The 55,966-nt window shown below is 71.3% G+C and carries 52 protein-coding genes (1 of these 52 cut by a window edge); 30 read left to right on the forward strand and 22 right to left on the reverse strand.

Translation table 11 applies throughout. From position 1 onward, the window contains the following. Positions 1-101: 101 nt before the first annotated feature. The 6 genes from ABD652_RS07065 to ABD652_RS07090 form a co-directional block, all read right to left on the reverse strand. On the reverse strand, positions 102-1,508 hold the full coding sequence (locus ABD652_RS07065) for an MFS transporter (protein ID WP_344719671.1): 1,407 nt from the start codon (positions 1,506-1,508) through the stop codon (positions 102-104). Positions 1,509-1,701: 193 nt separating this feature from the next. Then, entirely contained in the window at positions 1,702-2,310 is a 609-nt protein-coding gene (locus tag ABD652_RS07070; RefSeq protein WP_344719673.1) for a dihydrofolate reductase family protein, read from the reverse strand. Positions 2,311-2,480: 170 nt separating this feature from the next. Further along, positions 2,481-4,271 (reverse strand): acetyl/propionyl/methylcrotonyl-CoA carboxylase subunit alpha, encoded by a 1,791-nt coding sequence (locus tag ABD652_RS07075; protein WP_344719676.1) that lies wholly within the window; start codon positions 4,269-4,271, stop codon positions 2,481-2,483. Positions 4,272-4,290: 19 nt separating this feature from the next. Further along, entirely contained in the window at positions 4,291-4,938 is a 648-nt protein-coding gene (locus ABD652_RS07080; protein ID WP_344719678.1) for a Maf family protein, read from the reverse strand. Continuing rightward, positions 4,935-5,234, reverse strand: a complete 300-nt coding sequence (locus ABD652_RS07085; protein WP_344719681.1) for a hypothetical protein — start codon at positions 5,232-5,234, stop codon at positions 4,935-4,937. The genes ABD652_RS07080 and ABD652_RS07085 overlap by 4 nt, the downstream gene beginning before the upstream one ends. Positions 5,235-5,262: 28 nt before the next feature. Beyond that, positions 5,263-6,912, reverse strand: coding sequence for an acyl-CoA carboxylase subunit beta (locus tag ABD652_RS07090; protein WP_344719683.1), 1,650 nt, complete (start codon positions 6,910-6,912; stop codon positions 5,263-5,265). A gap of 171 nt (positions 6,913-7,083) precedes the next feature. Between ABD652_RS07090 and ABD652_RS07095 the strand changes: the two genes are divergently transcribed. The 6 genes from ABD652_RS07095 to menE all read left to right on the forward strand — a co-directional run bounded on the left by ABD652_RS07095 (position 7,084) and on the right by menE (position 13,870). Then, a complete protein-coding gene (locus ABD652_RS07095) occupies positions 7,084-8,028 on the forward strand; it encodes an SDR family oxidoreductase (protein WP_344719685.1) in 945 nt (314 codons plus the stop codon). 66 nt (positions 8,029-8,094) lie between these two features. Beyond that, complete coding sequence (locus ABD652_RS07100) at positions 8,095-9,099, forward strand: biotin--[acetyl-CoA-carboxylase] ligase (RefSeq protein WP_344719687.1); 1,005 nt, start codon at positions 8,095-8,097, stop codon at positions 9,097-9,099. Between the two features lie 50 nt (positions 9,100-9,149). Further along, positions 9,150-9,731, forward strand: coding sequence for a hypothetical protein (locus ABD652_RS07105; RefSeq protein WP_344719689.1), 582 nt, complete (start codon positions 9,150-9,152; stop codon positions 9,729-9,731). Then, positions 9,724-11,313 carry an adenylate/guanylate cyclase domain-containing protein gene (locus tag ABD652_RS07110; RefSeq protein WP_425574556.1) on the forward strand — a complete coding sequence of 530 codons (1,590 nt, stop codon included), beginning with the start codon at positions 9,724-9,726 and terminating at the stop codon, positions 11,311-11,313. The genes ABD652_RS07105 and ABD652_RS07110 overlap by 8 nt, the downstream gene beginning before the upstream one ends. Before the next feature lie 149 nt (positions 11,314-11,462). Further along, on the forward strand, positions 11,463-12,212 hold the full coding sequence (locus ABD652_RS07115) for a PP2C family protein-serine/threonine phosphatase (protein ID WP_344719692.1): 750 nt from the start codon (positions 11,463-11,465) through the stop codon (positions 12,210-12,212). Positions 12,213-12,340: 128 nt separating this feature from the next. Then, positions 12,341-13,870 carry an o-succinylbenzoate--CoA ligase gene (gene menE, locus ABD652_RS07120; RefSeq protein WP_344719695.1) on the forward strand — a complete coding sequence of 510 codons (1,530 nt, stop codon included), beginning with the start codon at positions 12,341-12,343 and terminating at the stop codon, positions 13,868-13,870. A 28-nt stretch (positions 13,871-13,898) separates the two neighbouring features. On the opposite strand, the gene ABD652_RS07125 is transcribed toward menE, so the two are convergent. After that, positions 13,899-14,354, reverse strand: a complete 456-nt coding sequence (locus ABD652_RS07125) for a MarR family winged helix-turn-helix transcriptional regulator (RefSeq protein WP_344719697.1) — start codon at positions 14,352-14,354, stop codon at positions 13,899-13,901. A 162-nt stretch (positions 14,355-14,516) separates the two neighbouring features. Between ABD652_RS07125 and ABD652_RS07130 the strand changes: the two genes are divergently transcribed. The 4 genes from ABD652_RS07130 (at position 14,517) to ABD652_RS07145 (ending at position 18,136) form a co-directional block, all read left to right on the forward strand. Next, positions 14,517-15,464: an SDR family NAD(P)-dependent oxidoreductase gene (locus tag ABD652_RS07130; protein ID WP_344719699.1), complete on the forward strand. Its 948-nt coding sequence runs from the start codon at positions 14,517-14,519 to the stop codon at positions 15,462-15,464. Between the two features lie 110 nt (positions 15,465-15,574). Continuing rightward, a complete protein-coding gene (locus ABD652_RS07135) occupies positions 15,575-16,420 on the forward strand; it encodes an amidohydrolase family protein (RefSeq protein WP_344720452.1) in 846 nt (281 codons plus the stop codon). A 4-nt stretch (positions 16,421-16,424) separates the two neighbouring features. Then, entirely contained in the window at positions 16,425-17,612 is a 1,188-nt protein-coding gene (locus ABD652_RS07140) for an acyl-CoA dehydrogenase family protein (RefSeq protein ID WP_344719701.1), read from the forward strand. Between the two features lie 29 nt (positions 17,613-17,641). After that, positions 17,642-18,136, forward strand: coding sequence for a MaoC family dehydratase (locus ABD652_RS07145; protein ID WP_344719703.1), 495 nt, complete (start codon positions 17,642-17,644; stop codon positions 18,134-18,136). Here ABD652_RS07145 and ABD652_RS07150 read toward each other — a convergent pair. From ABD652_RS07150 to ABD652_RS07185, 8 genes are all read right to left on the reverse strand, one after another. Next, positions 18,127-19,350, reverse strand: a complete 1,224-nt coding sequence (locus tag ABD652_RS07150; RefSeq protein ID WP_344719705.1) for an MFS transporter — start codon at positions 19,348-19,350, stop codon at positions 18,127-18,129. The genes ABD652_RS07145 and ABD652_RS07150 overlap by 10 nt on opposite strands. Positions 19,351-19,510: 160 nt before the next feature. Further along, a complete protein-coding gene (ligM, locus tag ABD652_RS07155) occupies positions 19,511-20,914 on the reverse strand; it encodes a vanillate/3-O-methylgallate O-demethylase (RefSeq protein ID WP_344719708.1) in 1,404 nt (467 codons plus the stop codon). A gap of 19 nt (positions 20,915-20,933) precedes the next feature. Continuing rightward, on the reverse strand, positions 20,934-21,797 hold the full coding sequence (locus ABD652_RS07160; protein ID WP_153142940.1) for an ABC transporter ATP-binding protein: 864 nt from the start codon (positions 21,795-21,797) through the stop codon (positions 20,934-20,936). After that, entirely contained in the window at positions 21,787-22,575 is a 789-nt protein-coding gene (locus ABD652_RS07165) for an ABC transporter permease (RefSeq protein ID WP_344719711.1), read from the reverse strand. Before ABD652_RS07165 ends, ABD652_RS07160 begins: the two co-directional genes overlap by 11 nt. Further along, a complete protein-coding gene (locus ABD652_RS07170) occupies positions 22,572-23,384 on the reverse strand; it encodes an ABC transporter permease (RefSeq protein ID WP_344719713.1) in 813 nt (270 codons plus the stop codon). The genes ABD652_RS07165 and ABD652_RS07170 overlap by 4 nt, the downstream gene beginning before the upstream one ends. Positions 23,385-23,616: 232 nt before the next feature. Next, positions 23,617-24,594 carry an ABC transporter substrate-binding protein gene (locus ABD652_RS07175; RefSeq protein ID WP_344719715.1) on the reverse strand — a complete coding sequence of 326 codons (978 nt, stop codon included), beginning with the start codon at positions 24,592-24,594 and terminating at the stop codon, positions 23,617-23,619. A gap of 54 nt (positions 24,595-24,648) precedes the next feature. After that, positions 24,649-25,599, reverse strand: coding sequence for an ABC transporter substrate-binding protein (locus ABD652_RS07180; RefSeq protein ID WP_344719717.1), 951 nt, complete (start codon positions 25,597-25,599; stop codon positions 24,649-24,651). A gap of 420 nt (positions 25,600-26,019) precedes the next feature. Beyond that, entirely contained in the window at positions 26,020-26,808 is a 789-nt protein-coding gene (locus ABD652_RS07185) for an IclR family transcriptional regulator (protein ID WP_344719719.1), read from the reverse strand. 167 nt (positions 26,809-26,975) lie between these two features. Between ABD652_RS07185 and ABD652_RS07190 the strand changes: the two genes are divergently transcribed. The 6 genes from ABD652_RS07190 to ABD652_RS07215 all read left to right on the forward strand — a co-directional run bounded on the left by ABD652_RS07190 (position 26,976) and on the right by ABD652_RS07215 (position 34,428). Beyond that, the gene (locus ABD652_RS07190) at positions 26,976-27,770 is read left to right on the forward strand and encodes an IclR family transcriptional regulator domain-containing protein (RefSeq protein ID WP_344719721.1); all 795 of its coding nucleotides are present in this window, start codon (positions 26,976-26,978) and stop codon (positions 27,768-27,770) included. Positions 27,771-27,918: 148 nt separating this feature from the next. Continuing rightward, positions 27,919-28,785: a methylenetetrahydrofolate reductase gene (locus ABD652_RS07195; RefSeq protein WP_344719723.1), complete on the forward strand. Its 867-nt coding sequence runs from the start codon at positions 27,919-27,921 to the stop codon at positions 28,783-28,785. A 93-nt stretch (positions 28,786-28,878) separates the two neighbouring features. Continuing rightward, complete coding sequence (gene ligA, locus ABD652_RS07200; RefSeq protein ID WP_344719725.1) at positions 28,879-31,179, forward strand: NAD-dependent DNA ligase LigA; 2,301 nt, start codon at positions 28,879-28,881, stop codon at positions 31,177-31,179. A gap of 2 nt (positions 31,180-31,181) precedes the next feature. Further along, complete coding sequence (locus ABD652_RS07205; protein ID WP_344719727.1) at positions 31,182-32,078, forward strand: inositol monophosphatase family protein; 897 nt, start codon at positions 31,182-31,184, stop codon at positions 32,076-32,078. After that, positions 32,075-32,632, forward strand: a complete 558-nt coding sequence (locus ABD652_RS07210; RefSeq protein WP_344719729.1) for a GNAT family N-acetyltransferase — start codon at positions 32,075-32,077, stop codon at positions 32,630-32,632. Before ABD652_RS07205 ends, ABD652_RS07210 begins: the two co-directional genes overlap by 4 nt. Positions 32,633-32,826: 194 nt before the next feature. Further along, a complete protein-coding gene (locus ABD652_RS07215; RefSeq protein ID WP_344719731.1) occupies positions 32,827-34,428 on the forward strand; it encodes a PQQ-binding-like beta-propeller repeat protein in 1,602 nt (533 codons plus the stop codon). Positions 34,429-34,544: 116 nt separating this feature from the next. On the opposite strand, the gene ABD652_RS07220 is transcribed toward ABD652_RS07215, so the two are convergent. Beyond that, positions 34,545-35,402, reverse strand: a complete 858-nt coding sequence (locus ABD652_RS07220) for an EamA family transporter (protein WP_344719733.1) — start codon at positions 35,400-35,402, stop codon at positions 34,545-34,547. Positions 35,403-35,587: 185 nt separating this feature from the next. Here ABD652_RS07220 and ABD652_RS07225 point away from each other — a divergent pair, with 185 nt between their 5' ends. Genes ABD652_RS07225 through ABD652_RS07250 form a run of 6 tightly spaced genes read left to right on the forward strand, consistent with a single transcriptional unit; the run spans position 35,588 to position 39,536 of the window. Beyond that, a complete protein-coding gene (locus ABD652_RS07225; RefSeq protein ID WP_344719735.1) occupies positions 35,588-35,926 on the forward strand; it encodes a DUF6507 family protein in 339 nt (112 codons plus the stop codon). 1 nt (position 35,927) lies between these two features. Then, complete coding sequence (locus tag ABD652_RS07230; RefSeq protein WP_344719737.1) at positions 35,928-37,331, forward strand: hypothetical protein; 1,404 nt, start codon at positions 35,928-35,930, stop codon at positions 37,329-37,331. A gap of 51 nt (positions 37,332-37,382) precedes the next feature. Next, positions 37,383-37,775: a hypothetical protein gene (locus ABD652_RS07235; protein ID WP_344719738.1), complete on the forward strand. Its 393-nt coding sequence runs from the start codon at positions 37,383-37,385 to the stop codon at positions 37,773-37,775. A gap of 33 nt (positions 37,776-37,808) precedes the next feature. Further along, positions 37,809-38,213, forward strand: coding sequence for a hypothetical protein (locus ABD652_RS07240; protein WP_344719740.1), 405 nt, complete (start codon positions 37,809-37,811; stop codon positions 38,211-38,213). 46 nt (positions 38,214-38,259) lie between these two features. Next, positions 38,260-38,760 (forward strand): hypothetical protein, encoded by a 501-nt coding sequence (locus ABD652_RS07245; RefSeq protein WP_344719742.1) that lies wholly within the window; start codon positions 38,260-38,262, stop codon positions 38,758-38,760. Then, positions 38,760-39,536, forward strand: coding sequence for a hypothetical protein (locus ABD652_RS07250; RefSeq protein WP_344719744.1), 777 nt, complete (start codon positions 38,760-38,762; stop codon positions 39,534-39,536). Before ABD652_RS07245 ends, ABD652_RS07250 begins: the two co-directional genes overlap by 1 nt. A gap of 74 nt (positions 39,537-39,610) precedes the next feature. Here ABD652_RS07250 and ABD652_RS07255 read toward each other — a convergent pair whose 3' ends face one another. Beyond that, a complete protein-coding gene (locus ABD652_RS07255) occupies positions 39,611-41,077 on the reverse strand; it encodes a CitMHS family transporter (protein WP_344719746.1) in 1,467 nt (488 codons plus the stop codon). Between the two features lie 206 nt (positions 41,078-41,283). Here ABD652_RS07255 and ABD652_RS07260 point away from each other — a divergent pair, with 206 nt between their 5' ends. The 7 genes from ABD652_RS07260 (at position 41,284) to ABD652_RS07290 (ending at position 48,727) form a co-directional block, all read left to right on the forward strand. Then, entirely contained in the window at positions 41,284-43,026 is a 1,743-nt protein-coding gene (locus ABD652_RS07260; RefSeq protein ID WP_344719748.1) for a sensor histidine kinase, read from the forward strand. Beyond that, positions 43,023-43,709: a response regulator gene (locus ABD652_RS07265; protein WP_344719750.1), complete on the forward strand. Its 687-nt coding sequence runs from the start codon at positions 43,023-43,025 to the stop codon at positions 43,707-43,709. The genes ABD652_RS07260 and ABD652_RS07265 overlap by 4 nt, the downstream gene beginning before the upstream one ends. Before the next feature lie 138 nt (positions 43,710-43,847). Further along, positions 43,848-44,144 carry an Asp-tRNA(Asn)/Glu-tRNA(Gln) amidotransferase subunit GatC gene (gene gatC, locus ABD652_RS07270; protein ID WP_153142961.1) on the forward strand — a complete coding sequence of 99 codons (297 nt, stop codon included), beginning with the start codon at positions 43,848-43,850 and terminating at the stop codon, positions 44,142-44,144. Positions 44,145-44,152: 8 nt separating this feature from the next. Next, complete coding sequence (gene gatA, locus ABD652_RS07275) at positions 44,153-45,709, forward strand: Asp-tRNA(Asn)/Glu-tRNA(Gln) amidotransferase subunit GatA (protein ID WP_344719754.1); 1,557 nt, start codon at positions 44,153-44,155, stop codon at positions 45,707-45,709. A gap of 8 nt (positions 45,710-45,717) precedes the next feature. After that, entirely contained in the window at positions 45,718-47,232 is a 1,515-nt protein-coding gene (gene gatB, locus ABD652_RS07280) for an Asp-tRNA(Asn)/Glu-tRNA(Gln) amidotransferase subunit GatB (RefSeq protein WP_344719756.1), read from the forward strand. Between the two features lie 7 nt (positions 47,233-47,239). Further along, positions 47,240-48,073 carry a fructosamine kinase family protein gene (locus tag ABD652_RS07285; protein ID WP_344719758.1) on the forward strand — a complete coding sequence of 278 codons (834 nt, stop codon included), beginning with the start codon at positions 47,240-47,242 and terminating at the stop codon, positions 48,071-48,073. A gap of 81 nt (positions 48,074-48,154) precedes the next feature. Then, on the forward strand, positions 48,155-48,727 hold the full coding sequence (locus tag ABD652_RS07290; RefSeq protein ID WP_344719760.1) for an arsenate reductase/protein-tyrosine-phosphatase family protein: 573 nt from the start codon (positions 48,155-48,157) through the stop codon (positions 48,725-48,727). 15 nt (positions 48,728-48,742) lie between these two features. Here ABD652_RS07290 and ABD652_RS07295 read toward each other — a convergent pair whose 3' ends face one another. Next, positions 48,743-49,579, reverse strand: coding sequence for a CPBP family intramembrane glutamic endopeptidase (locus ABD652_RS07295; RefSeq protein ID WP_344719762.1), 837 nt, complete (start codon positions 49,577-49,579; stop codon positions 48,743-48,745). A gap of 263 nt (positions 49,580-49,842) precedes the next feature. Between ABD652_RS07295 and ABD652_RS07300 the strand changes: the two genes are divergently transcribed. Then, positions 49,843-51,393: an alanine/glycine:cation symporter family protein gene (locus tag ABD652_RS07300; protein WP_344719764.1), complete on the forward strand. Its 1,551-nt coding sequence runs from the start codon at positions 49,843-49,845 to the stop codon at positions 51,391-51,393. 208 nt (positions 51,394-51,601) lie between these two features. On the opposite strand, the gene ABD652_RS07305 is transcribed toward ABD652_RS07300, so the two are convergent. The 4 genes from ABD652_RS07305 to groES all read right to left on the reverse strand — a co-directional run. Then, a complete protein-coding gene (locus tag ABD652_RS07305; protein ID WP_344719766.1) occupies positions 51,602-51,862 on the reverse strand; it encodes a hypothetical protein in 261 nt (86 codons plus the stop codon). Positions 51,863-51,970: 108 nt separating this feature from the next. Beyond that, positions 51,971-53,941 carry a glycoside hydrolase family 127 protein gene (locus ABD652_RS07310; RefSeq protein ID WP_344719768.1) on the reverse strand — a complete coding sequence of 657 codons (1,971 nt, stop codon included), beginning with the start codon at positions 53,939-53,941 and terminating at the stop codon, positions 51,971-51,973. Between the two features lie 351 nt (positions 53,942-54,292). Continuing rightward, entirely contained in the window at positions 54,293-55,891 is a 1,599-nt protein-coding gene (gene groL / locus ABD652_RS07315) for a chaperonin GroEL (protein ID WP_344719770.1), read from the reverse strand. 74 nt (positions 55,892-55,965) lie between these two features. Next, on the reverse strand, position 55,966 holds a 1-nt sliver of the coding sequence (gene groES / locus ABD652_RS07320; RefSeq protein WP_010524466.1) for a co-chaperone GroES. The gene runs 296 nt beyond the window's last position; only 1 of the gene's 297 nt is visible here; its start codon lies beyond the right edge, outside the window — the gene reads right to left on this strand; its stop codon straddles the right edge of the window (only 1 of its three bases is visible, at position 55,966).

Raw genomic sequence — 55,966 nt, forward strand, 5'->3', positions numbered from 1 at the left:
CCCACGGAGCCATCGCGGGGCGGAACGACGACGGCGACGGTCCCGGCAGATGCGCCGGGGCCGTCGCCGTCGTCGTCTCCGTTCACATCACTCGGTTCACGTCACTCCGCGGCGGAGGTGTACAGCGAGCGGGTCTTCGTCTCCGGGGCCAGCCAGAGGGCGACGAAGGTCAGCGCGCCGAGCAGGGCCAGATAGTAGCCGACGGCGTCCACACCCTGGACCTGCACCAGCCAGGAGGCGGCGAAGGGCGTCAGCGCCGCGCCCAGGATGGAGGCGGCGTTGTAGGCCACGCCGGATCCGGTGTAGCGGGTGTTGGTCGGGAAGAGCTCCGGCAGCACCGCCGACATCGGCCCGAAGGTCAGGCCCATCAGCGCCATGCCCACGCAGAGGAAGACCAGCATGAGCCCGACGTTCATGCCCTCGCCGGTGCCCATCGACGCCGGCGCCAGCCAGAAGCCGAAGGTGAAGCCGAAGGCGATGATCGCCGCGGTGACCACCAGCAGCATCGGCCGGCGGCCGAACTTGTCGGCCAGCGCGCCGGAGACCGGGATGAAGGCGGCGAAGAACAGGATCGAGATCAGCTGCAGGATCAGGAACGAGTGGTACCCGTACTGCAGCCCGCCGGCCTCCTCCGAGCCGATGGCGTAGGACAGGATCCAGGTGGTCATCAGGTAGAAGAGCCCGTAGGTGGCCAGCATGATGAAGGTGCCCAGGATGATCCGGCGCCAGTCCTTGGCGAAGACCTCGCCGATGGGCGCCTTGACGCGCTCGTCGTTCTGCATCGCGCGGGCGAAGACCGGAGTCTCCTCGATGCGCAGCCGCACGTAGAGCCCGACGCCGATCATGATGATCGACAGCAGGAACGGCAGTCGCCAGCCCCAGACGACGAACGGGTCGTCGAGCGACGGCGAGGTCGAGTCGTAGGCGAAGAAGCTGGTGAGCACCAGGAAGAGGCCGTTGGCCAGGATGAAGCCGAAGGGTGCGCCCAGCTGCGGCCACATCGCCGCCGAGGCGCGCTTGCCGGGCTTGGCGGTCTCGCTGGCCAGCAGCGCCGCGCCGGACCACTCGCCGCCCAGGCCCAGCCCCTGGCAGAAGCGCAGGATCGTCAGCATCGTCGGCGCCCAGAGCCCGATCTGGTGATAGGTGGGCAGCGTGCCGATGAGGAAGGTGGCCAGCCCCATGATCAGCAGCGCGCCGACCAGAGTGGCCTTGCGGCCGACGATGTCGCCGAAGTGGCCGAAGACCACCGAGCCCAGCGGCCGGGCGAGGAAGGCGACGCCGAAGGTCGCCATGGACAGCAGCAGGTTCATCCCCGGGTCGTCGCCGTGGAAGAACAGCAGCGGGAAGATCGACACCGCCGCGGTGGCGTAGATGTAGAAGTCGTAGAACTCGATCGTGGTGCCGATGAGCGACGCCAGGATGATGCGGTGCCGGGGGATCTCGGCGTGGGCGGCCTCGGCGGCGCCCGTCGAGACGCTCGTCGACCCCTGCGACGGACTGCTGGACATGGACAGGACTCCTCGATCAGGTCAGCGATGACAGGATGACCTCGTCACTCTAGGGCCGGGTCGGCCTGCTCGGGGCGGATCAGCAAGCCGGTTCCGCATGCTGAGATCGAGCGTCCGCAGGTCCGCCCACCGGGCGATGACTCGGCGGGACGAGTGGGAATACGACCGCATTCCCACATCTTCCGCGGAGTCATCACTGGGGGAGCGGCGTCGGGGCGTACTCCACCATCTGCAGCCGGCCGTCGAAGAGGCGGCTGGAGAGCATCGTCAGCGCGACGTCGCCGAAGCCCTCGAAGATCCGTTCGCGGCCGGAGGCGCCGGTGATCACCGGGAAGATCACCAGCCGCAGCCGGTCGACGACGCCGGCGGCCATCAGCGAGCGGCAGAGACTCAGGCTGCCCAGGGTGCGCAGCGACTGCCCCTCGGCCTTCATCCGTGCCACCGCCGCGGCGGCGTCGTCGCGGACCAGCTCGGTGTGCGGCCAGCTCAGCGGCTCGGCGAGCGAGGACGAGCAGACGACCTTGTCGGCGTCGTCGAGGGCGACCAGCGTCTCGGCCTCCTCCTCGGACATGCCGGCGTCGCCGTCGCGGGCCGCCTGGGACATCCCCGACATCACCTCATAGGTGGTCGTCCCCATCAGCAGGCGGTGGGAGTTCTCCGGCTGGTGGTCCAGCCAGCGCAGGTACTCCGGGCCCTCGCGGCCCCACCAGCCGGGCCATCCCTCCGCGGAGGCGTAGCCGTCCAGCGAGGTGATGACGTCCATCAGCAGCTCCGGCTCCCGCCGGCGGGCGCTCCCAGTCATGATCGTGCCTCCTGAGGCCACCCTAATGCGCGGACTCCGTCGGCGGAATGGTCGATCCCTCCACCTCACCGGGGCCCGGTGCACGATGACCCCGTGGGACGGGTGGGAACGATCGAGCTTTCCCACACTTTCCACGGGGTCATCGCACCGGCAGCGCCGGGCGGGACGCCTCAGCCCTCGATGGTGGCCACGACCTCGCCGGCCGAGAGGGTCGCGCCCGGTTCCGCCGACAGACCCTTCAGCGTGCCGGACTTATGGGCGGTCAGCGGCTGCTCCATCTTCATCGCCTCGAGCACCAGGATCTGGTCGCCTTCGGCGACTGTCGCGCCGTCCTTGGTCTGGACCTTGACCACTGTGCCCTGCATCGGCGAGGTCAGCGAGTCGCCCGAGGGGGCGGCCGCCGAGGAGCGGCGGGACCGGCGCCGGCGCTTCTTCGCCGGGGCAGCGGCGAGCTTGCCGGCGGCCAGCGAGGCCGGCAGCGAGACGTCGACGCGCTTGCCGTTGACCTCCATGACCACCGACTGCCGCTCCGGCTCCGGGGCGGCCTGGGCCGCCGGGGCGTGGTGCGGGGCGATGGTGTTGTCGAACTCGGTCTCGATCCAGCGGGTGTGCACCGAGAAGGCCTCGGGCTTCTTCTTCGCCCCGGCGGCGGCGCGCAGTTCGGGGGCGAAGGCCGGGTCCTCGACGACGACCCGGTGGAAGGGCAGCACGGAGGGCATGCCCTCGACCTGCATCTCCGCCAGCGCGCGCTTCGAGCGCTGCAGCGCCTGCTCGCGGGTCGCGCCGGTGACGATCAGCTTGGCGATCATCGAGTCGAAGGCTCCGGAGATCGACTCGCCGGAGCGGACGCCGGAGTCCACGCGCACGCCGGGGCCGGTGGGCAGCCCGAAGTGCTCGAGCTTGCCGGGAGCGGGCATGAAGCCGCGGCCGGCGTCCTCGCCGTTGATGCGGAACTCGAAGGAGTGGCCGCGGACCTCGGGGTCGTCGTAGCCCAGCCGCTCGCCGCGGGCGATGCGGAACTGCTCGCGGACCAGGTCCAGGCCGGTGACCTCCTCGGAGACCGGGTGCTCGACCTGCAGTCGGGTGTTGACCTCCAGGAAGCTGATGGTCCCGTCCTGGCCGACGAGGAACTCGCAGGTGCCGGCGCCGACGTAGCCGGCCTCCTTCAGCAGCGCCTTCGAGGCCCGGTAGAGCTGCCGGGTCTGCTGCCGGCTCAGGAACGGCGCCGGGGCCTCCTCGACGAGCTTCTGGTTCCGCCGCTGCAGCGAGCAGTCGCGGGTGGAGACGACGACGACGTCGCCGTGGGCGTCGGCCAGGCACTGGGTCTCCACGTGCCGGGGCGCGTCGAGGAACCGCTCGATGAAGCACTCGCCGCGGCCGAAGGCGGTGACCGCCTCACGCACGGCGGACTCGTAGAGCTCGACGATCTCGTCGCGGGAGCGGGCGACCTTGATGCCGCGCCCGCCGCCGCCGTAGGCGGCCTTGATGGCGATCGGCAGTCCCTGCTTGTCCGCGAACTTCACGACCTCCTTGGCCGAGGAGACCGGCTCCTTGGTGCCCGGCGCCAGCGGGGCGCCGACCTTCTCGGCCAGCTGTCGCGCCGAGACCTTGTCGCCGAGCGTCTCGATGGCCGCCGGCGACGGTCCGATCCAGGTCAGACCCGCCTCGGCGACCGCCCGGGCGAAGTCGGCGTTCTCGGAGAGGAAGCCGTAGCCGGGGTGGACCGCATCGGCGCCGGTGGCGCGGGCGGCCTCGAGGATCTTGTCGATGACCAGGTAGCTGTCGGCCGCCGTCGCCCCGCCGAGCGCGTAGGCCTCGTCGGCCATGGTCACGTGCATCGCCTCGCGGTCCGGGTCCGCGTAGACGGCCACAGTGGCCAGCCCCTCGTCGCGGGCCGCGCGGATCACCCGCACGGCGATCTCGCCGCGGTTGGCGATCAGCACCTTGGAGAAGTCAGTCATGGTCGTGGGATGCTCCTGATCAGCGGTCGTGGGTCCACAGAGTCGTGATGTCGATGTCCAGCTCGGCGAGCAGCCCGCCCAGCGCCCGCGGCGAGACGCCGATCACCGACTGGGGGTCGCCGTCGACCCCGTCGATGAAGGCCGCGCCGCGACCGTCGATGGTGAAGGCCCCCGCGCAGCCCAGCGGCTCGCCGGAGTGCGCGTAGGCGCGGATCAGCTCCTCGCTCGGCGCGCCGAAGCGCACCTGCGTGGAGACCGTCCGCTCCGCCGTCGCGCCGTCGCGCAGCCGCACCAGGCGGTGGCCGGAGTGCAGCGTGCCGGTGCGGCCGCGCATCTCCCGCCAGCGGCTGATCGCGACCTCGGGCTCGTGCGGTTTGCCGTAGGCGATGCCGTCGAGCTCGAAGACCGAGTCGCAGCCCAGCACCAGCAGGTCCTCGTCCGAGCCCCGGTCCTCCTCGGCGACGGCACGGGCCACCGCCTCGGCCTTGGCCTGCGCCAGCAGCGCGGCCATGCGCGCCGGGGTGACCTCCTCGCCGGCGGCTCGGGCGGCCTCGACGGCGGCGTCCTCGTCCACGGAGGACACGCGCACCGCGAAGTCGAGGCCGGCGCGGGTCAGCACTTCGGCGCGGCCGGGGGAGGCCGAGCCCAGGATCAGTCGCGGGTTCATCGCAGCCCTCCCGCCTGCAGCCAGGAGTCGGTGCCGGGCCGCGGCCACAGGCCCAGCCGGCGGCGGCGCTCCAGCGTGCGGTCGCGGGGGCCGGCGCGGCCGTGGTCGGTCCCGACCGCCGGCTCGGCGCCGGCCAGCCGGCCGACGACGGCGGCGACGGCGGCCTGCTCCTCCTCGGTCAGCGGCGTGCCGTCGATCCGCAGCAGCGGAGCCTCCTCAGTCTCAGTCTCAGTCTCGGCCGCTGCGGCGCCGGCGTCCGTCGAGTCCCCGGAGCCGGGGGCGCTCGTCGAAGTCATGAACGTCGTCCTTCCTGCCGGGGCCGGCTCACAGCGGGATGTTGCCGTGCTTCTTCGCCGGCAGCGCCTCGCGCTTGTGGAACGTCGCCCGCAGGGCCTGGGTGATCTGCCAGCGGGTCTCGGCGGGTTCGATCACCGCGTCGATGTAGCCCAGCTCGGCGGCCTGGTACGGGGTGAGCAGCTCCTTCTCGTACTCGTCGACCAGCTCCGCCCGGCGCGCCTCGACGTCGCCGCCCTCCTTGCCGACGGAGGCCAGCTCGCGGCGGTGCAGGATGTTCACCGCGCCGTCGGCGCCCATCACGCCGATCTGCGCAGTGGGCCAGGCCAGGTTCACGTCCGCGCCGAGGGTTTTCGAGCCCATCACGATGTAGGCGCCGCCGAAGGCCTTGCGGGTGATCACGGTGATCTTCGGGACGGTGGCCTCGGCGTAGGCGTAGAGCAGCTTGGCCCCGCGCCGGATGATGCCGCCGAACTCCTGCTCGGTGCCCGGCAGGAAGCCCGGCACGTCGACGAAGGTCAGGATCGGGATGTTGAAGGCGTCGCAGAACCGGACGAAGCGCGCGGCCTTCTCGGACGCGGCGATGTCGAGCGTGCCGGCCAGCTGCGAGGGCTGGTTGGCGACGACGCCGACGGTGCGGCCCTCGACCCGGCCCAGGCCGATGAGCACGTTGGGCGCGTAGAGCGCCTGCAGCTCGAGGAAGTGGCCGTCGTCGAGCGTCTGCTCGATCACTGCGCGCATGTCGTAGGGCTGGTTCGCCGAGTCGGGGATCAGCGTGTTCAGCGCCTCGTCCTCGGTCTCGATCTTCACCCGCTCCTCGTGGGGCTCCACCGGCGGCTCGGCGAGGTTGTTCAGCGGCAGGAACTCCAGCAGCTCCTTGGTGAACTCGAGGGCGTCCTCCTCGTCGGCGGCGAGGTAGGAGGCGGTGCCGGTGGTCTCGTTGTGCGAGCGGGCGCCGCCGAGGGTCTCCATGTCCACGTCCTCGCCGGTGACCGACTTGATGACGTCGGGGCCGGTGATGAACATGTGGCTGGTCTGGTCGACCATGATCACGAAGTCGTTCAGCGCCGGGGAGTAGGCCGCGCCGCCGGCGGCCGGACCCATGATCAGCGAGATCTGCGGGACCACCCCGGAGGAGTGGACGTTGTTCCGGAAGATGTCGGCGAACATCGCCAGCGAGGCCACGCCCTCCTGGATGCGGGCGCCGCCGCCGTCGTTGATGCCGATCACCGGGCAGCCGTTGCGCGCGGCGAACTCCTGGACCTTGACGATCTTCTCGCCGTTGACCTGGGAGAGCGAGCCGCCGAAGACGGTGAAGTCCTGGGCGTAGACCGCGACGAGCCGGCCGTCGACGGTGCCGTAGCCGGAGACCAGCCCGTCGCCGAGGGGCTTGCGCTTCTCCATGCCGAAGGAGGTGGAGCGGTGCACCGCCAGCGCGTCGAGCTCGACGAAGGAGTCGGGATCGAGCAGCATCTCGAGGCGCTCGCGGGCGGTGTGCTTGCCGCGCTCATGCTGCTTCTCGATCGCGGCCTCGCCGGTCGGGGCCAGCGTCTGGTCGCGGCGGCGGCGGAAGGCGGCGAGCTTGCCGGCGGTGGTGTCCAGGTCGAGCTCCTCCGCGCCGCCGGTCGCGGAGCGCGCGCCGGGGCCGGCGCCGGAGTCGGAGCGGGGCGAAGAAGTCATCGGTGGGGAGCTGACCTTTTCTCGTCTCGGAGGAACTCTACAATCCGCACGTCAGTCTAGCCCGCTGTCAGCGGCGTCCGGCTGTAGGAAATCTACAACGCCGCCCGGTGTGTCGACGTGCCGGTGTGATGCGGGTTATATTCTGCGGTTACCGGTGAGTAGACTGCAGGCATGAGTGAACAGCCGAGCACCCGCCCCCGCCACGCCCCGCCGGTGGGCCCGCGCGAGCTCTCCGGACGCACGGTGCTGATGTCCGGCGGCAGTCGCGGCATCGGCCATGCCATCGCCGTCGCGCTCGCCGCACAGGGCGCGAATCTGGTGCTGCTGGCCAAGACCGACGCGCCGCATGCCACGCTGCCGGGCACTGTGCACAGCGCCGTCGACGACGTCGAGGCCGCCGGCGGCCGGGGGCTGGCCGTCGTCGGCGACCTGCGCTCCGACGAGGACGTCGACCGCGCCGTCGCCGCCGCCGTGGAGGCCTTCGGCGGCGTCGACGTCGTGGTCAACAACGCCTCGGCCATCGACCTCTCGCCGACGGAGTCGCTGAGCATGAAGCGCTGGGACCTGATGCACGACATCAACGTCCGGGGCACCTTCCGGCTCTCGCAGGCGGCGATGCCGCATCTGCGCGCCTCCGCGCGAGCGGCCGCCGCGGACGGGGCGGAGACGGACTCCTCGTGGCGGCCGCAGATCCTCACCCTCTCGCCGCCGCTGACCGATGCGGAGGGGCGCCTGGAGCCGGAGTGGTTCGGCCGCCATCTGGGCTACACGATGGCCAAGTACGGGATGTCGATGACGACGCTCGGCCTGTCCCGCGAGCTGGCCGACGACGGCGTGCTGGTCAACTCGCTCTGGCCGGCGACGCTGATCGACACCGCCGCCGTGCGGGCCATGCCCGGCGGCGAGGAGCTGATCCGCTCGGCGCGGCGGCCGCAGATCGTCGCCGACGCCGCCCGGGCGGTGCTCACCGGCGCCGTCGGCGAGCCCCGCGGGGAGTTCCTGGTCGACGAGCAGGTCCTGGAGTCTTCCGGCGTCGCCGACCTGCGGGGATACGCTGTGGAGGAGGGGCGCGAGCTCATCGGCGACGCCTTCCTCCCCGCGGCGCTCGACGCCTGAGGCGGGAGGGCCGGCGGCCGCGGGTCGCGCGCCCCGCCGCTGTCCCGGAGTCACCAGGAGGACCTCATGGCCGACAGACCGAACGATCCGCTCCGGCGCCCGCTCGACGTGGAGCTGCTCCGCCGCTCGCTGGTCGCCCCCGGCATCCTGGCCGACCTCGACCATGTCGAGAGCATCGACTCCACCAACGCCGCGCTGCAGCGCGAGGCCGGCGAGCCGGACTTCGCCCGCCGCCGCCCGCATCTGAGCCTGCTCGTCGCCGAGGAGCAGACCGGCGGCCGCGGCCGGATGGCGCGCGGCTGGTCCTCGCCGCCGCACACCTCGCTGTCGGCCTCGCTGGTGCTGCGCCCCCGGCTGGACGCCGACGCCATGCCGTGGATCTCGCTGGTCGCCGGTCTGGCCCTGGTCGAGGCGCTCGTCGAGGAGCACGGCGTGCCGGCCCGGCTGAAGTGGCCGAACGACGTCCTCGTCGGCGGCCGCAAGATCTGCGGCATCCTCGCCGCGCTCGCCCCGGGGAGCGCCGCCGCGGGCGCCGCCTCCGGCTCCTCGGGCTCCTCCGGGCCGACGGTGCCGACGGTGATCCTCGGCACGGGGATCAACGTGCTCCAGGAGGAGGACCAGCTGCCGGTCGAGGGGTCGACCTCGCTGGTGCTCGAGCGCCGGCGGGCCGGCGCCGCCGCCGACGTCGGCCTGCTGCCCGGCGACGACCCCGCCCGCGCCGACCTGCGCGCCGATCTGCTGATCCAGTTCCTGGCCCGGTTCGTCGGGCACCTGACCACGCTGGAGTCCTGCCGCCGCGGCGAAGTGCGCGACTCGCCGGTCGGCCGCGCCGTCGTCGAGGCGATGGAGACCGTCGGCCGCCGCGTGCGCATCGAGCTGCCCGACGGCTCCGCCCGCCGCGGCGAGGCGGTCGGAGTGGCCGACGACGGCGCGCTGGAGGTCGTCGTCGACGCCGAGCGCTCCTCCGCCGAGGAGCCCTGGCGCGAGCACGCGGCGCGGCCGACGAGCTTCAACGCCGGCGACGTGGTCCATCTGCGGCCGGCCGAGGAGCCTCCGGGGGCCGCCGGGTAGACTGGACCGGTACTCAGGGGAGGACGGCGATCGGGAGGTCGGAGACCGCGATGAGGCTCAGACTGGTCGACGGCGAGCAGGTCGTCGTGCGCACGCGCGCCCACCGGCGCACGCTGCTGCCTGCTCTGCTGACCCTGCTGGTCACGGTGGCGCTGATGAGCTTCCTGCTGGGGTACGTCTCCCGCGGCTCGCAGCCGGAGGTGATCCGCCACTACAGCCATGTGCTCTCGACGCTGGTCGTCGGCGCCGGGGCGCTGACGCTGGTCTTCGGCACGCTGCGCCCGGTGCTGGCCTGGGCCAACCGCGTCACCTGGCTGACCGATCTGCGGGTGGTGCGGAAGAACCTGCTCGGCGCCCCGCAGCCGGTGATCGTGCCGCTGGGGCTGCTCGCCGAGGCGCAGCTGAAGCAGACCCGCCTGCAGGCGATGAGCGGCGCCGGCGACCTGGTGCTCCACCACGGGGCCTACGGGCAGCAGCAGCGCACTGTGCTGGCCGACATGCCCGACGCCGAGCATCTCCACACTGTGCTGGCCGAGGAGCTGGGCGCCTATCGCCGGGCGGCCGCCGCGCAGCACGCCCGCCGCGCCCGAGAGGCCGCGGTGACCACCGATCGAGGGAGCCTGAATGTCTGACTCCAGCCCGGGAACCAGCTCCGATTCCGTCGACGCCTCGGCGGACGACCCGGCGCGCATGCCCTCGGGCGCCGGCGACCGGGCGCCCGAGTACCTGGCCGGCGAGACCGGCGAGGTCCCGGGCCCCTGGGAGGGGTCCGGAGGCTATGCCCCCGAGCAGCTGGCCGCCGCCCGCGAGGACTGGTCGGACTTCCCCTCGCCGCGCAGCCGGCCCGCCGGGTCGCCCGGCGGACCGAGCCTGGGCACCGGCGAGATCGCGCTGCCGCGGCCGCCGCGCCGTCGCGACGCCGCCCCGGCCGCGGCCACTCCGGAGGACCCGGGCGCGCACAGCCTGCTCGACCCGGTCGACGCCGACACGCCTGAGGAGGCGGCGGAGGAGCCCGTCGAGGAGCCCGCCGAGGAAGGCGCGGAGGAGAGTGCCGCGCAGCCCGCCGGCGAGGAATCGGCGGCCGGCGGCTCCGACGGGGACGCCTCTGACGACGACGCCGACCGGGCCCCGGAGACCGCCGCGATCCCGATCCCGACGCTGGAGCAGCGCTCCTGGCATGCGCGGATCCGCGACCTCGAACGCCGGCTGCTCGGCGCCGAACGGACGCTGACCTATCGGCAGATGGCCCGTGAGATGGGCGTGTCCACCCATTCGGCGCGGAAGCTCTGGCGCGCGCTGGGCTTCCCGAACCTCGACGACGACGTCAAAGCCTTCACGCATACGGACGTCGAGGCGCTGGCGACGATGATCGACCTGGTCCGCGAGGGACACCTCAACGAGGAGACGGCGATCTCGCTGACCCGCTCGATCGGCCAGATGACCGACCGGATGGTGGTCTGGCAGATCGAGGCGCTGGTCGAGGACAAGATCGCCAACGAGCAGCTCTCCGACGCCACGGCGCGCAGTCAGGTGGTCGAGACGCTGCCGGAGCTGATCGAGCCGATCCAGCGGCTGATGGGCTATGCCTGGCGACGCCAGCTCTCGGCGGCGCTGCAGCGGCTGACAGTGCGCGTGGAGTCCGGGCTCGCGGCGACCGCCCGCGGCCGCGACGGCTCTGAGGACGACTCGCCGCTGCCGCTGGCCCGGGCGGTCGGCTTCGCCGACCTGGTCTCCTACACCTCGTTGTCGCGGACGATGAGCGAGCGGACGCTGGCGCAGACCGTGCAGCGTTTCGAGTCCAAATGCGCCGAGATCATCTCCATCGGCGGCGGCCGACTGGTCAAGACCGTCGGCGACGAGGTGCTCTACAACGCCGAGACCCCGGAGGCCGGCGCGGAGATCGCCCTGGCGCTGGCCGAGACGATCGCCGCCGACGACGTGCTGCCCCAGGCGCGGGTCTCGGTGGTCTGGGGGCGGGTGCTCTCCCGGATGGGCGACATCTACGGGCCGACGGTGAACCTGGCGGCCCGGCTGACCGCGCTGGCGGATCCTGGCACGGTGCTGGTCGACTCGGTGACGGCCCGGGCGCTGGAGCCCGACGACGACTACCTGATGGTCCCGCAGCCGCCGCGGATGGTCCGCGGCTTCGGGGAGGTCACCCCGCATATGCTGCTGCGCTCCGGCGGCACCGGCATCGTGCTCGACGGCGGCTGATCGGCCTCCGGTCGGGCGATGACGAGCGAGGACGAGCAAGGACGAACAGTCGACCTCTGCCGGGCGTGACTCGACCGTGACATGATGGGGGAGTGCTTCAGCGCACACCGCGCGAACTCCCACCTCCACGCCAGCAAGAAGGGGCGAGCATGAGCGATGAGCAGCAGTCCCGTCCCCGAGCCGAGCTGACGCTCGACTATGGGTACGGCTCGCACGTCGGGCTGCGACGGGAGCTGAACGAGGATTCCTCCGTGGTCACCGACGAGCTCTTCGCCGTCGCCGACGGCATGGGCGGCCACGAGGCCGGCGAGGTCGCCTCCTCGCTCGCCGTCCAGGTGCTGGCCGAGGGTTGGGAGCGTGCTCGCGGGCGGATCGACGACGCCGCGATGCGCGAGGCGCTGCACGAAGCCGACGCCCGCATCCGGCGGGAGACGGACTCGAAGGCCGGCACGACGCTGACCGGAGCGGTGGTCGCCGAATTCGAGGGGCGGCGGGAGTGGCTGGTCTTCAACATCGGTGACTCGCGGACCTACCTGCTGGCCGACGGGCGGCTGCGTCAGCTCACCCGGGACCACTCGCAGGTCCAGGAGATGTACGAGTCGGGCATGATCACCGCCGCGGAGATGCCCAACCACCCCAATCGCAACGTGATCACCCGGGCGCTGGGCGCCGGCGAGGCCTTCAGCGGGGAGTTCACCGCCATGCCGGTGGAGGCCGGCCAGCGGCTGCTGGTCTGTTCCGACGGACTCACCGGCGAGGTCTCCGACGCGGAGATCGCCCGGATCCTCGCCGCCGGGCGCTCGGCCCAGGACACGGTGGACTGGCTGATCCACCAGGCGCTGCGCGGCGGCGGGCGGGACAACGTCACCGTCGTCGTCGTCGACGTGCAGGCCGCCTGAGCCCCTCGCCCTTTCGCGCATCCCGAGACGACCCCTGGACTGTGTGAGGCGCGTCACGTACTGTCTGTGTCGCAAGCAATCATGGAGAAACGCAATGATTGACGATGGATGACACATAGGGGCGTCGCATGCGCAACCAGGGACTGGGCCCCTGGATGCTCCGCCGGGCGGAGCGATCGGGGCAGCACCTCGCGGTGATCGACGGGGAGCGCCGTCTGACCTGGCGCGAACTGGCCGAGCAGACGGCTCGTGAGGCGACCGCGCTGCACGAGGAAGGGGTCGGCCCCGGAGATCGCGTCGCCTTCCTGGGGGAGAACAGCGTCGAGTTCCTCCGCACCATCTTCGCCGTCTGGCTGGTCGGCGGCGTCCTCGTGCCGCTCAACACTCGGCTCGCCGCGCCGGAGGTCGCCTTCCAGCTCGACGATTCCGGGGCGCGGCTGCTCATCCATGATCAGACCCTGGAGGCACTGGCCGCGGAGTCCTGCCCGACCGGGGCGGTGTCCCGCCGGGCCGTCGGGCAGCCCGGGAAGTCTAGGGCGACGGATGCGGCGCCGGGGCTCGCCGAGCGCCTCGAGGGCCTCGAGCCCTGGCACGAGGACGTCGCCGTCGCCGAGGACGAGACGGCCATGATCCTCTACACCTCGGGGACCACCGGCCGGCCCAAAGGGGCCCGGCTGACGCATCGGAACCTGACGTGGAACTGCATCAACGCGCTCGTCGACTCCGATGTGCGCGGCGACGACGTCTGTCTCATGATCTCGCCGATGTTCCACGTCGCCTCGCTGGGCATGGGCGTGCTCCCGGCGGTGCTGAAGGGGGCGGCGCTGGTGGTGGAGGCCCGGTTCGACCCTGGTCGTGCGCTGGAGCTCATCGAGCGGGAGCGCGTCACCAGCCTCGCGGGAGTCCCCACGACGTTCCAGATGCTCATGGAGCATGATGACTGGGAGCGCCGGGACCTGAGCTCGCTGCGTCGGATGAGCTGCGGCGGCTCGGCCATCCCGCACACTGTGCTCGACGCCTATGAGTCCCGCGGCCTGGCCTTCACGATGAACTATGGGATGACCGAAGCCTCTCCGGGCGTGACGATGAGTCCGCCGGAGCGGACCCGGGAGAAGGCCGGCTCCTCCGGGCTGCCGCATTTCTTCACCGAGGTGCGCATCGTCGACCCGCTCGGTGAGGATCTGGGGCCGGGGGAGACGGGGGAGATCCTGGTCTCCGGCCCGCAGGTGATCAGCGACTACTGGAATCGCCCCGACGGCGGATCGGCCTTCCGCGACGGATGGTTCCACACCGGCGATGTGGGACATCGTGACGAGGACGGGTTCCTCTACGTCACGGACCGGCTGAAGGACATGTTCGTCTCGGGCGGGGAGAACGTCTACCCGGCCGAGGTGGAGTCGACGCTCATCGAGCATCCGGCGGTGTCCTCGGTCGCCGTGGTCGGCGTGCCGGACGACCGGTGGGGCGACGTGCCGCATGCCTACATCGTCGCCGCCGAGGGGCGGTCCATCTCGGAGCAGGAGGTGATGAGCTTCCTCGACGGGCGGCTGGCCCGATACAAGATCCCGCGGCACGTGACGCTCGTCGAGGATCTCCCCCGCACAGCCTCCGGCAAGCTGCGCAAGAGCCAGCTCGTCGGTCGGCGCCCCTCGGAGTGACCGGTGCCCGGCGCCTCGCGGGGCGTGGTCAGAGCGTGATGCGACGCAGCAGCTCGTTGAGCTGGTCCTGCTCCTCCGCCGTCAGTGCGGCGAGAGAATCTGCCGTCGACTCGCTCAGCAGATTCCGGGCCTCGGCGAAGAGGCGCCGTCCGTCGTCGGTCGCGCGGATGGTCTTCGAGCGCCGGTCGTGCGCACCGGGGCGGCGCTCGACGGCGCCGCGCTGTTCGAGGCCGTCGACGATGCCCACCACCTGGCTGGGGTCCAGGACGAGGAAGCTGCTCACCTCGGTCTGGGTCGGTGCCGGGTCGCTGCAGGCCAGAGCCAGCACCGAGTACTGGCGCACTTTCAGCTCCAGGCGGGCGAGCTTCTTGTTCGCGGCCGCCGAGCCCAGCGAGGACGCGCGAGCCATGAGGAACAGCGGCTCGTCGGTCAGCGGGCTCCCTGCTGTCGACGGCTCGCCGTCCGGGGTGCTCGGAGAGGTCATGCGGGTCCTTCCTCGGGCGATCGTCCGGTCATCCTGCGCCGCCCCATATTATGACAGAACTTAACGATTGACGTATTCAACGGATGTCGTTCTAATGGAATGAGATAGCTCGCTGAGGGGCGCCGTCGTGCCTCAGCTGTCGTCGACGAGAGGTGGAGCACCATGACTTCCGCAGCCCGGACGCCCCTGGAGGGCAGAGTCGCCGTCGTCACCGGATCCGGTCAGGGGCTCGGCCTCTCCTATGCCCGCGAGCTGGCTCGGCAGGGAGCGGCGGTGGTCATCAACGACGTCGACCAGCAGGCCGCCGACGCCGCCGTCGACTCGATCGTCGAGGACGGCGGCCGGGCCAGCGCCGTCGTCGCGCCGGTGGGCTCCACGGAGACGGCGACCGCCCTGGTCGAGGGGGCCGTCGAGGCCTTCGGCCGTCTGGACATCCTGGTGACCAACGCCGGCATCCTGCGCGACCGGTCGCTGCTGAAGATGACCGACGAGGATTTCGACGCCGTGATCGGCGTGCACCTGCGCGGCACCTTCGTCTGCGTGCGCGAGGCCTTCCGCCACTTCAAGGAGAACGGCGTCGCCGGACGGATCATCACCATCGGATCCCCGACCGGCCAGTACGGCACCTTCGGACAGACCAACTACGCCGCGGCCAAGGCCGGCATCGTCGGCATGGTCCGCACCTGGGCCCAGGAGATGGCGCGGGCCGGAGTCACCGTCAACACCGTGGTGCCGGTGGCCGCGACGGCGATGACCGAGACCGTCCCCTACTTCCGCGCCGCCGTCGAGGCCGAGCGTGCCGGCGAGCCGGTCCCGGCCTTCTTCCGCCGGGATCTGGGCTTCGGCAGCGCCGCCGACGTCTCCGGCGTCGTCGCCCACCTGGCCTCCGACGAGGCCTCCGACATCAGCGGCCAGGTGATCGGCGTCGGCGGCGACCGGCTGCAGATCTTCAGCCATCCCCAGCCGGTGGCGACCGAATACGAGGACGGCGGCTGGACGCGCGAGGCCGTCGCGCGGCGGCTCCCCGCGCTGATCGCCGAGCATCGGCAGCCGGTGGGCGAGACGCTGCCGCCGCTTCCCGAGGAGCTCCAGTCGCAGGATGCGTCCTGACGGACGTCGGCCGGACGCGGCAGACGAGGCAGACGACGCTGGACGAGGCAGAGGAGGCCGCCGTGCGCTATGAACCCGCTGTCGACGTCGACGCCCTCGAGGCGATCGACATGCACGTGCACATCGAGTGCTCCGACGACGGGCATCCGTCCCTGCCCGCGGCGCTGACCGAAGCCTCCGGGGCCTACTTCGCCGCCGAGGAGCGCTCGCCGACGCTGGACACGATCGCCGAACGGTACCGTGAACGGCGCATGGCCGCCGTCGTGTTCACCGTCGACGCGACGACGGCGCTGGGGCACCCGCCCAACTCCATCGAGGAGATCGCCGCAGGCGCGGCGCGGCACCGGGACGTGCTCATCCCGTTCGGCTCGGTGGACCCCCACCAGGGCGCGGAGGCGGTGGCCCGAGCCCGACGGCTCGTCGAGGAGCACGGTGTCCGCGGCTTCAAATTCCACCCCTCGGTCCAGGCCTTCGACCCGTCGGACCCCGCGCATCGGCCGCTCTACGCCGCCCTGCAGGAGATGGGGGTGCCGGCGCTGTTCCACACCGGGCAGAACGGCATCGGGGCCGGGCTCCCCGGCGGGTTCGGCATCAAGCTCGGATGGTCCAACCCCATGCTGCTGGACTCTGTGGCCGCGGAGTTCCCGGAGCTGCAGATCATCATGGCGCACCCCTCCGTGCCGTGGCAGGACGAGGCGCTGTCGATCGCCGCGCATAAGACGAACGTGTGGATCGACCTCTCCGGATGGTCGCCGAAGTACTTTCCGCCGCAGCTGGTGCGCGCCGCCGGCCGGAGGCTGCAGGATCGGGTGCTCTTCGGCACCGACTATCCGCTGATCAGTCCGGAGAAGTGGTTCGGGGCCTTCGACCAGCTGGAGATCGACGCGGAGGCCCGGTCCAAGATCGTCAAGCACAACGCCGCGCGGCTGCTCGGGCTCGCCGAGGGGACGGGTTGAGCTGATGGAGGAGAGCACCGAGGACCGGCTGTATCCGTTCTGCGATCCGCTCGCCCTGGAGAACCGACTCACCGACCAGGAGCGCGGCCCGCTGCATCGACTGCGCGGCGTGCTCGACGAGCATGCTCAGCCGCTGCTCGCCCGGCACTGGGAGGCCGGGACCTTCCCGCATGAGCTGGTGCCGCGGCTGATCGACGCCGACCTCATCGCCCCGCCGGAATTCGACGGTGCGCCGGCGCGGCGCCTCTATGAGGGGTTCCGCACCTTCGAGCTCGCCCGCACCGACGCCTCGCTGGCGACGTTCTTCAATGCGCAGGCCGGGCTGTTCCGCACGGCCTGTCGGCTGGGCGGCACGACGGAGCAGGCCGCCGCCTGGGATCCGGAGATCACCAGCTGGCGGACGCGGGGCGTCTTCTGCCTGACCGAGCCGGACCACGGCTCGGACATCGCGAAAGGGCTGGCGACGACGGCGCGCCGCGAGGGCGACACCTGGGTGCTCGAGGGGGCCAAACGGTGGATCGGCGGCGCGGACACTGCCGAGGTGCTGGCGGTCTTCGCCCGCGACGTCTCCGACGGCGAGGTCAAGGGGTTCCTCGTCGACCGCGGCGCGGCGGGGCTGCAGGTCACGACGATCGGCGGCAAGACGTCGCTGCGCATGATGCAGAACGCCGACGTCGTCCTCGACGGGGTCCGCGTGCCCGAGTCCCGACGGCTGGGGGCCGTCGAGTCCTTCGGCGACGTGGCCGTCATGCTGGGCCGCCTGCGTGCCGACGTCGCCTGGATCGCCGCCGGAGTCCAGGCCGGCGCCTACGAGGCGGCTCGCCGCTACGTGCGCTCGCGCGAGCAGTTCGGACGGACGCTGGGCGGATTCCAGCTCGTCCAGGAGAAGCTCGCGCGCATGCTCGGGAATCTGACCTCCTCGCTGACGATGACCACGGCGCTGGCCGACCGGCAGGAGGACGGGCAGTACCGGGACGAGGACTCCGCGCTGGCGAAGATGACCGTATGTCGCACCATGCGCGAGACCGTGGCGCTGGCCCGGGAGGTCGTCGGCGGCAACGGCATCGTGCTGGATCACGATGTCGCGCGGTTCCACGCCGACGCCGAAGCGGTCTACACCTACGAGGGCACCCACGAGATCAACGCCCTGGTCGTGGGGCGGGCGGCGACGGGGGTCGGCGCGTTCGCCTGACACCGAGGCACGAGACGAGGAGAGAAACCATGGACGAATCCCAGAACCACAGTTCCGAGGCCGGCGCCGCTCCGACCGTCGTCAGCTTCGAGGAGGTGCCGTCGCTGGTGGGCTCCACGCTGGGGCCGACCCCCTGGCGGGAGATCACCCAGGAGCAGGTGAACACCTTCGCCGCGGCGACCGACGATCATCAGTGGATCCATGTCGATTCCGAGCGCGCCCAGGACGGACCGTTCGGCGCCCCGATCGCCCACGGCTTCCTGACGCTGTCGCTGCTGATCCCGATGTGGACGGAGCTGCTCGACGTCACCGGGGTGAGCACCAAGGTCAACTACGGGTTGGACAAGGTGCGCTTCACCAATCCGGTGGTCGTCGGCTCGCGGGTCCGGATGACGGTCGCCGTCAGCGAGGCGAAGGAGGTCGCCGGCGACGGGCTGCATCTCGTCGCCGAGGCGTCCATCGAGATCGAGGGGCAGGAGCGGCCCGCCGTGGTGGCGACGTTCCTCACCCGCTTCTACCGGTGAGCTGAGGTCGGCCGCGCCGGCGGGATCCGGACGTCGCGCCCGCAGACATACCCCAGGCCGGTGTAGATCCCGATGACGACCAGGGCCGCGTACAGCGGCGGCTCCCAGGATCCGGTGCTCTCGAACAGCTGGCCGGCGAGCACCGGGAGCACGCCGCCGATGAGGTAGCCCACCCCTTGGGCCATGCCGGAGAGCCGGGTGGCCTGGGCCGCGCTGCCGGCGCGCAGCGAGACCATGGTCAGCGAGAGCATCAGCGTGGCGGTGGAGGCCAGTCCGCAGACCACGGCCCAGACCGGCATCAGCGGAGGCAGGACGATCATCCCCGCCACGCCGGTCGCCATGGCGAGGCCCAGGCCCACGGCCACCAGCCGATGGTCGTCCCGGCGCTGCATGATCCTGCCGACGACGAGCGTCGCGACGATGCCGACGGCCTGGAAGGCCGCCACCCCGTATCCGCCGGCCCGCTCGCTGAAGCCCTGGGCGGTGTGGATGGACGCCATCCAGGTCAGGAAGAAGTAGAAGATCGACGACTGCAGGCCGAAGAAGAGCGTGACCTGCCAGGCCAGCGCGGAGGTCCACACGCTGCGCTCCTCGCCCGCGGCCGCAGGGACACGTTCGGAGGCGCGGGGCGCGCTCGACCCACGACGGCGCGACAGCCGGATGCTCCACAGTCCGGCGCCGAGCAGCGCCAGCAGCCCGGTGCCGGCCAGGGCCGCCTGCCAGCCGAGAGCATCGGCCAGCGGCACCGCCGTGCCGGAGGCGGCTGCGGCCGCGGCGGTCAGCGCCGCAGTGTACGCCGCCGTCATCATCGGGACCCGGTCGGGGAAGTCCTGCTTCACGAGGATCGGCACCAGCACATTGATGACTCCGATGGAGCCGGCCAGCAGCACAGTGCCCAGGAACAGCGCGGAGGGGATCACCTCCACGGCGCGCAGCAGCGTGCCGACGGTGAGCGTCAGCAGGGCCAGGAATATCGCCCGGTCCCTCCCCACGCGGCGGCCGAGATGGTGGACGAAGGGGGAGACGGCGGCGAACGTGAAGACCGGAGCGGCACCGAGCACGCCGAGCATCGCCGGGTCCATCCCGGTGTCGTCCCCGATGCGCTCGATCAGCGGGCCCACCACAGTGATGGCCGGGCGCAGGTTGGCGGCGACCACCAGGATCGTGGCGAGCAGCATCAGCTGCGACGGTCCACGGGGCCCCGGCTGCTCCATGGGGCCAGAGTAGTCGGCGCGGCGGCGCCGCCGACCGGCCGTCCCAGCGATCGGGACCGGTCGGCGGCTGCACGGCCGGGCGCCGCAGGACCGGGTCCCGCACGACCGTGCCCCGGACGTCAGCAGACCGGGGCACGGCAGGCGGTGCGGCGGGAGCGTCTCAGGTCCGGGCCGTGCGCCATCCGCCCGCGTACTCCGTGCGAGCCACCTCGGAGTAGGGCACCGGACTGACCACGGCCCGGACGGTGGTCTGTTCATGCGGCTCGACCGTCGGCTTGGAGGTGCCGCCGTCGGGCTCGCCCCAGACCACGGTGACCTCGGCGCCCTCGGGCACATCGGCGTCCACTGTGGCCAGCGAGATCACCGTGCGGTCGTTGGAGGTGTAGCCGGTGAACATGGAGAAGCCGATCGTGGTGCCGTCGGCGTCCAGCACGGCGTCGTAGTTCGACGAGCCGTACTGCGCCATCGGCAGGTCGAAGTATTTGTACTGCGGGCCCTCGCGGTCCACCAGCGAGCCCCAGATCTTCTTCACGTCCTCGGCGTTCCAGGCCAGGGTCACCTTCCGCCGCTGGGCGCCGGGGTCCATCTTCTCCAGCGCCGCGCGACCGATGAAGTCATGGTCGAATTTGATGAAGCCGCCGTAGCCCAGGTCCCAGGGGGTCAGGTAGTAGTCCTCGATGGACTCGCCGACGAAGCTGCCGGCCAGCGCGTTGACCGCCTCGTAGCTGTCGGCGCCCAGCCACTCCCGGTACCCGCGCAGCTCCTCGCCGGTGTAGATGGCCGGCAGCGGCGAGGGGATCCAGCCGGACTCGATGGTGTTGGACGAATAGGTCCGCGAGCCCACCGGCACCATGCCGAACTCCTCGCCGGCCTCCAGGATGGTGTCGCGGATCTCGAAGTAGTCCTCATAGGGGCCCCAGATCTCCAGGCCCGGGGCTCCGGCCATGCCATGGCGCAGCGTGCGGACCTGCTTGCCGCCGATGGTCATCGTGGACATGGTGAAGAACTTCAGCTTCTCCAGTGGCGCGCCGTGCAGCTTCTCGATGACCTGCCAGGCGTTCGGCCCCTGGATCTGGAACCTCCAGTACGTGCGCGAGACCGGCCGGCCCATGGGGTGCGACGGCGACCGTCGGTCCACCTCGACCTCGACGTCATAGCCGCCGGTCTCGGCGTGGTACTGCAGCCAGTTCGCGGCCGGCGACCGACCGACGTAGACGATCCGCTGCTCGGCTTCGCGGAAGACGATGCCGTCGCCGATCACATGGCCGGCAGGGGTGGTCGGCACGTACTGCTTGGCCTTGTCGACCTCGAAATTGGCGACGGAGTTCACCGCGGTGTCCGAGATCAGCTGCAGCGCGTCCGGGCCGGTGATGAACAGGTTGTCCATGTGATGAGTCTGGTCGAACAGCACGGCGGTGGTGCGCCAGGCCTGCTGCTCGTGGCGCCAGTTGGAGAACTCCGCAGGCACCACCGGGTAGATGTAGGCGCCGATCTGCGAGTTCCGCAGGAGGGTGACCGTGTCGTCGGCCTGGTCGAGGACGTCCTGAAGGTGCTGAGCTGACATGGATGCTCCTTCCATAGGGTCAGGCTCCGCGGGGACGGAATCCCTGCTTCGCCTGCTGGATCTGTTCGTAGACGTGGTGTCGCAGCTCGGTGAAGCGCGGATCGGAGCGCGTCTCCAGCTGGGTGCGCTCCGCCGGCAGGTCGATCGCGATGTCGTCCTGGATGACCGTCGGGGAGGAGGACAGCATGATCACCCGCTGCCCCAGGTAGACCGACTCGTCGATGTCATGGGTGACGAACAGGATCGTCACGCCGAGCTTCTTCCACACTGAGCGGATGAGGTCCTCGAGGTCGGCGCGCGTCTGCGCATCGACGGCGGCGAAGGGCTCGTCCATCAGCAGCACTTCGGGCTGGTAGGCGATCGCCCGGGCGATGGCCACACGCTGCTGCATGCCGCCCGAGAGCTGCCAGGGGTAGGACTTGTGCACGTGCTCCAGCCCCACGGCCTCGAGCGCCTCGTCGACGAGCTCCTTGCGCCGTGCCCTGGGGGTCCCGGCGTTCTTCAGCGGCAGCTCCACATTGGCGCCCACGCGCAGCCAGGGGAACAGCGACCGGCCGTACTCCTGGAACACCACGGCCATGTTCTTCGGCGGTCCGGTGATGGTCTTCCCGCCGAGGGCCACGTCGCCGTCGCTGGTGCTCATCAGTCCGGCGATGCATTTCAACAGCGTCGTCTTCCCGGATCCTGAGGGGCCGACCAGGCAGGTCAGCTCGCCGCGCCCGAGGTCGAAGGTCAGGTCGCGGATGGCCTCGACGGGTCCCGCATCGGCGGGATAGATCTTCTGCAGGCCGCGGACGCGCAGCAGCGCCTCCTCGTCGGGCAGGGTGGCGCCGGCCGGGCCGCTCGTGGCGGCGGGGGAGGCGTCTTCCGGATCAGGCTGCATTCTCCACCTCTTTCAAACCGTGGTACCAGCGGAGGACTCGGCGTTCGACGAACTGGAAGATGAAGGACAGGGCGACGCCGATGATGCCGAGGACGACGATGCCGGACCACATCTCGGGGATCGCGAAGGACCGCTGGAATTGGACGATCGTGAAGCCCAGCCCGGACGAGGTGGCGAACATCTCCGAGATGACCATCAGGATCAGGCCGATGGAGAGGGTCTGTCGGACCCCGGCCATGATCGGCGGGGCGGCTCCGGGGAGGAGCTGGTGGCGGATCCGGCTGAAGCCGGTGATGCCGTAGGCCCGCGACGTCTCGCTCTGCACCGGGTCGACGCCGCGCACGCCTTCGATGGTGTTCAGCAGCACCGGCCAGAGGCAGCCGGAGACGATGACGGCGACCTGCATCTCGGTGCCCACGCCGATGGTCAGCATCAGTACGGGGATGAGGACCGGCGGCGGCAGCGCGCGGAAGAACTCGAAGACCGGTTCGGTCAGCGAGCGGGCGGTCTTGTTCAGTCCGACGAGCAGTCCCAGCAGCACGCCGAGCACGATGGCCAGGAAGAGCCCCAGCACCAGACGCTGCAGGCTGGGCAGCACGTCCTCGGTCAGCCGCTCGCCGGTGATCCAGGTGTCGACGAAGGTGTCGGCCAGCTGCACCGGTTCCGGGACGAAGAAGCTGCTGCCGCCCAGGGTGTAGCCCCACCAGACGGCCAGCAGCAGGACGGGCAGCGCGAAGAGCGCCAGGGCGGTGGAGAGGAGGCGTCGGGCGATGCTCATGCGGCCAGCTCCGCCCGGACCGAGGTGTGCCAGGACAGCGCCCGGCGCTCCACCCATCTGGCGGCCAGGTTGATGAGCACGCCCAGGATGCCGGTGGCCAGGATCAGCGCGTACATCCCGGTAATGGCCCCGCCCTGCTGAGCTCGGCTGATGGCGCTGCCGAGCCCCGGCGAGCCGATGACGAGTCCGGCGGTGATCGCCAGGATCAGCGCCACCGCCGCCGCGAGCCGGATCCCGGTCATGAAGTACGGCAGCACTGTCGGAAGGACCACGTCCCGCACGCGCTGCAGGGGGCTGAACCCGTAGGAGCGGGCGGTGTTCATCGCCACCGTGTCCACATCGGCGACCCCGTAGAGCACCTGGATGAGGACCTGCCAGAAGCAGGCGTAGATGATCAGCATGAGGGCGGACTCGATGCCGATGCCGAACAGCAGCACGGCCAGCGGGATCAGCGCCACCGAGGGGATGGGGCGCAGGAACTCGATGGTCGAGTGCGTATAGCGGCGCAGGAACGGGCTCATCCCGACCAGCAGGCCGGTCGCCGTCGCCGCCAGCGCGGCCAGGCTCAGCCCGACGGCCCAGGCGAGCATCGTGTCGTACACGTCGGACCAGAAGGTGCTCGAGCCGAGATTGCCGATCGCCGCGGCGATCACCTCGCTGGCCGGGGGCAGGTACCTGCCGTCGATCACGCCCGCGCGGGGCAGCAGCTCCCAGATGAGCAGAGAGCCGGCGATGCCGGCGAGCCCCAGCAGCGGCGCTCGCCACGCAGGGTCCCCGCTGCGCGGCCTTCCCCGGGCTCCACGCGTCACGTCTCCTCCTCGGTCCGCACATGGTGGCCATGGGGACTCGTCGCTCCTCGGTCTGGTGCCATGATGGAACAGTCCGAGGAGTGATGCGCATCATGGCCCATTGGATAGGAAAATGCGAACAGTCGTGCGGATGGTGAATCGCCTCGCCGTCCGCGGCGCGAGATCCGTCGAGAGCCGGCCGGACGAGGGTTCGCCGCCGCACTGCGGGTCCGGGCGCCGATAAGCCTCCTCGTCACTCCACGACCACCTCGTCCAGGTCGACGGGCTCGTCGATGAAGTCGTACTCGACCATGAGGTCCACCATCGTGGACAGCTGCTCGACGCGCGGGTCGCTGTCGTACTCCTCCATGCGGATCTCGGCGGCGGCCTCCTCGGGCATGTCCAGGAAGCTCGCCAGCGCGGAGGCGGTGCCCTGCGGGTCCTCCTCTGCGGCGGAGAGCGTCTCGTCCATCGCGGCCTGGAACTGGTCCACCGCCTCCGGGTTCTCCGTGGCGTAGCGTCCCGAGGTGAACGAGATCATCGTCGGCAGGCCGGGGATGACCTCCTGGTTGGGCTCGCCCAGCAGCTCGAACTCGTCCTGCGCCAGCGACTGGCTCAGGAACGGCTCGGGGAGCCAGGCGGCGTCGATGTTGCCCCGCTCCAGCTGGGCCTCCATGTCCGGGAAGTTCACCTCGGTGAGGTCGATCGCCCGGGGGTCGCCGCCGTCCTGGGAGACTGCTTCCATGATGGTCAGGTCGCCCTGGCCGTTGAGCACGTTGACGGCCACGCTCTGCTCCTCCAGGTCGCTCCAGGAGTCCAGATCGTCCTCCGCCCGGACGACGACGCCGTTGATGTCGTCGCCCTCCGCGTACGAATGCGAATAGCCGGACAGAATGCGCATGTCCAGCCCCTGGTCGACGGCGACCAGCACGGAGAGCGCATTGCCCACGGCGAAGTCCATGTCTCCGGCCTGGACCGTCGGCAGCATGGCCGCGGCGCCCTGTCCGGGCGTCAGCGTCACGTCCAGGCCGTGCTCGGCGAAGATCCCCTCGTCGAGGCCGTACTGCACGGCCGCCGACGGCGCGATGGACAGCACGCCCAGCGTGACCTCGACCAGGTCGTCGTCCTCGCCGGATCCGGCGTCGCCGTCGTCCTCCGCCGAGCCGGAGCAGCCGCTGAGCAGCAGCGCCGCGGCGCATGTCAGTGCGATTCCATGTGGTGCTCGTGCCATGGTGAAGGCCCCTCTCCTGTGTCAGGTGCGATGCATCGACAGTCGAGCGCAGTGCTACTCGGTGATGGTGTGCTCGCTGAACAGCTCGTCCAGGTCGATCTCCTCGTCGATGACTCCGGTCTTCGCGGAGATCTCGTTGATCTCCTGCAGGGAGTCCCGGTTCACCGCCGCCGGGTAGCGCGAGAGGGTCAGCTGGTCGATGACGCCCTCGTCCAGGTCGGTGTAGGTCGGCAGGATCTCTCGCACGGCGTCCGGGTTCTCGTCGGCGTGGCGCTGGGACTCGGCCATCGCCCGGCTGAAGGCGTCCACGACCTCGGGGTTGGCGTCGAGGTAGTCCGCGGAGGTGAAATAGGTGGCCACGGTGAGGTCCTCCACCGGGTAGGCATAGTTCGAGAAGATCGCCCGGCCGCCGTCGTCGAGGATCAGCGTCTGGAACGGCTCCACGGCCGCGGCGGCGTCGACGTCTCCGCTGCTCAGCGCGCCGGCCATATCCGGGAACGGCATCTCCACGTAGTCCAGCGTGGAGGGATCGCCGCCGGACTGTTCCACCGCCTCGCTGATGGTGGAGTCCGAGATGTTGCTCAGCGTGTTCACCGCGATGCTGGCCCCTTCCAGGTCTGTGATCTCGGTGATGTCGGAGCCGTCCGGGGCGACGACGGCGGCGAAGTCCTCGTCCGCGTCTCCGGTGGTGCCGCTGCCTCCGGCGAGGATCTCGACGTCGAGGCCTCGGGATTCGGCGATGACCAGCGAGGTGACATTGCTGAAGCCGAAGTTCATCTCGCCGCCGACCACGGCCGGCAGCAGCGCCGCGCCGCCCTGGGCCTGGGTGAGGGTGAGGTCGAGGCCCTCGTCCTCGAAGAAGCCCTCCTCCTGGCCGAGGTAGATCGCGGCGTTGTCCACGATCGGCAGGACGCCGACTTCGATCGGCGTGAGCTCGCCGCCGTCTCCCGGCGCAGAGCCTCCGTCGTCCTGGCCGTCCCCTCCGGAGCCGCACGAGCTGAGCACAAGTGTCAGGCTTCCGAAGATAGACAAGGCTGTCAGTGATGGCAGAGTGGAGCGTGTCATCGGGGAACTCTCCTTCGGCGGTGGGCGAGTGGCGCGTGGGCGGAGTCGGAGGTGGAGCAGGTCGGTGCTCGCCGTGCCTCCGGGAGCTGCTCCGACTCCGCGCCGTCGGGTCGTGCTGACGACTCCGGGCGAGCCCGCGGCGTCGGCGGCTGCCGGTGCTCCCCGCCTGCGGAGCTCCGGTGTGTCTGGTATCACACTAGGCCCGGGCGGCAGTCCTCGTGGTGTCGAGTCCCATTGGCTGGTAGCTCGTCCTGGGGCGGTGCGGGGGAGTTCGGCGGCGTCGGGCGGCGTCGCCGGGATCCGGCCGGGGCCGCCTCGGTCCCGCCGATGGCCGATGCCCCACGGTCCGAGGCGGTGTGACTAGGCCGCGACCGGCTCCGCGGCACCCTGTGGTCCGCGGTCTGCGGGCCGCTTCTGACGATTCAGGTCGGCGGAGAGGGCTCGGGCGGCCATCGTCAGCGCCGCCAGGTGGTGTCGCGGGTTCATCGCACCGGCGGGGGCGACCACAGTGAGGGCGGCCAGGGCGCGCCCCTGCTCGTCCAGCACCGGCGCTGAGATGTCCGTGGTGCGCCGGTCGACCACGGGGGAGAGCTGGGCGTATCCCCGGCGGCGCGCCTCGGCCAGCTCGGCGCGGAACGTCGGCCGCTCGGCGGCGATCCGTCCGCCCCGCCGACTGAGCAGCTCGTCGACCACCGTCGGCGCGGAGAAGGCGAGGATCGCATGGCCCATCGAGGTCAGGTGCACAGGCATGCGGCCGGCCACCTCGGCGGTGTTCTCCGCCGCTCCCGTGCGGGAGAGCTGCTCGACGACCATGACGGAGGGGCCGTCCAGCACGGTCAGCTGCGTCGTGTGCTGCACGACGCCGTTGAGGTCCTCCATATGCGGCAGCGCCGTCCGGCGCAGCGTGGTCGCCAGCGGGGTCCGCTGGGCCATCTCCCAGAGTCGCTGTCCGAGGGAGATCTGCCCCTCGGGGCCGCGCTCCAGCATGCCCCTGCGGGTGAGGTCGTCGATGAGTCGGTAGGCGGTGGACTTGGGCAGGCCTGTCTCGCGCGCCAGGCCGTTCGGCGACAGCTCGGGTTCGGCTTCCAGGGCGGTCAGCATGCGCATGACTCGGTCCAGGACCGAATCTCCTGAGGGTGAGTTCGCCATGAGGGGCCTCCTTGTCCCTGCGCTCGAGGAAGCTGCCTGCTCTTCCTCCGCGTCCTTATTGAGTGGGACGAACACTGGTGCGAGTGTGGCGTAGTTCATATAGTGGCGTCAAGTTCGACATGCGAACACCGAGGAGAAGGACGCGATGAGAGCTCAGGGGCGCGCTGATGGCCGGAGCTGACTACGTCCAGTCGCTGGCGCGGGGCGTCGACGTCATCCGGTCCTTCACCGGCGGGCCGGCGGGGGCGTCGAGCACCTCGTCCGCTGGGCTGTCCCTGGCGGAGATCACCGAGCGGACGGCACTGTCACGGGCGACGGCACGCCGCTTCCTGGTCACTTTGGCGGACCTGGGATATGTCGTGCGGCGGAGAGGCCGGTTCGAGCTCACTCCCAAGGTGCTGGAGCTGGGATACGCCTGCTTCGCCTCGGCCGATCTGTCGCAGCTGATCCAACCGGTCGTCGAGGACCTCTCCGCGCGCCTCGGCGAGTCGGTCTCTGCCGCCGTGCTGGACGGCGGGGACATCGTCTACATCGCCCGCGCCCCCGTCCGGGGCGTCGTGCGACTCGAGATCTCGGTGGGAACCCGACTGCCGGCCTACGCCACGTCCATGGGCCGGGCGCAGCTCGCCCAGCTGCCCGCGGAGCAGGTCCGGGAGAGACTGGAGCTGCCGCTGGCGGCGCTGACTCCGGACACGGTCACCGATGTGGACGAGCTGTTCGCCCAGCTGAGACTGGGGCGGCGGCGCGGCTGGAGCCTGGTGGAGCATGAGCTGGAGGCCGGACTCCGTTCCGTGGCCGTGCCGGTCGTCTCTCCGGGCGGCGAGGTGGTCGCGGCGTTGAACGTCGCGCTGGGGACGTCCGACGGCGCGGCAGGCAGCTGCGCCGAGCTGGAGGAGACCTTCGTGGGCCCGCTGCAGGAGGCGGCAGAGCGGGTGCAGGCCCTCCTGGGGATGCAATGGTGAGGGCCGCCGCGGAGGTCACATCCGACGACGTCGTCGGGGAGCGGGATCGATCGCTCCATAGAGTGGCGTCCGGCAGGGGCCGCGTCCGTCCCGGGACGAGCGCCGGGGCGCAGGAAGAAGTCCGCACCGTACTGAGGAGGCACCACATATGGCCAAGCCCGTAGCAGTCACCGCCCGGGAGAAGGAGGTGCTGGCCGGCCTGATCGAGAACATGGGCTATGAGGTCATGCCGTTCAAGTCGGCCAAGGACAAGGTCGTGGCCGAGGTGCCCACGGAGGTGCCGCTGACCATCACCGCCACAGGCGGCAAAGGGCTGGAACCGACCCTCGATGCGGCCTTCTTCCTGCGCGAGCAGGGCTACACCGTCGCCCCGCATATCCCGGCGCGACTGGTGGGCGGACCCGAGGAGCTGGACCGGCTGATCTCGCGGATCGAGGCCGCCGACGTCGACCGGATCTTCATCGTCGCCGGCGATGCCGAAGAGCCCGCCGGCGAGTTCCACGACGCCATGGATCTGCTGACGGCTCTCGAAGACCGGGGGCACAGTTTCGCGACCATCGGCGTCGGCGGCTATCCCGAGGGACACGCCAGCTTCCCGCAGGCCGACATCGACAGCGCCCTGCGGAGGAAGGCGCCGTATGCGGACAGGATCTTGACGCAGATCTGCTTCAGCGCCGACGCCGTCGTCGACTGGGCGGCGGGCATCAAGGCCGACGGCGTGGACCTGCCCGTCTACGCGGGGATGCCCGGGCCGGTCAGCCGGCAGAAGCTCGCCCGCGTCTCCGCCGGACTGGGGCTCGGGCAGTCGGCCAGCTTCCTGGCGAAGCAGCAGAACATGTTCTGGAAGTTCTTCTCGCCCTCCGGCTACAAGCCCACCAAGCTCATCCGCGGCCTGGTCCGGAAGCTGGCCGAGGGAGAGGCGGACACTGCGCTCACCGGCTTCCACGTCTTCACCTTCAACGATCTGGCCGCCACGGAGGCGTGGCGGCGGGACCTCATCGCCCAGGCCTCGTAGGCGCCCCGGGAGCGGACGCGTCGTCCGGTGCGCCGTCGTGCCCGCTCGGGCTCCGCTCACCGGGCTGACAGGACACGTCCTAGACTGGGGTGCGTGAGTCAGAGCCCCAGTCCGAGCCCCAGTCAGAGCTCCGAGGACCCCGCCGTGCCCGCCGGCGAGCTGCGCGAGGAGCATGCGCGTCTGGCCGAGGAGATCCGCGGCCACCGCACTCGCTACTATCAGGAGGCCGACCCGCTCATCTCCGACGCCGAGTTCGACGAACTCTTCCGCCGGCTCGAGCGGATCGAGGCCGAGCATCCGGAGCTGCGCACCGCCGATTCGCCCACCCAGCAGGTCGGCGAGGGCGTCTCGGAGGCCTTCGCCCCGGTGGAGCACCTGCGTCAGATGTACTCGCTGGAGGACGTCTTCTCCCGCGAGGAGCTACGCGCCTGGCATGAGCGCGCCGTCGCCTCGCTGGCCGAGCTGCGCCCCGACGCGACGCCGCGCTGGCTCACCGAGGTCAAGATCGACGGGCTGGCCATCAGCCTGCTCTACCGCGACGGGCGGCTGGTCCGGGCCGCGACCCGCGGCGACGGGCACACCGGCGAGGACGTCACCCACAATGTCCTCACCATCGACGACGTCCCGCGCCGGCTGGCCGGCTCCGACCATCCCGAGGAGCTGGAGGTCCGAGGCGAGATCTTCATGCCCACCGCCGAATTCCACGCCTTCAACGAGCAGCTCGCCGCCCAGGGGAAGGCCCCGCTGGCGAATCCGCGCAACGCCGCGGCCGGCTCGCTGCGCCAGAAGGATCCGGCGAAGACCGCCGAGCGGCCGCTGAGCATGTTCGTCCACGGCGTCGGCGCCCGCTCCGGCGTCGAACTCACCAGCCAGCACGACGCCTACGACCAGCTGGCCGCCTGGGGGCTGCCGGTGAGCCCCTACACCCGGATCCTGACCTGCCTCGAGGAGATCGAGGAGTATCTCGACGCGCATCTGGCGAAGCGTCATGAGCTGGTCCATGAGATCGACGGCGTGGTGGTCAAGGTCGACGACTTCGACCAGCAGCGGGCCCTGGGGCACACCTCCCGGGTGCCGCGCTGGGCGGCGGCATACAAGTATCCGCCGGAGGAGGTCACCACCCGGCTCGTCGACATCCGCGAGCAGGTGGGCCGCACCGGCCGCGTGACGCCCTACGCGGTGCTGGAGCCGGTGCAGGTCGCCGGCTCGGAGGTCTCCCGGGCGACGCTGCACAACCAGGACGTGGTCCGGGCGAAGAACGTGCTGATCGGCGACGACGTCTTCATCCGCAAGGCCGGCGACGTCATCCCCGAGGTGCTCGGCCCGGTGCTGCCGGCCCGCGAGGGCCGCGAGGAGGAGCTGCACGAGTACGTCTTCCCGGCCGCATGCCCGTCCTGCGGGACCACCCTGGCAGCAGCCAAGGAGGGCGACGTCGATCGCCGCTGCCCGAACGCCGAGTCCTGCCCGGCCCAGCTGGCCGAGCGGCTCATCCACGTCGGCTCCCGTGGAGCGCTGGACGTGGAAGGGTTGGGCGAGGAAGGCGGCCGCGCGCTCACCGACCCCGACTTCCGCCGACCGGGCCAGGCTGAGCTCATCAGCCGAGAGGCTGTCGCCGGTTCCGGTGTTGAGGTGCCTTTCGCGGAGGACAGCATGCCCGTGTCGCAGACTCCGGTGCTGCGCAACGAGGCGGACCTCTTTCACCTGTCCCCGGAGGACCTGAAGGGCGTCTACGTCTGGCGCGAGGAGCGCCACTACGACGCTGCCACACGCTCCTGGTCGAAGACCGGGCTGTGGACGGTGGAGCGGTACTTCGCCAAACAGGACGGCTCGCCGAATGATCGCTGTCGCACGCTGTTCACCGAGCTGGAGAAGGCCAAAGAGCAGCCGCTCTGGCGCGTGCTGGTCGCGCTGTCCATCCGCCACGTCGGGCCCACCGCCTCGCGCGCGCTGGCCTCGGCCTACGGGTCGATCGAGCGGATCCGCGCCGCCGACGAGGAGGAGCTCGCCGGCATCGACGGCGTCGGCCCGACCATCGCCGCGGCGGTGCGCGAGTGGTTCGCCGTCGACTGGCATCAGCGCCTCATCGACCGCTGGGCCGCGGCCGGAGTGCGGATGGTCGACGACGTCGACGAGTCGACCCCGCGGACGCTGGAGGGGATGACCGTGGTGGTCACCGGCAGCCTGGAGAGCTTCTCGCGCGACGAGTCCAAGGAGGCGATCATCGCCCGGGGCGGTCGCGCGGCCGGCTCGGTGTCCAAGAAGACGCATTATCTGGTGGCCGGCGAGAACGCCGGCTCCAAGGCCGAGAAGGCCGAATCCCTCGGCGTGCCGGTGCTGGACGAGGACCAGTTCCGGACGCTGCTGGCCGAGGGACCCGACGGGTTGGAGGACTGAGCATGACCGAGGCACGTGAACTGCTGGCCGTGGCCGCCGAGGCCGCGGCCGCCGGAGCCGCCGTGCTCGCCGAGCGCGACGCCGTCGCGCCGTCGGGCCGGGTGCTGCGCGGCGACGAGTCGGGCCTGGAGACCAAGTCCTCCGAGGCCGACCTGGTCACCGACTTCGACCGCCGCTCCGAGCAGGCGGTGCGCGCGGTGATCGGCCGACGTCGGCCGCAGGACGCGATCACCGGCGAGGAGTACGGCACCAGTGCTCCGGAGCAGGCCTCCGGGATCCGCTGGTCCATCGACCCGCTGGACGGCACGACGAACTTCGTCCGCGGCATCGTCTACTACGGCACCTCGGTCGCGGTGCAGGGCCCCGACGGCGACTGGCTGGCCGGAGTGGTGCATGCGCCGGCGCTGGACAGGCTGTGGTGGGCCTCCCGCGGCGCCGGCGCGTTCACCGGCCGAGTGTCGACCGCGCGGCCCGGCGCCGGCGACGGCGCGGGCGGGGTCGACGACGCCGGCCAGCCCGGCGTGGACCGGCTGAGCGGACCGCAGGGCACGCGCGCGGCGGGGCTGCTCTCCACCGGCTTCGGCTACGACGCCGCCCGCCGGGAGCAGCAGGTCTCGGCCGTCGTCGAGCTGTTGGGCGGCTTCGGGAACCTGCGCCGGCTGGGCGCGGCGGCGCTGGACATCTGCATGGTCGCCGACGGCACGGTCGAGGCCTACGCCGAGTACGGCATCCAGGAGCATGACTGGGCCGCCGGCGCGCTGATCGCCGAGGAGGCCGGGGTGCCGATGCGCCGTCCGCTGGCCGCCGACGGGGCCGCTCACCCGGACTGGTGCATCGCCGGAGACCTGGGCGTGCCGCATGAGCAGCTGCGGCCGACGCCGCGGGAGACGGCGGCATGACCGGCGAGGCCGACGTCGCCGTCGACGCGCGCGAGGCCGCGACGGCGGGCCGGGGCACGGCCGCGCCGCGGGTGCGGGACGCCGCGCCGGCCGACCATCCCGCGATCGCGGAGCTGACGATGGCCGCCTACGCGGCCGGGGGACACATGCGCCGCGAGGATCCGTACATGCGACAGCTGGCCGACGTCGCCCACCGCGCGGAGCACGGTGAGGTGGTCGTCGTCGAGCTCGACGGCGACGTCGTCGCCTCGGCGGTGATCACCTGGCCCGGAGAAGTGCTCTCCGAGCTGGCGCGCGAGGGCGAGATGGAGTTCCGCATGCTTGCCGTGGATCCGCGGCATCAGGGGCGCGGCGTCGCCCGCACGCTGGTGCGGCATCTGATGGCCCGCGCCGAGCAGGCCCCGGGGACCGAGGCGGTGGTGCTGTGCAGCCTGCGCTCGATGACCGCCGCGCATGCGCTCTATCGGTCCGAAGGCTTCGTCGCGGACCCGTCGCGCGACCTGGTGGTCGAGGGCGTCGGCCGCTTCCCGTTCTTCCGCCGCCGCCTGGGGTGACTCCGCCTCACGTGCGGTGATCCCGCCTCACCTGCGATGACTCCGTGGAACGCGTGGGAATACGCGCTCGTTCCCACATCTTCCGCCGAGCTGCCGTCGGGAAGTTTTCCACAGGCTGAGGGCCGTCGTCAGCGAGACAGCTGACACGTTGGTAGCCTCTCCTCCGGCCGAGAACCAGGATGAGGGGAGACGACGTGGAGGAGCGTGTCGAGGCCGCCGGACGCAGGCGCCGGTGGGTGCGGCGAGCGATGACGACGACGGCGGCCGGGGCGGCGGCCCTGCTGGCGCTGAGCGGCTGCGGCCCCAGCGAGGAGGAGCTGGCCGCCCAAGCCGAGGAGGACCAGCTGGCCGCGCCGCTGGAGGTGGCCTGGGAGTCCGACGACGAGCTGATCAGCTACGTCGAAGAGACCGAGGACGTCGCGCTCGCCTACGTCGCAGGCGACGGCATGATGGAGCTGCTGGCTCGGGACATCGAGAGCGGGGAGGAACTGTGGCGCAAGCCGGCGCTCTTCGGCAACGAGAATGAGAGAGCCGGAGCAGGTCTGCCTCTGGTGGAGCATGACGGGACTCAGTACACGAGTTACTACGCGCCGTCGGAGGACGGGCCGGGGCACCACGAGGTCGTCGATGTCGAGACCGGAGAACGGCTGAGGTCGAGGCTGACCCAGGAGACCTTCGCGGACCGGCCGTACACCTGCGGGGAGACGTTCTGCGCCGAGGGAGAATGGTGGTATCAGGACGGGGACTCCGGGTACTTCGCCGAGTCTCAGGAGATCGCCTTCGACTGGGGATCGGAACGGTGGACGGCTCGTGAGCAGGTCGACGGGACGGAGGACGAGGATGCTCCGCCGGTGACCGAGGACGCTGATCGTCTCGGCCCGCATCTTTCGATCTCGAAGCCGGACGAGTCGGAGGAGAGCCTGATCGGCTATGGCGCCGACGGGGAGATCCGATGGGAGCGCCCATACACCGAGGTGCTCGGGCACGAGAACACTGAGGACCGTTCGGTCCGGTACACCGACGGCGGCGAGGATGACCCCCTGATCCTCTCGGCATGGCCGTATGGAGGAGACGGGGAGAAGAAGGAGCTCGGCTCGCTGACCAGCACGCTGCGGCTCGACGTCTCGACCGGCGAGACGCTCTGGAAGGCCGAGAACGCCCACCTGAGCTGCGACTACGCGGCTCTCTCCAGCGATGAACTGATCGATGGCGACCCGACGGTGGCCGTCGCCTGCGGCTACGACGCCGGCACCCGGACCTTCAGCCAGGACGACGACGGGGAGACGACCTGGGAGGACCAGGACGTGGACCAGTATGTCGTCGGACTGGACATCGACACCGGCGAGCAGGTGTGGCGCGTCGACATCGATGGCGACGCCGAAGTCGAGGAGTCCGACACGGGCATCGTGAACGATGCGCGCTACGAGGAGATGCCGTCACGTGATGGTGAGACCGTCACGATCGACCTCGTGACGGGAGAGTCGGTCACATCCCGGGAGGCCTACGAGCCCACGGCGTTCTGCTGGAAGGACCGGGACTCGTCGGAGGTGCGTCGATACACCGAGCGCGCGGAAGGCACGTGGAGCACGGGTGACGATCTGGCCGACGTCGAGCGCTACGGATCGAGGTTCCCCTGCGACCGGGACGAGCGGACCGCCGTCGACGAGATGCCGACGGTCGCCGAGCTGCGCCGCATCGGCTACGAGGAGGAGAGCGGCGTCGTCGTGGTCCGCGGACGCGACGGGATGGTCGGTTATGAGATTCCGGCGCTCGAGGAGTTCCGCGAAGACGCCTGACATCCTCGCCCACCAGGTGATGGCTCCGTGGCTCGTGTGGGAATGTCGCGTCATTCCCACACCTCCCGCGGAGTCATCGCCAGGGGCACGGGGCACTGTCGCCAGGGGCGCGCGACTCAGGCCGGCGTCGCCGGACGCGTGCGCACCGCGCCGGCGCAGGCGACGATCACCAGCAGCATGGCGACCAGATCCAGCAGCTCGAGGCGCTGGCCGAGGACGACGAAGGCCGTCAGCGCCGCCATCACCGGCGACAGGCAGGTGAGGATGGAGAAGGTCGAGGCGTGCAGGCGCTGCAGCACGCGCGTCTCGATGCCGTAGGGGATCGCCGAGGAGAGCAGCGCGATGCCCACGCCGACGGCGAGCACCCAGGGATCCAGCAGGGCGGCGCCGGCCGAGGCGGTCCCGAGCGGGACGACCACCAGGGATCCGACGCACATCGCCAGGGCGAGGCCCTGGGCGCCGGGCAACACGCGGCCGGCGCGACGATTCATCATGATGAACCCCGCCCAGCAGGCGGCCGCGCCGAGGGCGAAGGCGACGCCCACCGGATCCAGGCCGTCGACGGCGTCGAAGCCGTCGCGGCCGAGCGTGCCGACGCCGGCCAGGGCGAGGAACGCCCAGAGCAGGCCGAGCAGGCGGCGTCCGGTCAGCACCGACAGCGTCAGCGGGCCCAGCGCCTCGATGGTCACCGCGATGCCCTGCGGGATCCGGTCGAAGGCCTCGTAGATCATCAGGTTCATGCCGGTCATCGTCGCGCCCAGGGCCAGCACGGTGAGCCAGCCCGATCCGGTGATCGCGCGCAGCGCCGGCCGCAGGATGGCCACCATGATCAGCGCGGAGAACAGCAGGCGCATCATCACCATGCCCTGCGGGCCGACGCTGCCGAAGAGCGTGGCCGCCAGCGAGGCTCCCAGCTGCTGGCCCAGGATGCTCACCAGCACCAGCAGGATGGGGACGGTGGTCGAGTGTCTCACCCGGACAGGATAGACGGTCATGACCGAGGCCCGTCGATCCGCGGCATGAGCGCGATCCCGGGGAGCCTGTGGAGAACGCCTGCGGCGACGGCGGGAATCTGCCTATCCTCGTCGGGACGTCGCGGCGCCCGGAGGCCGCGGCAGGACACGGACCCGAGCACGGAGAAGGGGGAGCGAGCACGCCGATGCGATTCGAGATCCTGCCTGTCGAGGCGTCGTCGACGGTCTCCTCGGTCGAGGCCACGGCGGAGGAAGCACGTGGCCGGACGGGCGGCGTCACGGCGGCCGCGACGACGCTGGCCCAGGACCTGGCGAACAGCTCCGTGGTGGTCGAGGCCGTGCAGGGACTGGAGGCCGAGGTCCTGCAGCCCACCGGGTCCGGCGCCGTCGCGCAGACGGAGGCGGCGACGGGCGGCACCTCGACAGCACTGGGGCACTACTCCTCCGGTGACGACCAGATGGCGGCGACCGCCCGGAAGAGCGCCGGAGACGTCCATCGACCCGATATGCCGGGAACGGGCTGAGATGGCCACGACCTATGCCGAGCTGTTCACCGTGGTGGACCTCGACGACCCGGACACCGTCGAGGCCTCCGCGACGGCGCTGAAGACTGCCACGGCCGACGTCGACGAGTCCATCGGTCGGGCCTCCCGCACCTGGGGCGGACTCGAGCAGTCGTACCGGGCTCCGGAGACCGGAGAGCTGCTGACCGCGCTGCAGCCGGCGACGAGCCGGGCGGCGGAGCTGGCCCGAGCCGGGGCGGAGGCCGAAACCGCCGTGCACACCTACGCGTCGGCGCTCCGGGAGATGCAGGCGACACGGCGAGGGCTGGTCGAGGACATCGAAGCCTTCCAGGTCGAGGGAGCCGAGGACGCCGCCGAGGACGACTGGGCGGCGCGGGAGGAGCGCATCGCCGAGCTGCAGCGACAGTGCCGAGAACTGGCCGAATCGAAGGACGAGGCGCAGAACGCCTGCGCGGCGGCGCTCGGGGGTATCACCACCAGCGCCTCGCTGCCCCGAGGGAGTCGTACTGAGGTGTCGACGGCCGACGCCGCCGGCCAGGTCGAGACTCCGCCGCAGTCGCCGGAGGATCGGCTGGTGACGTCCCTCGGCGTCACTCCGGGCGAGAACTTCGACGGCAGCTGGGCGGATGCGCTCTCCTTCGCCGCGTCGAAGGGGCTCACGACGACGGGCGCGGTCGCCGACTCGCTGAAGCACTCCTGGTCCGAGGTGCGGCCGCGCCAGGGCTGGGCGCCCGAGTGGGCGAAGAACATCGCCGCTCGCGGCGAACGGAGCACCGAGCTGGTGAAGAAGGTGACCGGCTGGGACGCCAATCAGGTGACGAACAGCGGGCAATGGCTGGCGAAGAACTCCGCGCAGAACCCCTACCGGCGGCCGGAGGGCTTCCGCGACGGGGTCAAGGCTGTGCGGAGCCGCTTCTTCGCGAACTTCAACACGAACAACCTGAGGCCCAAGGCGGGGAAGTCCGGGGCGTTCAGCACGGCGAGCAAGGTGAGCAAGGTGGCGGGAAGCGCGGGATCCGTGCTGACACTGGCGACCGGGTTCGTCGGACAATGGAATGAGGACAGCGCCAGCCACCCCGATATGGAGGGGGCGGAGCAATTCACTCGGGCCGCCACTGTCGGCGGCAGCGCGGCCATCGGCGGTTGGGCAGGTGCGAAAGCCGGTGCCGCTGCGGGCGCCGCCATCGGCTCTCTGCTCCCGGGTCCTGGGACCGCGATCGGCGCAGTGGCTGGTGGCGTCATCGGAGGCATCGCCGGCAGCGCTCTCGGCAAGGAGCTCGGAGAAGGCCTCAAGAATGCCACCGGAGACGTTGTCAGCGGGTTGCAGGACACCGGCGAAGAGGTGGCCGGTGCCGTGGCGGGCAAGGCGGAGGAGACATGGGACTCTGTGACATCGTGGTTCTGATGCCATGTCTGATGGTCCGACGTTCCAGTTTGGACGGCTGAGGGAGTGGAAATGGAGATCGTCTGGTGGCTGCTGGCGACGTTGGCCAGTTCAGTCCTGGCTATTTGGTTCGTGGTCTACCCACGGATCATCAACGATGCAACGTGGTATGGGTTCTTCTCCGAGCGGATGTATCTGTATGCTTTCCCGCCGTTCTTCGCCGCGGCTGCCTTCTACAGCATGCGGGAGGCATCGCGGGCGTTCGGCCTTCTGTGGGCCGACTGGTTTGCTCAGGCGACGATCGGCGTGACGGGCCTCCTGATGATTCTGGGTCTTTTGGCTGCGCTGGGCATGCCCGTCCCACCTATTCTCACCCCGAAGTGGGTGCGGGAGCGGCGTAAACAGGACCGGGAGGAGCGCCGTCGGCGTCGTGAGGCGAAGAAGGCTGGAGCGAGCGATGGTTGATCGCACGCACGACGTGAAAGCGGGCAGCCGAGGGTGAGCTTCGCGCTGTGGTTCGTCGCCATGCTGGTGTGTCCGGTGGTCACGGTGTGGTTCGTCGTCTACCCGCGCTTGATCAGGGATGCACTGTGGTACGGCTGGATTTCCGAACGCTTGTACTTGTATGCCTTTCCGCCCTTCTTCGGCCTGGCCTCGGTCGTCAGTGCGTCGAAAGTCTTCGAAGCTTGGGGGATCCCATGGCCGGAGTGGCTGGAGATGTGGACCATTGGACCAATGGGTTTTCTCATGATCTACGGCGGGTTCGCTGTTCTGGGTCTCCCGGTGCCGCCCTTCCTGACCCCCAAGTGGGTGCGTGAACGTCGCTCGCAGGACCGGGAGGAGCGTCGTCGGCATCGCAGGGAGAAGAAGGCCGCCGCGCGGCGGAACGAACAGACCAGCTGAAGAGCGCCGGGCATCATCAGCCGGCACCCTGGACGAACGGAGCAGCATGGACGTGACACAGCGGCTCGAGCACCCGCGCTTCGCCGCGGCCCTGGAGATCCCGCAGCGCTGGGAGGTCGATCTCAGCGGCCTCGACGACGGACTGGTCATCGTCGGCGACGACCGGCCGTGGAGCATGGGCTTCGTGCCGACGGTGGTCTTCACCCAGGCGCCGCTGGGCGAAGAGCACAGCACCGATCCGGCCGCCGTGCTGGAATCCCAGCGGCTCGTCGAGACCACGATCGCCGAGCAGCTGCGCGATCACCGTCCGCTGCATCTCGACGTCGACACCTTCGGCTTCCACGGTGAGCAGCAGGTCCACGGCGTCATGCGCGTCGCGTCGTACACCGCTGCCGAGGCCGTGCCGGTGATGATGCACCAATGGGTGGCCCGCTGCGTCGGCGTCGAGCTCTCCATGACCGTCACCTATCCGACCGTCGATCTGCCGACCTGGTCCGAGGGCGGCTGGTCGCTGGCCAACACGCTCGAATGGACGGGGGTCTCCTGATGGAGCAGCACAGCGCGATGGAACAGCGCAGCACGGCACGACTGAGCGTCGAGCAGGTGGACCAGGTCGCCGCCGCCCTGGGCTGGCTGGAGCCGGTCACCGTCCCCGAGCTCCGTGACCTCGACGGACAGCTCCTCGTGAGCGACGGCCGCCCCGCTCCCGAGTACGACCGCCTGATGCGCTCCTTCTCCGAGCAGCGTGCGGTGATCCTGGTCCAGCGCGTCGACGCGCAGGGGCATGAGCAGAACACCACCATCAGGCTCAGCCCGCACGGCATGCTCTGGCATGAGCCGCAGGACGACGGCGCCGTGCTGCTGCGCGGCGCGGCCGGCGGGACGCTCTACCCGGTGCTCATCGACGGGCTGGGGCTCGGTCCGCGACCGGCCCCTGCTCGCGGCGTCGTGCCCGCCGAGGTCTCGAAGAATCTGATGGTGCGGGCCGTGGACTTCTCCCAGGGTCCCGACGGCCCGGCCGCCGCCCGGCGCGAGGCCGCGGCGGCCGTGCGCGGACAGGCCGCGCAGATCGCCGACAGCCTGGTGGCCGGCCGGGCCGACGTCGTCGTGCTGGCCGCCGAGTGGGACGACGGCGTCGGCGGGGCGCAGGCCCGTCTGATGGGCTTCGACACTCCGGACGGCATGCTCCTCCACTCCGTCGAACGCCGCTTCCTCGGCGAGAAGCACCTGCTCGAGTCCGCCCCGGCCTGGGTCTTCTGGCATATGGCCGTCGGCTCCCTGCCCGGGGCCGAGGACATCGCGCGATGGAGCGGGCCTGCCTGACGCCCGGTGTCGGACGCCGGACAGGCCCGCGGTCAGGACCAGCTGGTCAGGGCCGGCTGGTCAGGGCCGGCTGATCAGGACCAGCTGATCAGGCCGAGGATCAGGCTGACGCCCAGCACCAGGAGGCTGAAGATCCACATGGGGAAGAACGAGTACCGGAAGTGCTTGCCCATGTCGAGGTTGGCCAGCCCCAGCCCCAGCCACATCGAGGCGTTGAACGGGCTGAGGTAGGTGCCGATCACGTTGCCGACGATCACCGTCTGGGTGATGGCCAGCGTGCTCACTCCGGCCTCGGAGCCGATGCCCTCGACCAGCGGCAGCAGCGCGAAGTAGTGCGCGTCGGTGGAGAACAGCAGCTCCAGCGGCAGGCCGACGGCGCCGACGATCAGGTGCAGCTGCGGCAGCAGCGCCTCGGGCAGCACGCCGATCGCGGCGGAGGCCAGCGCCTCGAGCATGCCGGACTCGGACATGATGCCGAGGAAGCAGCCGGCGGCGAAGATGATCGAGCCGGTGCCCAGGGCGCTGCCGCCGTGGGCGCGGATGCGGGCCATCTGGTCGGAGACCCGCGGGTAGTTCAGCACCAGCGCGCCGGAGAGCGCGACCATGAAGGCCAGCGACGGCGGCACCACCTGGGAGATCAGCGCGGCGATGACCAGCACCACCAGCGCGGCGTTCATCCACAGCGGGCGTCGGGCGGCGGTCTCGTCGATCGGGTTGCCGACATCCGAGGAGTCGGGGTGCGACGAGTCGTCGTCCGCGGGCCCGGTGGCCGACTCGTCGGCCACGCCCCGGGTGATCGCCGAGTTCGAGGAGGTGAAGCGATCGCGGCCGGCGGCGCCCTCGTCAGCCTCGGCGTGCGAGGATCCCGCCGCGCCGACGGTCGCGCCGACCAGCTCGGGGTCGTCGGCGGCCACCAGGGCCCGCGTCTCCAGCCGCTTCTTCTCCCGGATGCCCAGCAGCACGGCCATGGCGATCAGCAGCACCAGGGCGACGCCCTGCACGGGGATCAGCGAGATCCACAGGTCCACCGGGTCCATGCCGGTGACGCTGGCGGCACGCCCGGTCGGGCCGCCCCAGGGCAGCATGTTCAGGATGCCCATGCTGGTCGAGACCAGCAGGAAGAGCAGATAGGGGCTCATGCCCAGGTGCCGGTAGAGGGGCAGCAGCGCCGGCAGCGTGATCAGGTAGGTCGAGGCGCCGGCGCCGTCCAGGTGGCACACCGCCCCGAGCAGGACGGTGCCCACGCAGACGGCGATCACATTGCCGCCGGTGAGCTTCACCGTCGCCCGGATCAGCGGGTTGAACAGGCCGACGTCGTTCATCACCCCGAAGAACAGGATCGCGAAGATCAGCATCACCGCGACATCGGCGACGTCGGCGAGTCCGGTGTCGAAGAACTCGCTGATCTCTCCGGGGCCGAACCCGGCGACCAGCGCTCCGGTGATGGGGATGACGGTCAGGCCGACCACCGGGGCGATGCGCCCCAGGATCAGCAGTGTGGTCATGCAGACGATGACGGCCAGGCCGACGATGCTCAGCATGTCTCCTCCGATGCAAACGGTGCGGCGGGGATCCGGTCCCGGTGCGGGACTGGGGTGCGGATCCCCGGTGAGGTCTCCGACACATCCTGGGGGAGGCGTGAGGCGGGTCACGTCGTTGTGCACACAGCCGCGATAATGGTCATAGTGGTCACGTACATCGCGGGCGGATCGGCCGTCCGCCCCGGCCGCCGACGAGGGGAGGACCTATGGCCGCCTCCCGCCGTCGGCGCATCCCGCTGAGTCGCCGGCTCTTCCTGGTCAACGTGCTGCTGCTCGTCGGCATCGTGCTGGCTGTCGGCTCACTGTGGTTCGTCCACGAGCGCCGCGAGGTCCAGATCGAGTACGAACATCGCGCGATGACCATGGCCGAGACGGTCGCGGCCATGCCGCGGGTGCGCGAGGACCTCACCGCCGAAGACCCCTCCGAGACGCTGGCGCCGCTGGCCGAGACGCTGCGACAGGCCTCGGGATTCCGCTACATCGTCATCGTCGACCGCCACGGCATCCGCCAGTCCCACCCGGTCGAGGAGGCCATCGGCAAGCCCCCGCACACCGACCCGACGCCGGTGCTGGAGGGCGAGACCTGGACGGGCACCGAGCGCGGCCCCGCGGGGCTGACGCTGCGCGCCCGCGTGCCGGTCCGCGCAGACGACGGCGAGACGGTCACCGGCTACGTCTCCGCCGGGATCCTCGCCGGCGACGTGCGCGTCGCCTCGCGCGAGGACATCCCGTACATCCTCGGCGTCTCCGGGCTGGTCCTGCTGCTCGGCGGGGGAGGGGCGCATCTGCTGGCCCGCAGCATCCGGGCCCAGACCCGCGGATTGGAGCCGGAGCAGATCGCCGAGCTGCTCGACAGCCGTGAAGCCCTGCTGCACGCCATCGGCGACGGCGTGCTGGCCCTCGACCAGGACGGGCGCATCGTGCTGGCCAATCCGCCGGCGCGCCGGCTGCTCGGACTGCCCGCCGAGGATGCGGAGGTGCTGGGGCGCTCGCCGCACCAGCTGGGGCTCGACGAGGATCTCGCGACGGCGCTGGTCGACGGGCCGGGTGGACAGGCCGGGCACTCCGCGGAGCCGGGATCCGAGGACGCGGGCGAGCTGCTCGCCGCCGGTGACCGGATCCTGATCTGCCGACGCCGTCGGGTGCGCCCCGAGGAGCCCGGCGGCGGCACAGTGATCACGCTGCGCGACCAGACCGACCTGCGCCGGCTGGCCGAGCAGCTCGACGGCGCCCAGACCGTCACCCGCGGGCTGCGCGCCCAGCGCCACGAGTTCGCCAACCGGATCCACACCATCGCCGGGATGCTCGAGCTCGGCGCGGTGGACCGGGCCCGGGCCTTCGTCGCGGAGCTGTCGGCCGAGACCACGCGCGACGGCGCCGAGATCGCCGAGCGGCTGGCCGACCCCGCCGTCGCCGCACTGACGCTGGCGAAGGCCGCCCAGGCAGCCGAGCGGCAGGTCGAGTTCACTCTGGCCGAGCTGAGCAGCCTGCCCGACGATCTCGAGCCCGGGCTGCGCGACGATCTGCTGCTGATCATCGGCAACCTGGTGGACAACGCCCTGGACGCCGCCGGCGCCCGCGGACGCGTGGAGCTGCTCGTCCGGCAGCACGCGCTCGAGGGCCGGCGGGTCGTCGAGATCCGGGTGACCGACTCCGGGCCGGGGCTGGCCGCCGGGCAGGAGCAGGTCTTCGCCGCCGGGTTCAGCACCAAGTCCGGAGCCGGCGAGTCCGACCGCGGACTGGGCCTGGCGCTGGTCCGGCAGGCCTGCCGGCGACGCGGCGGCGACGTCGTCGTCGACGTCGAGGAGGAGACCACGTTCAGCGCGTACGTGCCGCGCGAGCGGCAGGAGACCCCGGAGCCGACGGAACCGTCGGAGCCGGCGGAACCGCCGGAGCCGTCGACGCCGGGCGGCGCGCCCGTCCCGGAGGACCAGGAGGAGGACCGATGATCCGCGTGCTGATCGTCGACGACGACGCCCGCGTCGCGCAGAACCACCGGGAGCTGGTGGACTCGACGGCCGGCTTCGAGGTCGTCGACGTCGAACACACCGCCGCCTCGGCCGTGGCGGCCGTCCAGCGCCACGCCCCGGACCTGGTGCTGCTCGACCTCTTCCTGCCCGACCGCCCCGGCCTGGACGTGCTGCGCGAGATGCGCGGCCCCGGCCAGGCCACCGGCGCCGGACTGGTCGACGTCGTCGTCATCACCGCGCTGCGCGAGCTCGCCCATGTGCGCACCGCCCTGCAGTCCGGGGCGCTGCACTACCTGCTCAAGCCCTTCCCGCTGGCCACGCTGCGCGAGGTGCTGGAGCGCTACGCGGCGATGCGGCGGACCGCCGATCGGCTGAGCACCGTCACCCAGGGCGACGTCGACCAGCTGATCTCGCTGCTGCGGCCGACGTCCTCGGCCGCGCTGCCCAAGGGCCTGACGGCGACGACGGCTACGCTGGTCGCCGAGACGCTGCGCGGCGCCGCCGGCGACCTCTCCGCCGCCGAGGTCTCCGAGGCGACGGGGATCGCCCGCGTGACGGCCCGCCGCTATCTGGAGCACCTGTGCACCGAGAAGCGGGCCGAGCTGCGGCTGCAGTACGGCTCGGCCGGCCGCCCGGAGCACCGATACCGCTGGGCGAACTGAGCGCGGCATCCCGCGCGGCGGGCGTCGACGGCCGCCGCGGTGCCGGGCGCCGGCGGCGAGCAGGCGTCGTCGCGACGTGCCCAGTAGACTGGCGTCGACCCATTCCGATCTTTCCCCTACATGTCTCGAGGGAGCTGCATGTCTGAGATCTCGCGCGCCGACGTCGAGCATCTTGCGAAACTCGCCCATATCAGCATGACCGACGAGGAGCTCACCACGATGGCCGGCGAGCTCGACGTCATCGTCGACTCGGTCAAGAAGGTCTCGGAGGCCGTCGACGCCGACGTGCCGGCGACCAGCCACCCGCTGCCGCTGACCAACGTCTTCCGCCGCGACGAGGTCGGCGAGATGCTGACCGCCGAGCAGGCGCTGAGCAACGCGCCGGACGCCGAGGACGGGCGCTTCAAGGTCCCCGCGATCCTGGACGAGGAGTGAGGCGAGCGATGACTGCAGAGATCACCCGACTGACCGCCGCGCAGATGGCGGCGAAGCTGGCCGCCGGCGAGATCACCTCCGTGGAGCTGGTGCGCGCCCACCTGGACCGCATCGATGCCGTCGACGGCGGCGAGGCCGGCCTGAACGCCTTCCTCCACGTCTCCCGCGACGAGGCGCTGGCCACCGCTGAGGAGGTCGACGCCGTTCGCGCGGCCGGCGGCGCCGAGGCCGAGGCGCTGCACCCGCTGGCCGGGGTGCCGATCGCGGTCAAGGACCTGATCGTCACCGTCGGCCAGCCGACCACCGCCGGCTCGAGGATGCTCGAGGACTGGATGAGCCCCTACGACGCCACCGTCGTCGAGCGGATCCGCGCGGCGAAGCTGCCGATCCTGGGCAAGACCAACCTCGACGAGTTCGCCATGGGCTCCTCCACCGAGCACTCCGCCTACGGAGTGACCCGCAACCCCTGGGACACCGACCGCATCCCCGGCGGCTCGGGCGGCGGCTCGGCCGCCGCCGTCGCGGCCTTCGAGGCCCCGCTGGCGCTGGGCACCGACACCGGCGGCTCCATCCGCCAGCCCGGCGCGGTCACCGGCACCGTGGGCACCAAGCCCACCTACGGCTCGGTCTCGCGCTACGGGGCCATCGCGATGGCCTCCTCGCTGGACCAGATCGGCCCGGTGGCCCGCACCACCGAGGACGCGGCCCTGCTGCACGAGCTGATCGCCGGCCACGACCCGAAGGACTCCACCTCGCTGCCCGACGAGGTCCCGGCCTTCGGGGCGGCGGCGCGGACCACCGACGTCTCCGGCCTGCGGATCGGCGTCATCAAGCAGCTGCAGGGCGAGGGCTACCAGGAGGGCGTGCTCGCGCGCTTCCAGGAGTCGCTGGAGGCGCTGCGCGCCGCGGGTGCGGAGATCGTCGAGGTCGACTGCCCGAGCTTCGAGCACGCGCTGAGCGCCTACTACCTGATCATGCCCTCGGAGGCGTCCTCGAACCTGGCCCGTTTCGACGGCGTGCGCTACGGCGCGCGCGTCGAGCCCGAGGACGGGCCGCTGACCATCGAGCGCGTGATGGGCGCGACCCGGGCGGCCGGCTTCGGCGACGAGGTCAAGCGGCGCATCATCCTGGGCACCTACGCGCTCTCGGCCGGCTACTACGACGCCTACTACGGCTCGGCGCAGAAGGTGCGCACGCTGATCCAGCGCGACTTCGCCGCCGCCTTCGAGCAGGCCGACGTGCTGATCTCGCCGACGGCGCCGACTGTGGCCTTCCCGCTGGGCGAGAAGCTGGACGACCCGCTGGCGATGTACCTCAACGACGTCGCCACCATCCCGGCGAACCTCGCCGGCATCCCCGGCATCTCGGTGCCGGGCGGGCTGGCCTCCGACGGGGACGGCGCCGCGCTGCCGGTGGGCATCCAGTTCCTGGCCCCGGCCCGCGAGGACGCCCGGGTCTACCGCGCCGCCGGCGCCCTGGAGGCTCTGCTGTCCGCCGACGCCGAGCCCCTCTGGGCCCGTGCCCCCGAGCTGCCGACCGCCGCGGCCCAGACCGCGGGAGAGTGAGGACTTCCATGACTGAGACGCTCCCCGACGCCGCTCCGCTGTCCTTCGAGGACGCGCTGGAGCAGTTCGACCCGGTCCTCGGCTTCGAGGTCCACGTCGAGCTGAACACCGCCACCAAGATGTTCTCCGCGGCGCCGAACGCCTTCGGCGACGAGCCGAACACCAACGTCAGCCCGGTCTGCCTGGGCCTGCCGGGCGCGCTGCCGGTGGTCAACGAGCAGGCCGTGGAGTCGGCGATCCGGCTCGGCCTGGCGCTGAACTGCGACATCGCCGAGTCCTGCCGCTTCGCGCGCAAGCAGTACTTCTACCCGGACACTCCGAAGAACTGGCAGACCTCGCAGTACGACGAGCCCATCGCCCACGACGGCTGGCTGGACGTCGAACTCGACGACGGCGAGATCTTCCGCGTGGAGATCGAGCGCGCCCACATGGAGGAGGACGCCGGCAAGCTGACCCACCAGGGCGGCTCCGGCCGGATCCAGGGCGCGGACTCCTCGCTGGTGGACTACAACCGCGCCGGCGTGCCGCTGATCGAGATCGTCACCAAGCCGATCGTCGGCGCCGGCTCCCGCGCCCCGGAGATCGCGCGGGCCTACGTCAGCGCCATCCGCGACGTGGTCAAGGCTCTGGACATCTCCGACGCGAGGATGGAGCGCGGCAACGTCCGCTGCGACGCCAACGTCTCGCTGATGCCCAAGGACGGCGACGCCTTCGGCACCCGGTCGGAGACCAAGAACGTCAACTCCATGCGTGCCGTCGAGCACGCCGTCACCTTCGAGATCCGCCGCCACGCCGGGGTGCTCGCCGCCGGCGGGTCGATCGTGCAGGAGACCCGGCACTGGAAGGAGGAGACCCGGACCACCAGCTCGGGCCGTCCCAAGTCCGACGCCGACGACTACCGGTACTTCCCGGAGCCGGACCTGGTGCCGATCGTCTCCTCGCCCGCGTGGATCGAGCAGCTGCGCACCACGCTGCCCGAGCCGCCGGCCGAGCGCCGCCGTCGGCTGCGCGAGTCGTGGGGCTACTCCGACGCGGAGTTCCGCGACGTCGTCGCCGCCGGGCTGCTCGACGAGATCGAGGAGACGGTGGGCTCCGGAGCCTCGCCGGCCACCGCCCGCAAGTGGTGGATGGGCGAGATCTCCCGGCTGGCCAACGCCCGCGACGTCGAGCCGACGGCGCTGGGCGTGCAGCCGGCGACGATCATCGAGCTCGCCGGCCTCATCGACGAGGGGAGGATCAACGACAAGATCGCCCGGCAGGTGCTGGAGTTCCACCTCGACGGCGAGGGCTCGCCGGCCGAGATCGTCTCCGCCCGCGGCCTGGAGGTCGTCTCCGACGACGGGGCGCTGACCGCCGCGGTGGAGAAGGCCATGGACGAGAACCCCGACGTGGTGGAGAAGGTCGCCGCCGGCAAGCTCAAGGCCATCGGCGCGCTCATCGGTCCGGTCATGAAGGAGACCCAGGGCCAGGCCGACGCGGGCAAGGTCCGCGAGATCGTCATGGAGAAGCTGGGAGTCTCCTGAGCCGCCCATGACGCATCGCAAGTCCGTCCCCGCCGACCGCCCCGAGGCCGCGCTGGTCGAGGCCGCCGGACTGCGCTGGCTCGCCGAGCCGGCGTCGTCCGGCGGCGCGGCCGTCGTCGGCGTCGAGGCCGCCGCCGACGGGCTCCTGGAGCTGGAGGAGATCGTCGAGGCCCGCCCGGATCCGCAGGCGGCCGAGGCCTTCGGAGCCGCGCTGGCGATCACGCACCGCTCGCTCGCCGCGCAGGGTCAGCCCCCGCCCTTCGGTGCGCTGCCGGAGGAGCACCCTGCCGGCGTCGCCCCGTTCTTCGGTCCGGCCGAGGACCTGCGCGACGTCGGCGCCGGCACCCATGACTCCTGGGGCGCCTTCCACGCCGGCGAGCGGCTCGACCCGCTGCTCGCCGAGCTGGACGCCGGGCCCTGGGCCGCCGACGGCGACTCCCGCCGACTGCTGCAGCGTGTCCGCGACCGGATCGCCTCCGGCGCGCTGGACGACGACGAGCCGCCGGCGCGGATCCACGGCGATCTGTGGGCCGGCAACGTGCTCTGGCGCGCCGCCCCGGCCGAGCGCGGCCGGGGGAGCGGCGCCGTCGAGGCGGTGCTCATCGATCCGGCCGCCCACGCCGGTCATCGCGAGGCCGACCTGGGGATGCTGCGGCTGTTCGGGCTGCCGCATCTGGACCGGGTGATGCAGGGGTATCAGCGCACCGCCCCGCTGCGCGACGGCGTCGAGGACCGCGTGCCGCTGCACCAGCTCTTCCCGCTGCTCGCCCACTGGGTGCTCTTCGGGCCCGGCTACGCCGCGCCCACGCTGCGGGCGGCCGAGTCCGCCCTGCGGCTCTGACGGGGACGATCCGTCGCTCCGGACCCGCCGGAGCCGCCCGTGCCGTCTGTTCCGACCATTCTGCTCATCAGAGAGGACCGCATGACCTTCACCGTGCTGACCGTGTGCACCGGCAACATCTGCCGCTCGCCGGCGATGGAGCGGCTGCTCGCCCGCGCCGTCGCCGACGCGCCGGAGGTCCGAGTGCATTCGGGCGGGACCTTCGCCCACGACGGCGAGGACATGCAGCCGCCGATGAAGCGGCGGGTGGCCGCCGCCGGGGCCGCCGTGGACGACTTCGTCGCCGAGCAGGTCACCGCGGCGATGATCGAGGAGGCGGATCTGATCCTCACCGCCACCCGGGTCCACGTCGCCGACCTGCTCGACGAGGTGCCCCAGGCCGCGGAGCGGACCTTCACCATCCGCGAGCTCGGGCGGCTGCTCGAGCACGTCGACGCCGCCCAGCTGGACGACGCCGTGGGCGCGGACGCCTCGATCGCCGACCGCTTCGCCGCCGTCGTGCCGCTGCTCGACGCCGCGCGCTCATCGGCGGGGCAGGCCGGCCGCGACGACGACGTCGTCGACCCGTACCTGCTGCCCGAGTCGGTCTACGACGAGTCCTTCGCCCAGATCAGCGACCCCACGGAGGGGCTGGTCGAGCTCGTCCGCGGCTGAGCCGGGCGGCGGAGCTCAGCCGCCCAGCAGGGCGCCGAGTCCGGTGGCCTGCAGCACCAGCGGGAAGGCCAGGAAGGCCACGGCGTCGAGCAGCACGTGGGCGATCACCAGCGGCATGACCCGGCCGGTGCGCAGATACAGCGCGCCGAAGATCAGTCCCATCAGCAGATTGCCGATCCCCGGCCCGATCCCCTGATAGAGGTGATAGGCCCCGCGGATCACGGCGGAGAGCACCACGAGCACCCAGGGCGAGGTGCGCGGGGCCAGCCGCCGGCAGCGGTCGAGGAACCAGCCGACCATGATGATCTCCTCGACCAGCCCGTGGCGCAGCGCGGCCAGCAGCAGCACCGCCGGGGTCCACCAGTGGGCGGCGACGTCGGCCGGGACGAGCTCGGCGGTGATGCCCAGGCTGCGGCCGGCCAGATAGACCAGCAGCGTGCCGGCGCCGATGAGGCCGAAGAGGCCCAGCCCGACGGCGATGTCGCGCCCGGGCCGGCGCAGATCCAGACCGAGCCGCCGGAACGGGTGCGGCGAGCCGCCGGCACGGTGCAGGTGCAGCAGGAACAGCGCCAGCGCGGCCGGCGCGAGGGCGAAGACGCTGTCCAGGACCTGGTAGGCGGCGTCGAAGATCTCCAGCCGCGACTGGGAAGTCTGCACTGTGGCGGTCTGCTCGCCCAGCGGGCCCCGCGACAGGCGTTCGGCCAGCTCGAGCACGGCATAGACGGCGCTGCGGCCCAGCGAGAGCGCCAGCACCAGGACCAGCTCGATGATCAGCAGCCGGCGCGTGCCCGCATCGAGCGGTGCGGTCGGTGCGGCCGGGGCGGCGTCGGGCGGGGGAGTCCTGCGATCCACGCCGGTCAGCATATCGTGAGGGTCAGCAAGTCCCCGCCGTCGGGGGGCTCGGGAACCGCGGGCGCGCGTGGATCCGGGCGGCGCGGCGCTGATGCCGCACGACAGGAACTCCCGGGTGCTACTCTTCTCCGCGAGACTCACTGTGAGTCAGGACACATGCAGCGTCGACGGCGGGCACCGTTCACATCCGAAGGGGAGCCGGCGAGGGCGTCGGAGATCCCGGCCCGCCGCCGTCGTCGACGGGCGAGAGAGGGAAGCACAGCATGGATGCATTCATCGAAGGAGCGCTCGACGTCGTGTGGAGCGACTGGCTCGTCTGGCTCTGTCTGGGAGCCGGACTCTGGTTCACGCTGCGCTCGGGGCTGATCCAGATCACCGGACTGCCGAACATGATCCGCAGCATCGTCCGCGGCGGCAGCTCGGCCGACGGCATCTCGCCGTTCCAGGCGTTGACCATGTCGCTGTCGGGGCGCGTGGGAGCGGGCAACATCGCCGGCGTGGCCGGCGCCATCGCCGTCGGCGGCCCCGGCGCGGTGCTGTGGATGTGGGTCGTGGCGCTGCTGGGTGCGGCGACCTCGTTCATCGAGTCGACGCTGGCTCAGATCTACAAGGAGCGTGACCCGCGCACCGGCGAGTATCGCGGCGGGCCGGCGTTCTACTTCGAGCGCGCCTATCGGCACACCTGGGCGCGGATCCCGCTGACGATCTACGCCTGGTGCTTCGCGATGGCCTCGGTCGTCGCGCTGGGCATCTTCCTGCCGGGGATCCAGACCTCGACGATGGCCACGGCGGTCACCAACGCGGTCCCGGCCATCGACAAGTGGATGGTCGGCGTCGTGCTGGCTCTGGTGCTGGGCACCATCATCATCGGCGGCGTGAAGCGCATCGCCGCCTTCACCGCCCGCGTCGTGCCGATCATGGCGGCGTTCTACCTGCTGGTCGCCATCGTGGTGGTGCTGTTCAACATCACCGAGATCCCGGACATGGTCCGGCTGATCGTCTCCTCGGCATTCGGCGTGCACTCGGCCTTCGGCGGCATGCTCGGCGTGGCCATCAGCTACGGCGTCCAGCGCGGCATCTACTCCAACGAGGCCGGCCAGGGCACCGGCCCGCATGCCGCCGCGGCCACCGAGGTCTCCCACCCGGCCAAGCAGGGTCTGGTGCAGGCCTTCGCGGTCTACATCGACACGCTGATCGTCTGCTCGGCCACTGCGTTCCTGATCCTGTCGACGGGCATGTACCGCGTCTTCGGCGAGGCGGAGTCGCTGGTGAGCTTCGGCGGCTACGCCGACGGGCTGGGCTTCGAGGCCGAGCCGGGGATGGACGTGGAGTACACGCAGGCCGCACTCGACTCCTCGCTGCAGGGCGCCGGCGCGATCCTGCTGGCGGTCGCGCTGACCTTCTTCGCCTTCTCGACGGTGGTCTACTACTACTACATGGCGGAGACGAACCTGACCTATGCGATCCGCCGGGTGAAGAACCAGACCTTCCAGCGGGCCGCGCTGGCCGCGCTGCAGGTGATGATCCTGATCGTGGTCTTCTACGGCGCGATGGGCGCCGGCGGGCAGGCCTGGTCGATCGGCGACATCGGCGTCGGGCTCATGGCCTGGCTGAACATCGTCGGCATCCTGATCCTGCAGGGGCCGGCGTTCAAGGCGCTGCGCGACTACCGGAAGCAGCTCAAGGCCGGTCGTGACCCGCAGTTCGATCCGCGCGAGGTCGGCATCCGCAACGCGGAGTTCTGGGAGCGGCGGGCCGACGGCGCCCTGCCCGGCGAGCCGGATCCGCAGCGGGAGACCGCGGCGAGGCGCTGACATCCCGGGCCGGGGCGGCGGCCCGGCCCCGGCCCATGCGTCGAGTGGTCATATCTGACGGCGTCGCACGGCGTCGCACGGCGCCGCACGGCGTGTCGGCCCCGGAACCCGGGCAGAAGTGACCGCTCGGCGGCGAGACGCAGGAAGGGCCCGGGACGCGGTCCGCAGGATCCGCCTCCCGGGCCCCTCGTGCGCCCGGATCTGCTGCTCAGCCCCTGCCGCGTGCGGCCGCCGAGGCCTCGTCGTTCGCGCGCCGACGCCGGTGCAGGTGGGCGATCGGGAGGCCGCCGGCGGCGCCCAGCAGGACGACGCCGAGCAGGCGCGGCACGGTGAACGAGCCTTCTTCGGCCCAGGAGGCCGGCTCCTGGTCGCCGAGGTGGATGCCGTGGACCGTCGCGAGCACATAGGCGGTGCCGCAGAGCACGGCGAGCACGGGGGCGTACACGGCGGTCAGGCGGCCGAGGCTCATCGATGCTCCCTCCTCAGTGCTGAGTGGTCATCTCTGACGGTATCTCACGGCGTGTCGGCCCCGGAGTCCGGGCAGAAGTGACCACTCAGCGTGAGGAAGCGGCTCGGCTCAGGCCTCGGGGATCCAGACCCGCATCGTCGACGGGCCCCGATCGGCCCAGGCGTGGTACGGGACGAGGGCGACGTCGGCGACCTTCCCGGCGTCCGCGGCCGCGCCGTCGTCCGACGTCGACCGGTACGGCCAGGCGCCCTCCGGCAGCGGCCGGGTGCGCACCTGCGCCCAGGTCCGCCCGTCGCGTCGCTCCGGCATCCGCTCTGTGACCAGCTCGGCGGCGGCGACGTCCTCCGTCAGCCCGGCGGCGGTCAGGTCCGGGGACTCCAGCGCCAGCACCAGCGGCCCCTGCTCGACGGCGACCTGGCCGCGGACGGCGTCGACGCGCGGATCCGCCCGGGTCAGCCGCGGCTCGACGGGCAGCTCCAGCGTCAGCGACTCCTCGGAGTTCAGCCGCACCGGCTCAGTCATCTCTCCGGCCCGGGCGGGCAGCGCCTCGCCCTCGGGCCCGATGAGCTGCGCCCCGGCGGCCCAGGAGGGCACCCGCAGCCGCACCGCCGCTCCATCCTCCGGCGCCTCGAGCGCGGTGACCGTCACCCGGCCGTCGTCGGGGTAGGCGGTGCGCAGCTGCAGCGCCACCTCGGCGCCGTCGTCGAACCGGGTGCGCACTGTCGCCGGCATGAAGTGGTGCACGTGCAGCTCCTTCCCGTCCTCTCCGCCGACGCCGCCGAGCAGCGTCCCCAGCGAGGCGATCGTGCGGATGAGGTTCGTCGGGCAGCAGGAGACGGCGAACCACGGCGCCCGTACGCTGGAGGCCGCCCGCGGGCTGACCTCGTCGGACGCCGGCGCGCGGCCCGCGGTCCGCTGGTGCAGCGGATTGGTGTAGAAGAAGCTGGCCCCGTCCTCGCCGACGGCGGCGGCGACCACGTTGTACAGCGTGCGCTCGACGACGTCGGCATGCCGCGCGGCGGCGTCGTGGAGGAGCAGTCGCTGGTTCGTCTGCACTGAGGCGATGCCGGCGCAGGACTCGGCGTAGGCGCGGTCCGGCGGCAGCATGAAGTCCCCGCCGAAGGCCTCGCCGTCGTGCCGGGCGCCCATGGCTCCGGTCAGATAGGTCCGCCGCGCGAGCGTGGTCCGCATCTGCCGGTCGACGGCGGCGACGAGCTCGGCGTCGCCGGTGTCGACGCCGACGTCGACGGCGCCGGAGGCCAGGTACAGCGCGCGCACCGCGTGGCCGCGCAGCACCTCGGCCTCGCGGATCGGGGCGTCGTCCTGGAAGTACTCCGGGCCGAAGCCGATCTCGCCGAGGTGGCCGCGGCCGCGGCGCTCGACGAAGAGCCGGGCCTGCTCCAGGTATCGGGGATCGCCCGTCGCTCGGGAGAGCTCGGCCAGGGCGGTCTCGATCTCCGGGTGCCCGCCGAGCCGGGTGTCGTCCGGGCCGCCGAACTCCGTGCAGACGTGGTCGGCGACGGCGCGGGCGACGCGGACCAGCTGGTCCTCGCCGCGGGTGCGCAGCCGGGCGACGCCGGCCTGGATCAGGTGTCCGAAGCAGTAGAGCTCGTGGCCCCATTCGAGGTTCGAATACCGCGGCGGCTGGCCCGCGCGGCCGAAGGCGGTGTGCAGATATCCGTCGTCCTCCTGGGCGGCGGCGACCCGTCCGACGAGTCGGCGCAGGCGGGCGTCGAGGGCGGCGTCGCCGGTGCGGCCGACTTCCCAGGCCATCCCCTCGAGCAGCTTGTAGACCTCGGAGTCGGCGAACTCCGTGCCGCGCCGGCCCTCGGGCAGGCTCCCCATCGCGGCTAGATCGAAGTTCGGCGCCCAGCCCATCGCCTCGACCCAGTGCTCGGCGTGGGGGATCGTCGTCGAGCGGTTGAGCTCCTGGCGGGATCCCCAGAACCCGCCCTCCAGCCGGACCTCGTCCACGCCCAGCGGGCGCAGCGCACCGATGCGCGGGACGGCCGGGGCGACGGGCGACGTCGGGCGGGTGCGGGCGGAGGCCTCGGGGTGGGCGGGCTGTTCGGCGGACATGCAGCGGACTCCTTCATCGATGTAATCCGTGATGGGGATCATTCTATGGCAGGAGCGTCGGATGCCGCGCGGGACTCTGGATGCTCTGGCCCGGCACTGAGTGGTCACGTATGACGGGATCTCACGGTCTCAAGCGGCGTGTCGCGCCCGAGACGCCGTCAGGAATGACCACTCGATGGGGAGGGATCGACGGGGAGGGGGCGGATCGGAGGGACGCGCGCTGCGGAGGGGCGCGCGAGACCGAGGGCAGGCGGCGTCGGGCCGCCCCTCGCACGAGAAGGGGCCCGGGAGCAGCAGCTCCCGGGCCCCGTCCTGTGCCGGTCGATCGGCAGGAGGTCGATCAGACGAGGGTCAGCCCTCGTCCTCCTGGTCCTTCTTGTCGACGATCAGCGTCTCGGTGGTCAGCACCAGCGCCGCGATGGAGGCGGCGTTCTGCAGCGCCGAACGGGTCACCTTGACCGGGTCGATGACGCCGGCCGCGATGAGGTCGCCGTACTCGCCGGTCTTGGCGTTGAAGCCGTGGTTCGGCTCCAGGTCCGCCACCTTGGAGGCGACGACGAAGCCGTCCTCGCCGGCGTTCTGCGCGATCCAGCGCAGCGGCTGGACCAGCGCGCGGCGGACGATGCCCACTGCGGCGGCGGCGTCGTCGGAGAGCTCCTGGACCGTCGAGTCCTCGTCCAGGGCGGACAGCGCGTTGATCAGCGCCGTGCCGCCGCCGGCGACGATGCCCTCCTCGAGCGCGGCACGCGTGGAGGACACGGCGTCCTCGATGCGGTGCTTGCGCTCCTTGAGCTCCACCTCGGTGGCGGCGCCGACCTTGATGACGCCGATGCCGCCGGCCAGCTTGGCCAGCCGCTCCTGCAGCTTCTCGCGGTCCCACTCGGAGTCGGTCGCGTCGGCCTGGGCCTTGATGGTCGCCGCACGTGCCTGGACGTCCTCCGCGGAGCCGGCGCCGTCGACGATCGTGGTGGAGTCCTTGGTGACCGTGACGCGGCGGGCGGTGCCCAGCGCGTCGAGGTCGACCTGGTCCAGCTTCAGGCCCAGCTCCGAGGAGATGACCTGGCCGCCGGTGAGCACCGCGATGTCCTCGAGCATGGCCTTGCGGCGGTCGCCGAAGCCGGGGGCCTTGACGGCCGCGACGTTCAGCGTGCCCTTGAGCTTGTTCACCACCAGAGTCGACAGGGCCTCGCCCTCGACGTCCTCGGCGATGATGAACAGCGGCTTCTTGGTCTGCATGACCTTCTCCAGCACGGGCAGGAACTCCTGCACGTTGGAGATCTTGCCCTGGTGGATCAGGATGTAGGCGTCCTCGAGGACCGCCTCCTGCCGCTCGCCGTCGGTGACGAAGTGCGGGGAGAGGTAGCCCTTGTCGAACTGCATGCCCTCGGTGATGTCGAGCTCGGTCGACGTCGTCGAGGACTCCTCGATGGTGATGACGCCCTCGGTGCCGACCGCGTCGAACGCGCGGGCCAGCAGCTCGCCGACCTCGTCGTCCTGCGCGGAGATCGCACCGACGTAGGAGACCTCCTGCTGGCCGGAGACCTCGCGGGCGTTGGTGCGCAGGCGCTCGGTGATCGCCTCGACGGCGACCTCGATGCCGCGCTTGATCTCGCTCGGGGCCGCACCGGCGGCCACGTTGCGCAGGCCTTCCTTGACCAGCGCCTGGGCCAGCACCGTCGCAGTGGTGGTGCCGTCGCCGGCGACGTCGTTGGTCTTGGTGGCGACCTCCTTGGCGAGCTGGGCGCCGAGGTTCTCGTAGGAGTCCTCGACCTCGATCTCGCGGGCGATGGTCACGCCGTCGTTGGTGATGGTCGGAGCGCCCCAGGACTTGTCGAGGACGACGTTGCGGCCCTTGGGGCCGAGCGTCACCTTGACGGTGTCGGCGAGCTTGTCGATGCCGGCCTCGAGTGCCTTCCGGGCGGCATCGTCGAACTCAAGCTGCTTTGCCATGTGCTTGCTGCTCCTTACAGAGAGTCAGAACAGAGTCGATGTTCGGGTGTCGAGAGAGCTCGGGGAGCCCGAGAT

Source organism: Nesterenkonia halobia (genome assembly GCF_039536005.1).
GTDB classification, from domain to species: domain Bacteria; phylum Actinomycetota; class Actinomycetes; order Actinomycetales; family Micrococcaceae; genus Nesterenkonia; species Nesterenkonia halobia.

What these genes read in the sequence shown, in the direction of transcription:
- ABD652_RS07305 (WP_344719766.1), bottom strand. Translation starts at nt 51,862, where the DNA reads ATGAGCCTCGGCCGCCTGACCGCCGTGTACGCCCCCGTGCTCGCCGTG.
- ABD652_RS07195 (WP_344719723.1), top strand. Translation starts at nt 27,919, where the DNA reads ATGGCCAAGCCCGTAGCAGTCACCGCCCGGGAGAAGGAGGTGCTGGCC.
- ABD652_RS07190 (WP_344719721.1), top strand. Translation starts at nt 26,976, where the DNA reads ATGGCCGGAGCTGACTACGTCCAGTCGCTGGCGCGGGGCGTCGACGTC.
- ABD652_RS07135 (WP_344720452.1), top strand. Translation starts at nt 15,575, where the DNA reads ATGCACGTGCACATCGAGTGCTCCGACGACGGGCATCCGTCCCTGCCC.
- menE (WP_344719695.1), top strand. Translation starts at nt 12,341, where the DNA reads ATGCGCAACCAGGGACTGGGCCCCTGGATGCTCCGCCGGGCGGAGCGA.
- ABD652_RS07090 (WP_344719683.1), bottom strand. Translation starts at nt 6,912, where the DNA reads ATGACTTCTTCGCCCCGCTCCGACTCCGGCGCCGGCCCCGGCGCGCGC.
- ligM (WP_344719708.1), bottom strand. Translation starts at nt 20,914, where the DNA reads ATGTCAGCTCAGCACCTTCAGGACGTCCTCGACCAGGCCGACGACACG.
- ABD652_RS07165 (WP_344719711.1), bottom strand. Translation starts at nt 22,575, where the DNA reads ATGAGCATCGCCCGACGCCTCCTCTCCACCGCCCTGGCGCTCTTCGCG.
- ABD652_RS07080 (WP_344719678.1), bottom strand. Translation starts at nt 4,938, where the DNA reads ATGAACCCGCGACTGATCCTGGGCTCGGCCTCCCCCGGCCGCGCCGAA.
- ABD652_RS07290 (WP_344719760.1), top strand. Translation starts at nt 48,155, where the DNA reads ATGACCTTCACCGTGCTGACCGTGTGCACCGGCAACATCTGCCGCTCG.
- ABD652_RS07150 (WP_344719705.1), bottom strand. Translation starts at nt 19,350, where the DNA reads ATGGAGCAGCCGGGGCCCCGTGGACCGTCGCAGCTGATGCTGCTCGCC.
- ABD652_RS07105 (WP_344719689.1), top strand. Translation starts at nt 9,150, where the DNA reads ATGAGGCTCAGACTGGTCGACGGCGAGCAGGTCGTCGTGCGCACGCGC.
- ABD652_RS07070 (WP_344719673.1), bottom strand. Translation starts at nt 2,310, where the DNA reads ATGACTGGGAGCGCCCGCCGGCGGGAGCCGGAGCTGCTGATGGACGTC.
- ABD652_RS07125 (WP_344719697.1), bottom strand. Translation starts at nt 14,354, where the DNA reads ATGACCTCTCCGAGCACCCCGGACGGCGAGCCGTCGACAGCAGGGAGC.
- ABD652_RS07130 (WP_344719699.1), top strand. Translation starts at nt 14,517, where the DNA reads ATGACTTCCGCAGCCCGGACGCCCCTGGAGGGCAGAGTCGCCGTCGTC.
- ABD652_RS07235 (WP_344719738.1), top strand. Translation starts at nt 37,383, where the DNA reads ATGGAGATCGTCTGGTGGCTGCTGGCGACGTTGGCCAGTTCAGTCCTG.
- ABD652_RS07145 (WP_344719703.1), top strand. Translation starts at nt 17,642, where the DNA reads ATGGACGAATCCCAGAACCACAGTTCCGAGGCCGGCGCCGCTCCGACC.
- groL (WP_344719770.1), bottom strand. Translation starts at nt 55,891, where the DNA reads ATGGCAAAGCAGCTTGAGTTCGACGATGCCGCCCGGAAGGCACTCGAG.
- ABD652_RS07260 (WP_344719748.1), top strand. Translation starts at nt 41,284, where the DNA reads ATGGCCGCCTCCCGCCGTCGGCGCATCCCGCTGAGTCGCCGGCTCTTC.
- ABD652_RS07225 (WP_344719735.1), top strand. Translation starts at nt 35,588, where the DNA reads ATGCGATTCGAGATCCTGCCTGTCGAGGCGTCGTCGACGGTCTCCTCG.
- ABD652_RS07210 (WP_344719729.1), top strand. Translation starts at nt 32,075, where the DNA reads ATGACCGGCGAGGCCGACGTCGCCGTCGACGCGCGCGAGGCCGCGACG.
- ABD652_RS07205 (WP_344719727.1), top strand. Translation starts at nt 31,182, where the DNA reads ATGACCGAGGCACGTGAACTGCTGGCCGTGGCCGCCGAGGCCGCGGCC.
- ABD652_RS07255 (WP_344719746.1), bottom strand. Translation starts at nt 41,077, where the DNA reads ATGCTGAGCATCGTCGGCCTGGCCGTCATCGTCTGCATGACCACACTG.
- ABD652_RS07160 (WP_153142940.1), bottom strand. Translation starts at nt 21,797, where the DNA reads ATGCAGCCTGATCCGGAAGACGCCTCCCCCGCCGCCACGAGCGGCCCG.
- ABD652_RS07175 (WP_344719715.1), bottom strand. Translation starts at nt 24,594, where the DNA reads ATGGCACGAGCACCACATGGAATCGCACTGACATGCGCCGCGGCGCTG.
- gatC (WP_153142961.1), top strand. Translation starts at nt 43,848, where the DNA reads ATGTCTGAGATCTCGCGCGCCGACGTCGAGCATCTTGCGAAACTCGCC.
- ABD652_RS07075 (WP_344719676.1), bottom strand. Translation starts at nt 4,271, where the DNA reads ATGACTGACTTCTCCAAGGTGCTGATCGCCAACCGCGGCGAGATCGCC.
- ABD652_RS07185 (WP_344719719.1), bottom strand. Translation starts at nt 26,808, where the DNA reads ATGGCGAACTCACCCTCAGGAGATTCGGTCCTGGACCGAGTCATGCGC.
- ABD652_RS07110 (WP_425574556.1), top strand. Translation starts at nt 9,724, where the DNA reads ATGTCTGACTCCAGCCCGGGAACCAGCTCCGATTCCGTCGACGCCTCG.
- ABD652_RS07300 (WP_344719764.1), top strand. Translation starts at nt 49,843, where the DNA reads ATGGATGCATTCATCGAAGGAGCGCTCGACGTCGTGTGGAGCGACTGG.
- ABD652_RS07265 (WP_344719750.1), top strand. Translation starts at nt 43,023, where the DNA reads ATGATCCGCGTGCTGATCGTCGACGACGACGCCCGCGTCGCGCAGAAC.
- gatA (WP_344719754.1), top strand. Translation starts at nt 44,153, where the DNA reads ATGACTGCAGAGATCACCCGACTGACCGCCGCGCAGATGGCGGCGAAG.
- ABD652_RS07140 (WP_344719701.1), top strand. Translation starts at nt 16,425, where the DNA reads ATGGAGGAGAGCACCGAGGACCGGCTGTATCCGTTCTGCGATCCGCTC.
- ABD652_RS07230 (WP_344719737.1), top strand. Translation starts at nt 35,928, where the DNA reads ATGGCCACGACCTATGCCGAGCTGTTCACCGTGGTGGACCTCGACGAC.
- ABD652_RS07245 (WP_344719742.1), top strand. Translation starts at nt 38,260, where the DNA reads ATGGACGTGACACAGCGGCTCGAGCACCCGCGCTTCGCCGCGGCCCTG.
- ABD652_RS07250 (WP_344719744.1), top strand. Translation starts at nt 38,760, where the DNA reads ATGGAGCAGCACAGCGCGATGGAACAGCGCAGCACGGCACGACTGAGC.
- ABD652_RS07100 (WP_344719687.1), top strand. Translation starts at nt 8,095, where the DNA reads ATGGCCGACAGACCGAACGATCCGCTCCGGCGCCCGCTCGACGTGGAG.
- ABD652_RS07285 (WP_344719758.1), top strand. Translation starts at nt 47,240, where the DNA reads ATGACGCATCGCAAGTCCGTCCCCGCCGACCGCCCCGAGGCCGCGCTG.
- ABD652_RS07310 (WP_344719768.1), bottom strand. Translation starts at nt 53,941, where the DNA reads ATGTCCGCCGAACAGCCCGCCCACCCCGAGGCCTCCGCCCGCACCCGC.
- ABD652_RS07115 (WP_344719692.1), top strand. Translation starts at nt 11,463, where the DNA reads ATGAGCGATGAGCAGCAGTCCCGTCCCCGAGCCGAGCTGACGCTCGAC.
- ABD652_RS07095 (WP_344719685.1), top strand. Translation starts at nt 7,084, where the DNA reads ATGAGTGAACAGCCGAGCACCCGCCCCCGCCACGCCCCGCCGGTGGGC.
- ABD652_RS07085 (WP_344719681.1), bottom strand. Translation starts at nt 5,234, where the DNA reads ATGACTTCGACGAGCGCCCCCGGCTCCGGGGACTCGACGGACGCCGGC.
- ABD652_RS07065 (WP_344719671.1), bottom strand. Translation starts at nt 1,508, where the DNA reads ATGTCCAGCAGTCCGTCGCAGGGGTCGACGAGCGTCTCGACGGGCGCC.
- gatB (WP_344719756.1), top strand. Translation starts at nt 45,718, where the DNA reads ATGACTGAGACGCTCCCCGACGCCGCTCCGCTGTCCTTCGAGGACGCG.